Source organism: Streptomyces sp. BE303 (assembly GCF_036290945.1).
Lineage (GTDB): Bacteria > Actinomycetota > Actinomycetes > Streptomycetales > Streptomycetaceae > Kitasatospora.
Genome location: NZ_JAQYWZ010000945.1, coordinates 111,412 through 161,210, shown reverse-complemented (window position 1 = coordinate 161,210; position 49,799 = coordinate 111,412). Strand labels below are relative to the sequence as shown.

Sequence of the window (49,799 nt, the reverse complement as noted above, 5' to 3'; positions counted from 1 at the left end):
TTACATTCCGAACCCGGAAGCTAAGCCTCACAGCGCCGATGGTACTGCAGGGGGGACCCTGTGGGAGAGTAGGACGCCGCCGAACAATCATTGTGAAGAACCCCCGTCCGGGATCCGGACGGGGGTTCTTTGCGTTTCCGGGGAATTCGGTGGACGGCCCTCTCCCCGGCTTGCCCCTGGATTGTCTCCCGGGCGGGTGTCCGTGCCTCCGGCGGCCGTGGAGGGGCGCCGGCGAAGGCCCCCAGGGTCTTCGGTGGGAATTCGGGGGGCTGGGAGACCGCGCTTCCGTCCGTGTTTTGGACGAGGCCCTGACGAGGCCCTGTGGCGGAAGCCGCTGGGAGTTCGCAGGCGGCACGGGGCACGGAAGGCCGGCACGGAAGGCCGGCAGGGACAGAAAGACAGAGCGTCCACGGCAGGAGAATGCCCCGCTACCGGCACGGGTAGCGGGGCATCTCGGGTTTCCGGCCTGAGTGGAAGGGCCGCTCAGAGGCGGCCTGCGGCCTTGAGGGCGAGGTAGGTGTCCGCGAGCGCGGGGGCGACGGAGGCGGGTGCGGCGTCGAGCACCGTGACGCCGGTGCGGGTGAGGCGGTCGGCGGTGAGACGGCGGTCGGCGCGGGTCTGCTCGGCCGCGGCGGCGCCGTAGACGGCCTCGACGGTGCCGCGGCCGGCGGCGAGCTCGTCGAGGTGCGGGTCGGCGACGGAGGCGAGCACGACCTCGTGGCGCTTGGTGAGCAGTGGGAGGAGGGGGAGGAGGCCGTCCTCCACGGGAGCCGCGTCGAGGCCGGTGAGGAGGACGATCAGCGAGCGGTGCGGCGCCATCTTCAGCGAGGTGGCGACCAGCGAACGCATGTCGGTCTCGTAGAGGGCGGGCTCCAGGACGGCCATCGCGCCGGTGAAGGCCGTGAGGATCTCGTTGGGGGACCGGCCCGCCACCGAGGCCCGCTTGCGGAGGTCGTGGGCGAGCAGGTCGACCCGGTCGCCGGCCTTGGTGGCCAGTGCGGTGAGCAGGAGCGCGGCGTCGAGGGAGGCGTCCAGGCGCGGGGCGTCGCCGACCCGGCCGGCGGAGGTGCGGCCGGTGTCGAGGACGATCAGGATGTGCCGGTCGCGCTCGGGGCGCCAGGTGCGGACGGCGACGGTCTGGCGGCGCGCGCTGGCGCGCCAGTCGATGGAGCGGATGTCGTCGCCGGGCAGGTACTCGCGCAGGGAGTCGAACTCGGTTCCCTGGCCACGGGTCAGGAGGGAGGTGCGACCGTCGAGTTCGCGCAGCCGGGCGAGCCGGGAGGGCAGGTGCTTGCGGCTGGCGAACGGGGGGAGGGCGCGGACCGTCCAGGGGACGAGGTGCGATCCCTGACGGCCGGCCAGGCCGAGCGGGCCGAGGGAGCGGACCGTCACCTTGTGGGCGTGGTGGTCACCGCGCCGGGTCGGAGTGAGGACGGTGGTGACCCGGCGCCGTTCGCGGCCCGGGACCCGCAGGGTGTGCCGGGAGGCGGCGATCTCGGTGCCCGGGCGCCAGGCGGACGGGGCCCAGGCGTCGCGGATCCTGGCGCGCAGGGGGCGGCCGGACGGGTTGGTGACGGTCAGTTCGACGGTGGCGGGTTCACCGAGCCGGACGGTGGTGGCGCCGCCCCGGGTGATCCGCAGGCTGCGGACGGGGGCGGCGAGCGCCAGGTCGACGACGACGGCGAGGAGGACCGTTCCGGTGACGGCGCCGATCCCGGCCCAGGAGGGCAGCAGCAGGCCCGTGACGAGGGCGCCGAGCGCGGCGAGCAGGGCGGTTCGCCCGGTGAGGGCCATGCGGTGCGTTCCTTCGTCGGGGCCGGGAGCGAGGCGGTCGGCGGGGTGCCGAGGGTCAGCGGGGGGCCGGGGTCTGGGCCAGGACCGCCTGGATGACGGAGTCGGCGGTGACGCCCTCCATCTCGGCCTCCGCCCGCAGGGCGACGCGGTGGCGCAGGGTGGGCAGCGCGAGGGCCTTGACGTCGTCGGGGGTGACGTAGTCGCGGCCGGCGAGCCAGGCCCAGGCGCGGGAGGCGCCGAGCAGGGCGGTGGCACCGCGGGGGGAGACGCCGATGGAGAGCGACGGCGACTGCCGGGTCGCCCGGCACAGGTCGACGATGTAGGCGAGGATCTCGGGTGCGACGGTCAGCGCGGCGATCTGCTCGCGGGCGGCGGCGATGTGCCCGGGGCCGGCGACCGGGCGGACACCGGCGGCGCCGAGGTCGCGCGGGTCGAAGCCGGAGGCGTGCCGGGCGAGCACCTGGAACTCCTGGTCCCGGTCGGGCAGCGGCAGGACCAGCTTGAGCAGGAAGCGGTCGAGCTGGGCCTCGGGCAGCGGGTAGGTGCCCTCGTACTCGACCGGGTTCTGGGTGGCGGCGACCAGGAACGGGACGGGCAGGGCACGCGGCTCGCCGTCGACGGTGACCTGGTGCTCCTCCATGGCCTCCAGCAGGGCCGCCTGGGTCTTCGGCGGGGTGCGGTTGATCTCGTCGGCGAGCAGCAGGTTGGTGAAGACCGGGCCGGCCTGGAAGGAGAACTCGGAGGTCCGGGCGTCGTAGATCAGGGAGCCTGTGACGTCGCCGGGCATCAGGTCGGGCGTGAACTGGATGCGCTTGGTCTCCAGGCTGAGCGCGGTGGAGAGGGTGCGGACCAGCAGGGTCTTCGCCACGCCGGGGACGCCTTCGAGCAGCACGTGGCCGCCGCAGAGCAGGGCGACGACCAGGCCGGTGACGGCGGCGTCCTGGCCGACCACGGCCTTGGCGATCTCGGCGCGCAGGGCGGTCAGCGCCTCGCGCGGGTCGCTGACCCGGGGGTCGTGCGAGGGGCCGGGGGTGGCGGGAGCCGGGCCGGGGGTGATGCGGAGCTGGGCGGTGGCCTGTTCGGTCACGGCTTCCGTACCTGCCTTTCGAGGGCGTCGAGGTCGTCGGCGAGCCGCAGCAGCGCGGCGTCGTCGGTCGGGGGCGGGCCGTACAGGAGGGCCCGTACGTCCCCGGCGGGCCGCTCGGGGAGGCGGTCGGCGACGGCCGCGCTGAGAGCGGTGGGGTCGGGTGCGCCGGCGACGGGCGGGACGCCCAGGGCCGGGGCGAGGCGGTGGGCGGCGGCGCGGCGCAGGGCGTCGGCGGCGCGGCCACGGGCCTTGGCGCGGCGGTAGAGGCGGGCACGGCCTTCGGTGGTCTCGGCGGCGCGGACCACGACGGGCAGGTTCTCGCTGACCACCGGGCCGAGCCGGCGGGCCCGCCAGAGGGCGGCGAGCAGGACGGCGACGGCGAGTTGGTAGCCGGCCCAGCGCCAGCCCTCGGGGATGTAGTCGTCGAAGGTCTTCAGCCCGCCGCCCTCGGCGACCGGGGCGGTGTAGTCGGGCAGGTGCCAGGTGAGGTGCGGCTCGGTTCCGAGGAGGCCGACGCCGAGGGCGGCGTTGCCGTCCTTCGTGAGCAGCTCGTTGGTGAGGAAGTCGCCGCTGCCGAGGACGACGACGTCGGAGTTCCGGCCGGTGGGGACGGCGACCAGCGGGTAGCCGTGGCCGCGCTCGTAGCAGCCCTCGCCGCGGCTGCCGGCGGTGTAGAGCAGGCCGCCGAGGTGCGCGGTCCCCGCCCGGACGGCCTCGGGGAGCGAGCACTGGGCGGCGGTGCTGCGGACGGAGGCGTAGGGGACGCCGCCGTTCTCGTCGGAGGTGCGGACGCCGGGGACGAGTGCGCTGAGCGCGGCGGGGCCGGGGGAGATCAGGATCAGCCGGGCGTGTCCGGCGGTGGCGACGGCGCGCAGCTGCTCGGGGCCGAGCAGGTCGGGCTCGGGCAGGACGAGGGTGCCCGCGTCGGCGGCGGGGACGGTGGGGTCGGCGGTGAGGTCGACCTTGAGCCCCTCGCGCTGGAGGAGGGCGACCACGGCGTGCCCGCCGGCGGGCTCGTAGGAGCGCGGGTCGAGCGGCGGGTAGCTGCGGTCCTGGTTGAGGGCGGCCAGGACGACGGCCGAGAGCAGCAGGAGTGCGGCGGTGAGCAGGTACCACCGGCCGCGCCGCCAGAGGCCGTGGCCCGTGGGGGCGAGGCTGGTGGCGGCGAGGGCGGTGGCGGGCTCCGGCTCGGAGGACGGGGCGGGTTCGGGCGTCGGCGCGGCGGGGGCGGCGCTGGTCATGCGGGTCCTCCGGCGGCCGGGGCGAGGACCGGGCGGGCGCGCTCCAGGGTCCGGTCGAGGTCGCGCAGCAGCTGGTAGGCGGCCTGGTCGGCGGTGCGGTCGCCGTAGGCGATGTCGTCGAAGGTGCGGGCGGCCGCGGTGAGTGCCGCGGCGTGCTCGGGCAGGGTGCGTCCGGCCTCGGCGGCGGCCTCGTCGGCGGTGCGGCCGGGGCGGGTGTCGAGCAGGGTGCGCTCCTCCAGGCCGCGGACCAGGGCGCGCATCTGTTCGCGGACGGCCTCGGTCCACTGGCCGGCGGCGGCATGACGCTCGGCGTCGGCCCGGTGCTGGGCCGAGGTGCGGGGACCGACGGCGCCGAAGACGCCGAGGGTGGTCCGGGCGGCCCGCCGGGGGGCGCCGAGGCGCCACCAGAGGGCGGCGGCGATCAGGACGGCGATCACCGTGAAGAGGATCAGGCCGGTGGTGCCGGTGGTGCCGTCGCCGGCGATGGCCCCGAGGGCTTCGTCGATCCGGTCCATGATCCAGCCGATGACCCGTTCCTGGAGGCTCGGGTCGTGCCGGTGGTAGTCGGCCTTGAGCAGTTCGTCGCGTGCGGCGTCGCGGGCGGCGTCGCGCGGGGTCGTGACCGGGGCGCCACCCGCGGCCAGGACCCTCTCCCCCCAGTGCGGCATCGGGCTCAGAGCCTCGCGGCGGGGTTCGGGCCGGCCTGTCCGCCCCAGCCGGTGCCGCCGTACTCGGGCAGGCCGGCGGCGCGGGCGAGCTCGATGTCCAGGGCCTCGCGGCGGATCCGCTGGTCGACGTAGAGGAGCACGCCGATGGTGGCGGTGAACGGGAGCGTGATGGTGGCGGAGATGACGCCGCCGATCGCCATGGTGACCAGCATCGCGGTGGGCAGGGCGCCGGAGTCCCCGGCGTCGGCCTGGCGGGCGATGTCGTCGAAGCCGAGGACCAGGCCGGCGATCATGAACGGGGTGCTGATCACGCCCGCGACGAAGGCCGCGATGATCTGGCTGAGCACGTTGATGCCGCAGATCCGCCACCAGGAGCCGCGGACCAGGCGGCGGGAGCGGGAGAGGGCGGTGAACACGCCCTGCTTCTCCAGCATCAGGGCGGGGGCGGCCAGACTGAGCTGGATCCAGAGCCAGAACGCGACCGGGATGCTGAGCAGGCCGACGACGACGAGCGGGATCACGATCGCCGGTTCGTCCGCGCCGGCCAGCAGGTAGCCGATCAGCGGGGTGAACCCGAGCAGCATGACCCCGACGCCGACCAGGCCGGTGAGCAGGGTGAGGCCGGTGAGCTGGAGCAGTCGCGGCCGGGCGTCGCGCCAGGCGTCCCGGACGGTCACGGACTGTCCGAGGATGGCGCGGCTGACGACCATGGTGAGCAGGGCCGCGGCCACGACGCCGAGCAGCAGCGTGACCGGCATGCTGGCCAGGGTGGTGATCACCGGGGTGAACTCGCCGGTGTCGCCCTTGATGGCGAGCTGCGCGCCGAGCGTGGCGCCCTGCTGGACGACCGCCACGCCGAGCGAGAGGCCGAGGGTGGTGCGCCAGTGCTTGCGGACGGTCGAGACGGCGCCGTCGAGGATCTCGCCGAGGCCGAGCGGGCGGAGCGGGATGATGCCGGGCTTGGGGCTCTGCGGGACGCCCCAGCCGTACTGGCCGCCGGGACCTCCGCCGTACGGGCCGGGCTGCCCGTACCCGACCGGCTGCCCGCCGTACGGGGGCTGCGGGGCTCCGGGGGCGGTGCCCCAGGCGGGCGGCGCGTCGTGGGGCGGTGCCGACTGGCCGGGCACGGAGGGCACGTCGGCCGTGGGCCGGGTGCCGTCGCGGGGCGGCTCGGGCGAGCCGGGCGAGGCCCAGCCCGGAGTGTCGGTCATCACTGCTCCTCGGAGGGCGTCAGGGTTCGCGGCACCGGGTGGATCTTCACGCGGGCGCAGCGCCCATCGTGTCATGGTGGCCGTACGTCCCCCAGGGGGATCCGGTTGCTGAACGGCAACGGCACGGCTGCGGACGGTTCGTGGGCTCTCCCCGGGACCGTGGGGGTGGAGGGGTGCAGACCTTTCGCCCGGTATGGCCTGAATTCGCCTGGTCGCCAGTTGGCCGTTCTGGAGCAAAGGGACTGCTGTGCGGCAGGTCACAATCCGGTAATGAGAAGATGGACGCATGAAGGGACGCGTCCTCGTCGTTGATGACGACTCCGCACTGGCCGAGATGCTCGGCATCGTGCTGCGGGGTGAGGGTTTTGAGCCGTTTTTCGTCGCAGATGGGGACAGGGCGCTGGCAGCGTTCAGGGAGACCAAGCCCGACCTGGTCCTCCTCGACCTGATGCTTCCGGGTCGGGACGGCATTGACGTCTGCCGGCAGATCCGGGCCGAGTCGGGCATTCCGATCGTCATGCTGACCGCCAAGACCGACACGGTGGACGTCGTGGTGGGCCTGGAATCGGGCGCCGACGACTACGTCACCAAGCCGTTCAAGCCCAAGGAACTGGTGGCCCGGGTCCGTGCCCGGCTGCGCCGTGCCGAGGATCCGACCCCGGAGCAGCTGACCATCGGCGATCTGGTGATCGACGTGGCCGGCCACTCCGTGAAGCGGGACGGGCGGGGCATCCCGCTGACCCCGCTGGAGTTCGACCTGCTGGTCGCGCTGGCCCGCAAGCCGTGGCAGGTGTTCACCCGGGAGGTGCTGCTGGAGCAGGTCTGGGGCTACCGGCACGCGGCGGACACCCGGCTGGTGAACGTTCACGTCCAGCGCCTGCGGTCCAAGATCGAGAAGGACCCCGAGCGCCCCGAGATCGTGGTGACCGTCCGTGGCGTCGGCTACAAGGCCGGGCCCAGCTGACGTGATGTACCAGGCTGACGAGACCCCGTCGGGTTCCGCGACCGGCGGGGCCGACGCCGTGCGCGGGGACGTGCTGAGCTCGACCGTGCGCAGCCGCAGGCGGCGTGCTCCGGCGGCCCTGATCGCGCTGCTCACCCGTCAGCTGCGCCGGCCCGTGCACCGGGTGGCGGCGCTGTACCGGCGTTCGATCCAGCTGCGGGTGGTGGCGGCGACCCTGCTGCTGTCGGTCGTGGTGGTGCTGGTGCTGGGCGTCGTGGTGGTGGCCCAGGTCCGCACCGGACTGCTGGACACCAAGCGGGCCTCGGCCCGGGACCAGGCGCTCTCCGGCTTCCAGAGCGAGCTCAAGAAGATCGACGAGGCGAAGGACCTGCGGCTGAAGGTCGGCGCGACGACCGACCCGAGCACGGAGGAGATAGGCACCTGGCTGCTCAAGCAGGTCGGTGACCTGGCCGCCAGCGGGCAGAGCGTCTACACCGTGATCGCGATGCTGCCGGGGACCACCCAGACGATCGCACCGGACAAGACCGGGCTGGGCCCGCGCTACTCGGGGGACATCCTGCCGAGCAGCATCCCGGAGAGCCTGCGGGCCAAGGTGGGGCAGGAGGCGGGCCAGAGCTTCAGCCAGCCGACCGTGATCCACCGCTCCGCCGAGAGCCACAACCGGACCGAACCCGGCCTGGTCTTCGGCATGCAGTTCGTCGGCCCCAGCGACAAGAGCTACCAGCTCTACTACGTCTTCTCCTTCGGCCAGGAGACCAAGACCCTCGGTCTGGTCACCGGCACCCTGGCGACCGCCGGCATCTTCGTGGTGATCATGATGGGCGGCATCGCCTGGCTGGTGGTGCGCCAGGTGGTCACACCGGTCCGGATGGCCGCCGGGATCTCCGAGCGGCTGGCCGCCGGACACCTGGAAGAGCGGATGAAGGTCACCGGGACGGACGACATCGCCCGGCTCGGCGAGTCCTTCAACCGGATGGCCAACGCCCTGCAGGCGCAGATCCGCCAGCTGGAGGAGCTCTCCCGGGTGCAGCGGCGCTTCGTGTCGGACGTCTCGCACGAACTGCGCACCCCGTTGACCACCGTCCGGATGGCCGCCGACCTGATCTACGACAGCCGTGAGGACCTGGACCCGATGGCGGCCCGGTCGGCCGAGCTGCTCCAGGGCCAGCTGGACCGCTTCGAATCCCTGCTCGCCGACCTGCTGGAGATCAGCCGCTTCGACGCCGGCGCCGCCGTCCTGGACGCCGAGCCGGTCGACCTGCGCGAGATCGTCGGCCGGGTGGTCGAGGCCGCCGACCCGCTGGCGCAGGCCAAGGGCAGCGCCGTGGTGATCCGCGGCGACGGCGAGCCGGTGCTGGCCGAGGTCGACTCCCGTCGGATCGAGCGCATCCTGCGCAACCTGGTGGTCAACGCGCTGGAGCACGGCGAGGGCCGGGACGTCGTGGTCCGGCTGGGCTCGCAGGACGGCGCGGTCGCCGTCGGCGTCCGCGACTACGGCATCGGGCTCAAGCCCGGCGAGGCGTCCCGGGTGTTCCACCGCTTCTGGCGGGCCGATCCCTCCCGGGTGCGGACCACCGGCGGTACGGGCCTCGGCCTGTCCATCGCCGTCGAGGACGCGCACCTGCACGGCGGCTGGCTGCAGGCCTGGGGCGAGCCCGGCGGTGGCTCGCACTTCCGGCTCACGCTGCCGCGCACCCGCGGCGGGGAGATCAGCCGGGCTCCGTTCCGGCTCGAACCGGAGGACTCGCGCAACAACCGCGGCCTCGGCACCTACGGGACGCCGTACCGGCGGGCGATCCGTCCGGCCGGCGCCACCGCGCTGACCGCGACGGACGAGCAGGCCGACCCGGAGACCCCGGAGACCTCCGGGAACGCCTTCGGCGGCAACCTGGGCAGCGGCCTGGGCGGTGTGCTCGGCATCGGGCCGGGACTGGGACGCCGGGCGCCCGAGGGGCCGCGCGCCGATCCGTCGGACGTGCGCCCGGTCGGGGCCGGATACGGTGCGACAGGTGCGCAGGTCATGGTGGACCCGACGCCGGGCCGGCCGTCGGTGGCGCAGCGGACGGCGGGTCCGGACGCACCGGACGGGGTGGACGCGGTGGACGGCACCGGTGGAACGGACACGGAGGGGACGCAGCGTGCGAAGGACCAGCGGCAGGACTGAGCCGCGGCTGGCCGCAGTGGTCGGCGCGGTGGTCGGCGCCGTGCTGGCGGCCGGCTGCGCGGGGATGCCGGACTCCGGGGGCATCACCAAGGTCGAGCTGTCCCAGGGGTCGGCGGACAAGAACCTCCAGGTCAGGGTCTTCCCGGTGGAGCCCACCAAGGGCGCCAAGCCGCAGGAGCTGCTGACCGGCTTCCTGGACGCGCTGACCGCCGACGACAGTTACGACACCGCGCGGCAGTACCTGACGGCGGCCGCCAGTGCGAGCTGGAGGCCGGAGGCCGGCATCAAGGTGCTCGCGGCCAATCCGGGCCACCCCACCGTGACCGTGACCGACGCCGACACCGAGAAACCCATCAAGGTCTCCGGGCAGCTGGTCTCCCAGATCGACGACCGGCACTCGTTCTCGCTGGAGCCGGTGGCGGTCCTGACCTCGTTCGACTTCACCTTCCTCCGGGAGAAGTCGGGGGAGTGGCGGATCGACCAGCTGCCGGACGGGGTGATCATCAACGAGAGCAACTTCCGCAACAACTACCGGCAGGTGGACCGCTTCTTCTACGCGGCGCCGGACCCCTCCGCGCCCACCGCCGCGTCGGCGACCAGCCGGGACGTGCTGATCGCCGACCCGATCTACCTGCGGCGCCGAATAGACCCGCTCACCGAGGCCGCGAAGGCCGTCGTCGCGGGGCCCTCGCTCTGGCTCGCGCCGGTCTCGCGGTCGGCCTTCCCGGCGGGCACGGTCGTCGACGGCGTCGCCGTCGACGAGAGCCGCACCGCGCACGTCACGCTCGGCGAGGTGGACCTGGGCGCCGCGACCGCCTGCCGGCGGATGGCCACCCAGCTCCTCTACACCCTCGCCGACCAGGGCAAGGGGCAGGTCGAACGGCTGGACCTCAAGGGCCGGCACGGCGGGCCGGGCTGCCAGGCGAGCAAGGGCGACGAGCCGGAGACCGGCCCCGGATCGCTGGCCGGCACGATGGCGAGCCGGCAGTTCTACCAGCGCGCCGAGGACGGCGTGCTGTACGAGACGCACGGTGACACCGCCAGCGAGCCGGTGCACGGCCCGCTGGGCAAGCCGCAGCCGAGCGGCCGGCCGCTCGGCGCGATCGCGGTGGCGCGGGACGGCGAGCGCGCCGCGGCGCTCAGCGCCGACGGCCACCAGCTCTACACGGTGCCGCTCTCGGAGGCCACGTCGGCGATGCCGCAGGCGGTGCTCACCACCGCGGCGCGGGCGGGCGCCAGGGCCGACGACGGGCTGACCTCGCCCACCTGGGACGGCCGCGGCGACCTCTTCGTGGTGGACCGCGACCCGCAGGGCCAGCGGGTGCTGATGGTGCGCGACAAGCAGGTCGTCCCGGTGGCCGTGGACGACCTGGGCGGACGGTCCCTGCAGGCCGTCAAGGTCTCGTCGGACGGCGTCCGGATCGCCCTGCTGGTCAAGGACGGGAAGGACCCCAAGGACGGGAAGGACGGCAGGGACCAGAAGCTCTGGCTGGGCCTGGTCGTCCACGGCGGGACCAAGGAGGCCCCGACCGTGCGGATCACCGGTCTGCGGCCGGCCAATCCGGTGCTGACGGAGGTCACCTCGGTCTCCTGGGCGGAGGCGGACCAGCTGCTGGTGCTCGGCAAGGAGAAGGACCGGCTGCAGCAGCTGCACTACATCAGCACCGACGGGTCGCAGAGCGCGGACGCGCGGCTTCAGGGCGGCGAGGGCATGGCCACGGTGGAGGCGTCCGAGTCGCGCGGGGGCAACCAGTCGCCGCCGCCGACGCTGGCCCTGCAGGGGACGGACGGCAAGCTCTACCGGCTGGTCAACAACCAGTGGCGTGAGCTGGTACTGCCCTACCGGGCGGCCTCCTTCATCTACCCGGGCTGAGCCGGGCCGAGTCGGGCTGAGCCGGGCCGGGGCCGACGGAGGCCGCCGGGGACGGGGCCGTCAGGGCTGGGCCGCGTCCGGCGCGGCGCGGGACGGCCGCCGCGACGGTGGCGGCAGCGCCGGGTGGCAGGCCTGCGGCGGCCAGGGCCCTGGCCGCTTCGGCGAGGCTGGCACCGGTGGTCACCAGGTCGTCCACCAGGACCGGCAGGCGGCCCGCGAGCCGTCGGGGAGCGCCGGGCAGGACGGTGAGCGCGCCGTGCAGGTTGCGCCGCCGCTCGGCGGCGGAGAGCCCGGTCTGGTCGGCGACCGGACGGGCGTGCCGGAGCAGCGGCGCAGCCCGGGCGTCCAGGCCCGTCCGGCGCAGCGCCCGGGCGGCGGAACCGGCCAGCCGCAGCGTCGGATCGTGCCCCCGGGCGCGGACGGCGGCACGGGCGGAGGGCACCGGGACGAGCAGCAGCGCGGCGTGGCCGGCGTCCGGGCCGAGCGAGGAGCGCACCGCCCGGGCGAGGGCGTCGCCGAGCGGGCCGGCGAGTCGGAGCGCACCGCGTTCCTTGTGGGCGAGCAGCAGCCCGCGGACCGGGTCGGCGTACGGCGCGGCGGCGTGCACACGGGGAAGGGCCGTGGCGGGCCCGGGGCGGGTCGTGGCCAGCACGTGCCGGCAGCCCGGGCAGAGGTGCCCCCGGACGGCGTCGCAGCCCGCGCAGCGGGCAGGGAGCAGGACGTCCAGCAGCCCGCCGAGTGCGTGGGCGAACGACCTGCGGACGGCCTGGTGAAGGGTCGGGGTGAGGGTGGTCGACACGGTGCTCCTCGCGGTGGCAGGCACGGAGAGTGAGCAAAGAATGCGCCGTACGGGGGGTGTTGTCCAGGTATTTACCTGTGTTTCACTCCTGGGAGGGTAGACAGGGGGCAGCAGCTTGACCGCCAGCCCATAACACCCGCCATACCCACTGTCCCCGCTGCGGAGGCGAAAACCCCGTGTGAGGTGTTCGATAAGGCTCCAGGGGGTTTCAAGCGTCCCTGGTGGGGAGGAAGTGAGATGAGGGCCAGTCGTTCCCGCCGTTGCCGGCGGAGCGGAGGGCCGGCAGAGGATTGGCTGGTCCGGCTGGGTCTCAGCCCGATCCGGTAGCACCCGGATCGGCGACAGAACGAGGGATCGGAGTTCTGCGTGGACATCGTCGTCAAGGGCCGCAAGACCGAGTTGCCCAAGAGGTTTCGGGATCACGTGGCCGAGAAGCTGGAGAAGGTCCAGAAGTTCGACGCCAAGGCGATCAGCCTTGATGTCGAGGTGTCCAAGGAACACAACCCGCGGCAGGCCGACCGGTCGGACCGCGTGGAGATCACCCTCCGTACCCGTGGCCCGGTGATCCGGGCCGAGGCCGCCGCCGCCGACCCCTATGCGGCACTCGACCTGGCCTCGGCGAAGCTCGACGCCCAGCTCCGCAAGTCCGCGGACCGGCGTCGGGTCCACAAGGGCGGCAACGGACGCACCCCGATCAGCGTCGCCGAGGCGACCGCGGCCCTGGCCGCGCTGCCCGAGACGCCGCCGGCGGTGAGCGAGACCAACGGGGCCGTCCGCAAGACCATGATGGGTTCCCTGGAAGTGGAGGGCGAAGGCCCGCTGGTGGTCCGGGAGAAGACCCACCCGGCCGCCCCGATGGCGCTCGACCAGGCGCTCTACGAGATGGAGCTGGTCGGCCACGACTTCTACCTCTTCGTGGAGAAGGACAGCGGCCTGCCGAGCGTCGTCTACCGCCGGCACGGTTACCACTACGGCGTCATCCACCTGAAGGCCGACGGCTCGACCGCCGAGGGCGGCGGTGCCGGAGGGGCGATCGGCGTCCTCGGCGACGACGACTGACGAGTCGAGCGGTACGGGAGATTCGAGCAGTGCGGGCGACCCCGGCGGCCGGTGCCGCCGGGGTCGCCCGTTCTCCGGCGGCCCGTCAGCCGTGCGTCCGGAAGCGTTCCGAAGGCTCCCCGGTGGATGACCGGGGGCTCCCCGCGGTTCGCCGGTGCGCCCGGGGCGTGCGCCGAGGCCGGTGGGGCGGCGCCGGGACCGGTCCGGCCGGGAAGGTCACCCCGTGCGGGGCAATGGCGCCGGAGGGTGACCGTAGGGGGCCCCGGGCGTGGAATGATTGGCGGACGACGACCGGCGACGGGGGAGGAGCGGATGGGGGATCACTTCGGGCTGGGGCCCGCTACAGGGCCGGTCGCGGGGGTGCGGCCGAGACCCGGGGACGAGCCCGAGTACGACCTCCGCCGCAGGGAGCCGATTCGCGTTCTGGTGGTGGACGACCACGCGCTCTTCCGGCGCGGCCTGGAGATCGTGCTGGCCGAGGAGGCGGACATCACCGTGGTCGGCGAGGCCGGTGACGGCGCCGAGGCGGTCCTCAAGGCGGCCGACCTGCTGCCCGACATCATCCTGATGGACGTTCGGATGCCGCGCCGCAGCGGGATCGAGGCCTGTACCGCGATCAAGGACGTGGCGCCGAGCACCAAGATCATCATGCTGACGATAAGCGACGAGGAGGCTGACCTCTACGAGGCCATCAAGGCGGGTGCCACCGGCTACCTCCTCAAGGAGATCTCCACCGACGAGGTCGCCACGGCGATTCGCGCGGTCGCCGACGGGCAGTCCCAGATCAGCCCGTCGATGGCGTCCAAGTTGCTGACCGAGTTCAAGTCGATGATCCAGCGACGTTCCGACGAGCGGGAGTTGGTGCCCGCGCCCCGGCTCACGGACCGTGAGCTGGAGGTGTTGAAGCTGGTGGCCACCGGGATGAACAACCGGGAGATCGCCAAGGAGCTGTTCATCAGCGAGAACACCGTGAAGAACCACGTGCGCAACATCCTGGAGAAGCTCCAACTGCACTCCAGGATGGAGGCCGTGGTCTACGCGATGCGGGAGAAGATCCTCGAAATAGGGTGAGGCTGCGGGAGTGGGGCCGTGCGGCCCCGCTCCCGCTTCCGCTCCTGTCCGCGGGGTGCCGGGCCCAGCCCCGCCCAGCCCCGCCTCGGCTCAGGCGAGCAGGCGCTCCAGCGCCGGGCGCAGCGCCTCGTCGTGCAGCGTCTCCACCCGGACGGCGTCGCAGCCGACCCAGTCGGCCGCCTCGCGCAGCGCGGTGGCCAGTGCCCCGACGTGCCGCGGCGAGTCCAGCGACACCTGGCGGGCCACCAGGGTCCGCCCCTCGCGGGCCGGATCGACCCGGCCGACCAGCCGGCCGCCGGTCAGCAGCGGCATCGCGAAGTACCCGTGCACCCGCTTGTGCTTCGGGGTGTACGCCTCCAGCCGGTGGGTCATGCCGAAGATCCGCTCGGTCCGCGGGCGCTCCCAGACCAGCGAGTCGAACGGCGAGAGCAGCGTGGTCCGGTGGCGGCCCCGGGGCGGTCCGGCGAGGGCCGCCGGGTCGGCCCAGGCGGCGGCCGGGGCGCCGTCCGGACCCCAGCCGGCCACCTCGACCGGCACGAGGCCGGAGTCGGCGACGACCGAGTCGAACTGCTCGGCGCGCAGGCGGTGGTAGTCGAGCAGGTCGGCCCGGGTGGCCACGCCGAGGGCTGCGCCGGACTGGGCGACCAGGGTGCGCAGGCACTCCTCGTCGGTCGGGTCCGCCGCGAACAGCTCGGCGGGAACCGCCTGTTCGGCCAGCGAGTAGACGCGCTTCCAGCTGCGGCGGTCGGTGCAGACGACGTCGCCGAAGCTCAGTGCCCGCTCCACCGCGATCTTGGTGTCGGACCAGTCCCACCAGTCGGCGGTCTTCTTGGCGCCGCCCAACTCGGTGGAGGTGAGAGGTCCTTCGGTTCGCAGCTTCGCCAGCACCGAGCGGTAGGTGGCCTCGTCGACCTCCTTGCCCCAGACGTGGGCGCGCTCGCGGTAGCGGCGGCGCCGGAAGGCGAACAGCGGCCACTCCTCGATCGGCAGGATGCAGGCCGCGTGCGACCAGTACTCGAAACTGGTCCCCTTGCCCCAGTACGCGGCCTCGACCGCCGGGCGGCCGACGGCGCCGAGCCGCGCGTACGGGATCAGTTCGTGGGAGCGGGCCAGGACCGAGATGGTGTCGAGCTGGACGGCGCCGAGGTGGCGCAGCACCCCGCGCACGCCGCCCGGGCGGTCCGGGGCGCCGAGCAGTCCCTGTGCGCGCAGGGCGATCCGGCGGGCGTCGTCGGCGCCGAGCGTCGTCACCGGTGGCGGGGCGGGGGTCCGGCCGGTGGCGGGGCGGCCGGCCGGGCGCGAGGTCGAGGCGGTCATGCCGGCGAGGGTAGACGGGGGTACTGACAATCCGCCCGTCGGCCGGCACCGCCGGCCGTCCGCGGGGCTCCCGCCGGTCGGGTGCGGGCGGGCTTCGGCGGGTTCAGCCGGTGAGGTCGGTGAGGTCGGCGGCCGGACCGGTGGCGAGGTCGCCGGGGAGCATGGCGCCGATCCAGGCGTCGTGGAACGTTCCGCGCTGCTCGGCGAAGGAGCGCAGGGTGCCCTCGACCCGGAAACCGACCTTCTCGGCCACCGCGCGGGAGCCCTCGTTGCCCACGTAGGCGACCCACTCCAGGCGGCGCACGCCCAGTTCGGTGAGGCCGTAGCGGGCGACCTCGCGGGCGGCCTCCACGGTGTACCCGCGACCGCGGAACTCCTTGGTCGCCCACCAGCCGACCTCGGCGGCGCCCGGCCGGCCGGGACAGCCGACGAGCCCCTGGGTGCCGACCATCGATCCGGTCTCGCGCTCGAAGACGCACCAGATCCGGCTCTCGCCGGTCCGCCAGCCGTTGGCGGCGAGGTCGTGGACGAAGTACTCGGCGTCCTCGCGCCGGTACGGGACGGGGACGACCGTCCAGTGCTGGATGGCCTCGTCCTGGCAGGCGGCGAGGATCGCGTCGACGTCGGACTCCTGCGGGGCCCGCAGCACCAGGCGGTCGGTGGTGAGGACGACGGGCTCGACGGCCCGCGCTTCGGTCTGCTCTTCTGGTTGATCTTCCATGGGTGGATTATTCCGTGCAGAGAGGAATCCGAGCATCCGATTAACGGATCGCACCGGCCAACTCTCCGGGCAGTCGCCCGGTTTGCCCCGGTGAGTGGCGCTATCGGGTCATGTGCTCGCACGGGTGACACGGGAATACCGTGCTGACGCACCTCCCGGGGCGTTGGACTCCTCGCATACGATGGCCCGTGCGGTGGGGTGGACCCACCGTGCAGTCGTCCAGTGCCAATACAGGCAAGGAGCCCGCTCAAGTGTCCGTCTTCGACAAGATCCTGCGCGCCGGCGAAGGCAAGATCCTTCGCAAGCTGCAGCGGATTGCTGCCCAGGTCAACTCCATCGAAGAGGACTTCGTCAACCTCACCGACGCCGAGCTCCGCGCGCTGACCGACGAGTACAAGCAGCGGCTCGTCGACGGCGAGACGCTGGACGACATCCTCCCCGAGGCGTTCGCCACCGTCCGTGAGGCCGCCAAGCGCGTCCTCGGCCAGCGGCACTACGACGTCCAGCTCATGGGCGGCGCCGCGCTGCACCTCGGCTACGTCGCCGAGATGCGCACCGGTGAGGGCAAGACCCTGGTCGGCACGCTGCCCACGTACCTCAACGCGCTCACGGGCAAGGGCGTGCACCTGATCACCGTCAACGACTACCTCGCCGAGCGCGACTCGGAGTGGATGGGCCGGGTGCACCGCTTCCTCGGTCTCGAGGTCGGTGTGATCCTCGGCAACATGACGCCCGCCGAGCGCAAGCGCCAGTACTCGATGGACATCACGTACGGCACCAACAACGAGTTCGGCTTCGACTACCTCCGCGACAACATGGCCTGGTCGAAGGACGAACTCGTCCAGCGCGGCCACTTCTTCGCGGTGGTCGACGAGGTCGACTCGATCCTCATCGACGAGGCCCGCACCCCGCTGATCATCTCCGGTCCGGCCGACCAGGCGACCAAGTGGTACGCCGACTTCGCCAAGCTGGTCCAGCGCCTGAAGATCGACCGCGACTACGAGGTCGACGAGAAGAAGCGCACCGTCGGCGTGCTGGAGGAGGGTGTCACCCGGGTCGAGGACTACCTCGGCATGGACAACCTCTACGAGTCGGTGAACACCCCGCTGGTCGGCTTCCTGAACAACGCCATCAAGGCGAAGGAGCTGTACAAGCGGGACAAGGACTACGTCGTGATGAACGGCGAGGTCATGATCGTCGACGAGCACACCGGCCGCATCCTGGCCGGCCGCCGCTACAACGAGGGCATGCACCAGGCGATCGAGGCCAAGGAGGGGGTGGAAGTCCAGAACGAGAACCAGACCCTCGCGACCATCACCCTCCAGAACTTCTTCCGCCTGTACGACAAGCTGGCCGGCATGACCGGTACCGGCACCACCGAGGCGGCCGAGTTCCACCAGATCTACAAGCTCGGCGTCGTGCCGATCCCGACCAACAAGTCGCCACTGCGCATCGACCAGCCCGACCTGATCTACAAGTCGGAGCCGGCCAAGTTCGCCGCCGTGGTCGAGGACATCGCCGAGAAGCACGAGAAGGGCCAGCCGGTGCTGGTCGGTACCGTCTCGGTCGAGAAGTCGGAGTACCTCTCGCAGGAGCTGCGCAAGCGCGGGGTCCCGCACGAGGTGCTGAACGCCAAGCACCACGAGCGCGAGGCGCAGATCGTCGCGCAGGCGGGCCGCAAGGGCGCCGTCACCGTCGCCACCAACATGGCCGGCCGTGGTACCGACATCATGCTCGGCGGCAACCCGGACCACCTCGCCGCGGCCGAGCTGGCCCAGCGCGGACTCTCCTCGGCCGACAACCCGGAGGAGTACGAGGCCGAGTTCCCGGCCGCGCTGGAGAAGGCCAAGGCCTCCGTGAAGGCGGAGCAGGAGGAGGTCAAGGAGGCCGGCGGTCTCTACGTCCTCGGCACCGAGCGGCACGAGTCCCGCCGGATCGACAACCAGCTGCGCGGCCGTTCCGGCCGTCAGGGCGACCCGGGCGAGTCCCGCTTCTACCTGTCCCTGGGCGACGACCTGATGCGTCTGTTCAAGGCCGGTATGGTCGAGCGCGTGCTCTCGATGGCCAACGTGCCCGAGGACGTGCCGATCGAGTCGAAGATGGTCACCCGGGCGATCGCCTCCGCGCAGACCCAGGTCGAGCAGCAGAACTTCGAGATCCGCAAGAACGTCCTCAAGTACGACGAGGTGCTGAACCGCCAGCGCGAGGTCATCTACGGCGAGCGCCGTCGCGTGCTGGAGGGCGAGGACCTGCAGGAGCAGGTCGGCCACTTCATGGACGACACCGTCCAGGCGTACGTCCAGGCCGCCACCGGTGAGGGCTTCGAGGACGACTGGGACCTGGAGAAGCTCTGGACCGCGCTCAAGCAGCTCTACCCGGTCACGCTGGAGCTGGAGCAGCTGGAGGAGGAGGCCGGCGGCGCCGCCGGGCTCACCTCGGAGTTCCTCACCAAGGTCATCCAGGAGGACGTCCAGGCGCAGTACGGCGCCCGTGAGGACCAGCTCGGTGCGGAGATCATGCGCGAGCTGGAGCGCCGGGTCGTCCTCTCGGTGCTGGACCGCCGCTGGCGCGAGCACCTCTACGAGATGGACTACCTGCAGGAGGGCATCGGCCTGCGGGCCATGGCGCAGCGCGACCCGCTGGTCGAGTACCAGCGCGAGGGCTTCGACATGTTCACCGCGATGATGGAGGGCATCAAGGAGGAGTCCGTCGGCTACCTGTTCAACCTGGAGGTCCAGGTCGAGCAGCAGGTCGAGGAGGTCCCGGTCGAGGACGCCGCGGTGCTCCTCGACAAGCTGGAGAAGGACTCCGCCCGTCCGGAGATCAAGGCCAAGGGCCTGGAGGCCCCGAAGCCGCAGCGGCTGCACTACACGGCCCCCTCGGAGGAGGTCGGCGGCGGTGTGGTCGAGGGCGAGTTCGAGGACCTCGGCGCGGAGGACGAGGGCGACGGGCTGACCCGCGCCGAGCGCCGCAAGGCCGCCAAGTCGGCCAAGGGCCGCCGCCGCAAGAGCTGAATCCGGTCCGGCCGCTCCGGCCGGCCGCCGCGCAGGGCGCCGCTCCCGTACGGGGGTGGCGCCCTGCGCCGTTCGCGGACGCCCCTGCGGCGCGTTCACCGGGCCTCCACGGCGGTGCACTGCCACTGGCCGGCCGGTCCGCGCGGCTCCAGCCGGAACGCGACCACGTGGTGCCGGGTGCCGAGGTCGACCCGGACACAGGCCTCGACGGCCTCCGGCGAGGGCGAGCGGTCGTGTACCGGGCCGAGTCTCGGCCGCTCGCCGGTGCGGGTCCGGCGCAGGGTGCCGGCCCGGACCAGGGCGGCGAGCTGGCCGTAGCCGTCCAGCGTGGTGTGGCGCAGCAGCTGGCCGGACGGCCGGGCGCCGGTGAGCACCTCCACCAGCTGGTGGGCGAACCGGGTGCTCAGCCCGGCGCGCGGGTCGTGGCCGGGCGCGGCGGCGCAGGCGGCTCGGGGGTGGCGCGGGCGCCGATCGGTCTGCGGGGCGCGACAGGTCCGGGAGGCGGCGCGCGGACGGTGCGGGCGCGCCGACAGCACGGTGGGAGGGCCGGCGGCCGGGACGGGCGGGACCGGCGGGGCGGGGCGGTTCGGGCAGGTGGTCATGGGCCTTCTTCGGAGCGGGTGGTACGAGTACGGACGGGTCCTTGCTAGCCGGGGCCCGCACGCGGTGGCAACCGGGTTCCCGGCCCGGCCCGGGGTGGTCCGGAAGTTCACCTATCCGGGTGAGCCGACCGCTGCGGCAAGGGCTGTGGGCCCGGTTCGGGAGGCGCGGGGTTGACGCCCGGCGCCGCGCGGAAGGGCCCGAAAGGGGACGGTGGGATCGCCGGGACGGCGGCGGGCCCCGGCCGGGCCGGGCGGCCGTGCTGTGCCGGGCCGGAGACCGGGGCCGAGGGCGGTACGGAGGCCGGAACCGGGTCGGGCCGCGCGGCGGCCGCGTTGCGCGGTCGGCCGGTCGGCGCGCACGATCGGATCCTGACCGGAACCAGGACCGGAACCGGACCCCGAAGCAGGACCGGAACCGGGCCGGGCCCCGGACAGGCCGGACGGGCGGAAGCGCGTGTCCGGCCCGGGACGGCCACCGCCCCCGGCGACACGACCACCGCCCCCGACGACGACAGGCGGCCGGCATGACGACACGGGTACCGACGACACGGCTGTCCGGGACACGGACGGCGGGACCGGGCACCACCGACGGCGCTCCCCGGCGCGGGCTGGTGCTGGGCGGCGGCGGCATGCTCGGCGCCGCCTGGACGGTCGGTGCGCTGTGCGCCGTCGAGGAGTCGACCGGCTGGCGGCCCGGCGACGCCGAAGTCCTGCTCGGCACCTCGGCGGGCGCGATCCTGGCCGCGCTGCTGGCCGCCGGCGTCGACGCCGGCGGGCTCCGTGACCACCAGCGCGGTCTGCCGGTCACGGACGGGCCGCTGGCCGGGATCGACTTCGACTACGACACGGCGGTCGGCGGTGCCCTGCCGCCGCGCCCACGGGCCGGTATCGGCTCGCCGGGCCTGCTGCGTGACGCGGTCCGCCACCCGCGCGAGTACCCGCTGCTGACCATGGTCTCGGCGATCGCCCCGCACGGCCGGGGTTCGCTGGAGCCGGTAGGCGGGCTGGTCGGTGCCCTGTTCCGCCCCGGCGGCTGGCCGTCCGGGCCGCCGGGTTCGGCGCTGCGGGTCGTGGCGGTGGACTACCGCGGCGGGCACCGGGTGGTCTTCGGGGACGCGGACGCGCCGCCCGCCGACGTCGCCGAGGCGGTGATGGCGTCCTGCGCGATCCCCGGGTGGTTCACGCCGGTCCGGCTGGACGGCTCCGCGTACGTGGACGGCGGCTGCTGGTCGGCCACCAACGCCGATCTGATGCTCGACCGGGGCCTGGACGAGGTGTACGTCCTCGCCCCGATGGCCCTGCGGAGGGATCCGCAGGGGCGCTCGAAGCCCGGCCGGGGCACGTCGGAACCCTGGCGCGCCCGGCGCGTCCGGGACCGCCCGCGCGGCGTACTGGCCCAGCTGGTGAGCCGCTACCGCCGGGCGGTGACCCGGCAGCTGCTCCGCGAGGCCGGTCTGCTGCGGGCCGGCGGGGTCCGTGTGCACCTGCTCGCGCCCACGCCGGCGGACCTGGCGGTGATGGGTCCGAACATGATGGATCCGGCCCGCCGGGGCCCGGTCCTGGAGAGCGCCCTGGCCACCTGCCGGGAGGCCCTGGAAGCCGCGCGGTGAGGACGGCGCAGGGGTGACCGGGCAGCCCTCGGCGGACGGACCGGGCCCGGCTGAGGCCCGGTTGCGGGTCCGGCTGCGGTCCAGAGGGTCGGGGCGTGCGTCGACGGCCGCGCGCCGGGGCGTGCCGCTGCGGACGGGGCGCCCGGGAGCCCCCGGGCCGCACGCCCGGCGGCGGGTGCGCCGGATCGGGACGAACGCGGTGATCACAGGGCGGCGTCGGGCGCTTATTCTGGGGGCGCTGGAAGCTGTGCCGCTGGACGAACCGGAGAGTGCCACCGATGCGCGTGTACGTGCCCACCACCCTGACCGGCCTGGCGGCGGCCCATTCCGGCGGTGCGCTGGAGCAGTCCGCGGCGTACGCCGTGACGCCCGCGCTGCGCGAGTGGTACGTCAGTGACGACCTGGAGGAACTGGAGTACGCGGCGCTGAACCGGGCCGCCCAGTCCTCGCTGCGGCTGCTGGCCGCCGAACCGGACGCCCCGCGCCGCCGCGTCGTGGTCGCGCTGGACGTCGCCGACTCGGCGGTGAAGCCGTTCCCCGGCGACGAGTACCAGGACCAGGCCTCGCTCGGCCGGGTGGTGCTCGCCGGACCGGTGAAGCTGGCCAAGGCGGCCGCGGTGCACGCGGACGTGGCCGACCAGGACGTGGTCACGGACGTCGAGGCGGCGGTGGCCGCGGTGGCGGCGGCCGACGCGGGCGACCAGGACGCCCAGTTCACCGTGGACGGCGCCGAGGACCACGACCTGCTCTGGTTCGCCACCCAGGAGATCACCGCACTGCTCCCCTGAGCCTGCCGGGGTCCGCCGGGCCCGACCTGACGGCCGGGTGCCGGCGGGAGCTGCCCGTCCGTCCGTCCCACCCGCCCCACCCGCCCTGACCGGCGGGTCGGCGGTTCCGGCGGACGAGGACGCGGTGATTCCCGCCCTACCGGTCTGTCGGTACCCGGCGTTACCGTTCCCTGCGTGCGCACTCATATCGTCTGGGACTGGAACGGCACGCTCTTCCATGACATGGAGGCGGTGCTCGGAGCGAGCAACGCCGCATTCGCGACCGTCGGCGTCGGGCCGATGACGCTGCAGGAGTACCGCGAGCAGTACGAGATCCCGATTCCCCGTTTCTACCAGCGGCTGCTCGGCCGGCTGCCCTCCGACGCCGAGTGGCTGGAGCTGGACGACGCGTTCCACCGCCGCTACCACGAGCTGAGCGTGGCCTGCGGGCTGACCGAGGGCGTGCTGGACCTGCTGGACGGCTGGCGGGCGGCCGGGCACAGCCAGTCGCTGCTGTCGCTGTACGAGCACACCCGGCTGCTTCCGGTGGTCGACGGCTTCGGCCTGACCGGGCAGTTCCTGCGGGTGGACGGGCGCAGCGGCCCGGCCGGCGGGCAGAAGGCGGAGCATCTGGTTCGGCACCTGGAGGCGCTGGGCGAGCACGTGGACCCGGCCCGGACGGTGCTGATCGGGGACGCGGCGGACGACGCGCTCGCCGCGCTGAGCGCGGGTGCGCACGCGGTGCTGTACACCGGCGGCTCGCACACCCGGCAGAAGCTGGAGCCGGTGGGCGTGCCGGTGGTGGACACGCTGGCCGAGGCGGTCGAGCTGGCCGCCCGCCTCGCCGGCTGAGGCGACACCCGCCCGCGCGTCCACCCGGAGCCCCCCGGGGACCGGCCCGGGACCGGACCGGCACCCGCAGAGGATCCGCCGAGGCTCGCTGGCACCCCACCGACGGCCCGATGGCCCGACAGCTCGACGGCCCGCGAGGCCCGGGGCCTGTCCGTACGACCGCCGGCCGTCCGCCAACGGTGGCGTGGCGCGCGCCACGCCACCGTTGGCGTGTCCGGGCGGGCGATCGGGCCCGCCGCTGGTCAGTCTGGAGGGCGTCGGGCCCGCCGTCGGAGCGGGCCGGCCGCCGGACGACGAGTGGAGCCCGCCATGCCCATCGACGCAGTCACCCAGGTCCCGGTCCCGGGCAACGAGCCGGTGCGGACGTACGCGCCCGGCAGCCCGGAGCGGTCCCGGCTGGTGCGGCGGCTGGACGAGCTGGCGGCCGAGCCGGTCCCGCTGCCGATGACCATCGGCGGCGAGCAGCGGTTCGGCGGCGGTGAGCGGATCGACGTCGTCCAGCCGCACCACCACGCGGCGAAGCTGGGCGTGCTCGGCAACGCCACCCGGGAGGACGGCCGGGCCGCGGTGGACGCCGCGCTGGCGGCCGGCCGGGAGTGGCGGTCGCTCTCCTTCGACGACCGGGCGGCGGTGTTCCTGCGCGCCGCCGACCTGCTGGCGGGGCCCTGGCGGGACACCCTGAACGCGGCCACCATGCTCGGGCAGTCCAAGACGGCGCAGCAGGCGGAGATCGACTCGGCCTGCGAGCTGATCGACTTCTGGCGGTTCAACGTCCACTTCGCCCGGCAGATCCTGGCCGACCAGCCGGTCTCCTCGCCCGGGGTGTGGAACCGGACCGACCACCGCCCGCTGGAGGGGTTCGTCTATGCGGTCACCCCGTTCAACTTCACCGCGATCGCCGGCAACCTGCCGACCGCGCCCGCGCTGATGGGCAACACCGTGGTCTGGAAGCCGGCGCCGGCCCAGACGCTGGCCGCGTACCACCTGATGCGGCTGCTGGAGGCGGCCGGGCTGCCGCCCGGGGTGGTCAACATGGTGACCGGCGACGGACAGCAGCTCTCCGCGGTCGCGCTCGCCGACCCGGCACTGGCCGGGCTGCACTTCACCGGCTCGACGGCCACCTTCCAGTCGCTCTGGCAGACGGTCGGCGCCAACATCGGCACCTACCGGACGTACCCGAGGATCGTGGGGGAGACCGGCGGCAAGGACTTCCTGCTGGCGCACCGCTCGGCCGACCCGCAGGTCCTCAAGACCGCGCTGATCCGCGGCGCCTTCGAGTACCAGGGCCAGAAGTGCTCGGCGCTCTCCCGCGCGTACCTGCCGCGCAGCCTCTGGCAGCGGATCAAGGACGACTTCCTGGCCGAGGTGGACGCGCTGGCCGTCGGCGACGTCACCGACCTGTCGAACTTCATGGGCGCGCTGATCGACCGGCGGGCCTTCGAGAAGAACCGGGACGCGATCGAGCGGGCCAAGAGCGACCCGACGGTGGAGCTGGCGGCCGGCGGCCAGTACGACGACGCGATCGGCTGGTTCGTCCGCCCGACCGTGCTGGTCTCCTCGGACCACCGCAACGAGATGTTCCGGACCGAGTACTTCGGACCGATCCTCGCCGTCCACGTCTACGAGGACTCGCGCTGGGAGGACGTGCTCGGCCGGGTCGACTCCGGCGCGCCGTACGGGCTGACCGGCGCGGTGATCGCCCAGGACCGGTACGCGATCGCCCGGGCGGTGGAGGAGCTGCGGTTCGCGGCCGGGAACTTCTACATCAACGACAAGCCGACCGGTGCCGTGGTCGGCCAGCAGCCGTTCGGCGGAGGCCGGGCGTCGGGCACCAACGACAAGGCGGGCGCCGCGCAGAACCTGCTGCGCTGGACGTCGGCCCGGTCGATCAAGGAGACGTTCGTCCCGCCGACCGACCACGTTCACCCGCACATGGGGTGAGCTCCCCGGGCCTTTCGGCTTTCGGCGCAAACCCGAGGGCGGATTGGACAAGGTGTCCAGGACGGACCGATCTTCCTGCGGGTTTGCGCCTCCCTGTCCCCTGACACCTTCGATTGATCCCGTTAGGCTGGCTGGCGTCGTCGGGTGGCTCCGCAGGCCGAACGTTTCGTCCTACCCGCTGCAGGGCTGTTCCATGCGTGCCATGGACTCCTTTCAGCTGGAGGGTGCGGCAGGATTGCGGAAGACCCGGCGGTGCACACCCACACACCACCGAGTCACGCAACGGCGCGCGACAGGAGCCATGAAGTCATGCAGACCAAGCTGGACGCAGCCAAGGCCGAACTGCTCAGGAAGGCAGCAGCAGCCGCTGAGAACAGCCAGGTGGGGGGAGCGGCGCCGGGGGAGGGTCTGAGCAACGGCGCTCTGACCGCATACCTGCACCACTACTACCTCCACACCGCGCCCGAGGACCTGGTCGACCGCGACCCGGTCGACGTGTACGGCGCGGCCGCCTCCCACTACCGCCTCGGCCTCAAGCGGCCGCAGGGCACCGCCGAGGTGCGGGTGCACACCCCCTCGGTGGAGGAGAACGGCTGGTCCTGCGGCCACACCGTGGTCGAGGTCGTCACCGACGACATGCCCTTCCTGGTCGACTCGGTCACCAACGAGCTGTCCCGCCAGGACCGGGCGATCCACGTCGTCATCCACCCGCAGCTGGTGGTCCGCCGCGACATCACCGGCAAGCTGCTGGAGATCCTCGACGTCGACGCCTGCGCCCGCAGCCAGGCCGCCGGTGCCGAGTGGCCGGCCGACGCGATCGTCGAGTCGTGGATGCACATCGAGGTCGACCGCGAGACCGACCGCGCGGACCTGCGCGCGATCGAGACCGACCTGCGCCGCGTGCTCGGGGACGTCCGCGAGGTCGTCGAGGACTGGGGCAAGATGCGCGACTCCGCGCTCCGCCTCGCCGACGAGCTCGCCGAGCAGCCCCCGACCGGCCTTCCCGAGCAGGAGGTCGGCGAGGCCTGGGAGCTGATGCGCTGGCTCGCCGACGACCACTTCACCTTCCTCGGCTACCGCGAGTACGACCTGGTCGAGCACGAGGGCGAGGAGGTCCTCAAGGCCGTCGCCGGGACCGGCCTCGGCATCCTGCGCTCCGACCCGATCGGCCACGACGACCAGCACCACGCCGTCAGCGAGGCCTTCGGCCGGCTCTCCGCGCCGGTCCGCGCCAAGGCGCACGAGAAGAAGCTGCTCGTCCTGACCAAGGCCAACAGCCGCGCCACCGTGCACCGCCCGTCCTACCTCGACTACGTCGGCGTGAAGAAGTTCGACGCCAACGGAGTGGTCGTCGGCGAGCGCCGTTTCCTCGGCCTGTTCTCGGCCGCCGCGTACACCGAGTCGGTCAGCCGCATCCCCGTGGTCCGCCGCAAGGTCCAGGACGTCATCGCCGAGTCCGGCTTCTCCACCGAGAGCCACGACGGCCGCGACCTGCTCCAGATCCTGGAGACCTTCCCGCGGGACGAGATCTTCCAGACCCCGGCCGGCGAACTGCTCCAGATCGCCACCAGCGTGCTCTACCTGCAGGAACGCCGGAAGCTGCGGCTCTTCCTGCGCCAGGACGAGTACGGGCGCTACTTCTCCGCGCTGGTCTACCTGCCGCGCGACCGCTACACCACCCGCATCCGGCTGCGCCTGATGGACCTCCTGATGCAGGAGCTCAACGGCGCCTCGATCGACTACACGGTCTGGTCGACGGAGTCCGTGCTGACCCGACTGCACTTCGTGGTCCGGGTGACCCCGGGCAGCGAGTTGCCGCACCTGAGCGACGCCGAGGTCGAGCGGATCGAGGCCAGGCTGGCCGAGGCCGCCCGGTTCTGGATGGACGGCTTCAACGACCAGCTGCACGTCGAGCTGGGCGAGGAGAGGGCCGCGGAGCTGTCCCGCAAGTACGCCAACGCCTTCCCCGACGGCTACCGCGCCGACTTCACCGCGCGCACCGCCGTCGCCGACCTCAAGCAGATCGAGTCGCTGCACGGCGAGGGCGACTTCCGCCTCAACCTGTACCAGCCGGTCGGCGCGGGCGACGACGAGCGCCGCTTCAAGATCTACCGGGTGGGCGGCCCGATCTCGCTCACCGAGGTCCTGCCGGTCCTCCAGCGGCTCGGCGTCGAGGTGCTGGACGAGCACCCCTACGCGCTGACCCGTTCCGACCACACCACCGCCTGGGTCTACGACTTCGGTCTGCGGCTGCGCGAGGCGGTCGAACTGACCGACGAGGCGCGCGAGCGGTTCCAGGAGACCTTCGCCGCCACCTGGACGGGCAAGGCCGAGAACGACGGCTTCAACGAGCTGGTCCTGACCGGCGGGCTGACCTGGCGCCAGGCGATGATGCTGCGCACGTACGCCAAGTACCTGCGCCAGGCGGGCTCCACGTTCTCCCAGGACTACATGGAGGACGCGCTCCGCAACAACACCCACACCACCCGCCTGCTGGTGAACCTCTTCGAGGCCCGGCTGAGCCCCAGCCACCAGCAGGGCGCCCTCGAACTGACCGAGGGCATCCTGGAGGAGCTGTCCGGCGCGCTGGACGAGGTCGTCTCCCTGGACGAGGACCGCATCCTGCGTTCCTTCCTCCACCTGATCAAGGCCACCCTGCGGACCAACTTCTTCCAGCACGACAGCGCGGGCGAGTGGCACTCGTACGTGTCGATGAAGTTCGACCCGAAGGCCATCCCGGACCTGCCGGCCCCGCGTCCGGCGTTCGAGATCTGGGTCTACTCGCCCCAGGTCGAGGGCGTGCACCTGCGCTTCGGCAAGGTCGCCCGCGGCGGTCTGCGCTGGTCCGACCGGCGTGAGGACTTCCGGACCGAGATCCTCGGCCTGGTCAAGGCGCAGATGGTGAAGAACACCGTCATCGTGCCGGTCGGCGCCAAGGGCGGCTTCGTCGCCAAGCAGCTGCCGGACCCGTCGGTGGACCGCGACGCCTGGCTCGCCGAGGGTGTTTCGTCCTACAAGACGTTCATCTCGGCGCTGCTGGACATCACCGACAACCTGGTCGGCGGCGAGGTCGTCCACCCGGCCGACGTGGTCCGCCACGACGAGGACGACACCTACCTGGTCGTCGCCGCGGACAAGGGCACCGCGACCTTCTCCGACATCGCGAACGGCGTCGCCGAGGCGTACGGCTTCTGGCTGGGCGACGCGTTCGCCTCCGGCGGCTCGGCCGGCTACGACCACAAGGGCATGGGCATCACCGCCCGCGGCGCCTGGGAGTCCGTCAAGCGCAACTTCCGCGAACTCGGCGTCGACACCCAGTCCGAGGACTTCAGCGTCATCGGCATCGGTGACATGTCCGGCGACGTCTTCGGCAACGGCATGCTGCTCAGCGAGCACATCCGCCTGGTCGCCGCCTTCGACCACCGGCACATCTTCCTCGACCCCAGCCCGGACGCGGCCGCCTCCTACGCCGAGCGCCGCCGCCTCTTCGAGCTGCCCCGCAGCTCCTGGGACGACTACGACAAGTCGCTGATCTCGCCCGGCGGCGGGGTCTTCCCGCGCAGCGCCAAGTCCATCCCGGTCTCCGCGCAGGTCCGCGAGCGCCTCGGCATCACGGCCTCCAAGCTGACCCCCGCCGAGCTCATGAAGGCCGTCCTGCAGGCGCCCGTCGACCTGTTCTGGAACGGCGGCATCGGCACCTACATCAAGGCCTCCACCGAGACCAACGCCGAGGTCGGCGACAAGGCCAACGACGCGATCCGGGTCAACGGCGAGCAGGTCCGCGCCCGCGTCATCGGTGAGGGCGGCAACCTCGGCTGCACCCAGCTCGGCCGCATCGAGTACGCGGCGACCGGCGGCCCGCAGGCCGGCGGCGGCTGGATCAACACCGACGCCATCGACAACTCGGCCGGCGTGGACACCTCGGACCACGAGGTCAACATCAAGATCCTGCTCAACCAGGTCGTCGGCGACGGCGACATGACGGTGAAGCAGCGCAACACCCTGCTCGCCGAGATGACCGACGAGGTCGGCCACCTCGTGCTGCGCAACAACTACGCGCAGAACGTGGTGCTGGCCAACGCCGTCGCCCAGGCGCACAGCATGGTCAACGTCCACTCCCGGATGATCAACCGCCTGGAGTCGGCCGGCCAGCTCGACCGGGGCCTGGAGTTCCTGCCCGCCGAGCGGCAGATCCGCGAGCGCCAGCAGAACGGCCGGGGCCTGTCCCAGCCGGAGATGTCGGTGCTGCTCGCCTACACCAAGATCACCCTGGCCGACGAGCTGCTCGCCACCGAGCTGCCCGACGACCCGTTCTTCCGCACCGCGCTGCACGACTACTTCCCGAGCGCGCTGCGGACCCGGTTCGCCGAGCAGATCGACCAGCACGCCCTGCGCCGCGAGATCATCACCACGCTGATCGTCAACGACACGATCAACCGCGGTGGCTGCACCTTCGCCTTCCGCCTGAAGGAGGAGACCGGCGCCACCTACGAGGAGATCGCCCGGACGCACACCGCCGCGCGGGCCGTCTTCGGCCTGGAGGAGATCTGGGGCGAGATCGAGGCACTGGACAACCAGGTCCCGGCCCGTGCCCAGACCAAGATGCGCCTGCACTCGCGCCGCCTGGTCGAGCGCGCCACCCGGTGGATGCTCAACAACCGGCGCCAGCCGCTGGACATCGCCGGCACCATCGAGTTCTTCCACGACCGGGTCAACCAGGTCTGGGGCTCGCTGCCCAAGCCGCTCCGCGGCGAGGACCTCGCCTGGTTCGAGTCGATCTACAACGAGCTGGCCGAGGCCGGCGTGCCGGAGGCGCTCGCCACCCGGATCGCGGGCCTCTCCTCGACCTTCCCGACCCTGGACATCACCGAGGTCGCGGACCGGTCCGGCAAGGACGTCGCCGATGTCGCCGAGCTCTACTACGACCTCGCCGACCGCCTGCAGATCACCCACCTGCTCGACCGCATCATCGAGCTGCCCCGGACGGACCGCTGGTCGTCGATGGCCCGTGCCGCCATCCGCGAGGACCTCTTCGCGGCCCACGCGGCGCTGACCGCCGACATCCTGGCCTGCGGCCCCGACGGCGCCACCCCCGAGGAGCGCTACAGCGACTGGGCGGACCTCAACTCCACCCTGCTGAACCGCGCCAAGAGCACCCTCGACGACATAAGGGGTTCGGACAACTACGAGCTGTCCAGCCTCTCGGTCGCGATGCGCGTCATCCGCACCCTGCTCCGCACGGGCTCGATGCGCTGACGGACGGCTGTTCACACGGCGGGCCCGCGTCCTCGGACGCGGCCCGCCGTGTTGTGCTGTCCGGGAACCCGGTGGGCCGGTGCGGACAGGTGGGGGTGTGGAGCTGTCACAGCGGGGTCGGTTGAGGAGCGGGGACCAGTGGGCGTTCGGGGAGCTGTTCGACGAGACGGCGGGTGACCTGTACCGGTACGCGGTGCGGGTGTCGGGGGACTGGGCGGTCGCGGAGGACGTCGTCCAGCTGACCTTCCTGGAGGCGTGGCGGCTGCGCCACAGACTGCACGAGGGCGACGAGTCGGTGCGCCCCTGGCTGTTCGGGGTCGCCGCCAACGTGCTGCGCAACACGGCCCGTGCGGCCCGGCGGCACCGGGCCGCGATGGAGCGGTTGCCGGAGCGCGACGTGGTGCCGGACTTCGCCGACGAGCTGGTCGGGCGCCTCGACGACAGCGCCCAGCTGGCCGCCGCCCGGCGCGCCCTGGTCCGGTTGCGGAAGGCCGAGCGGGACGTGTTCGGCCTCTGCGTCTGGGCCGGGCTGGACTACGCGAGCGCCGCGGAGGCCCTCGGGGTGCCGATCGGGACGGTGCGTTCGCGGCTCTCGCGCGCCCGCACCAAACTGCGTGCGCTGGCGGAGGAAGAGCTCGGAAGTGGACGGGAACTCCGCGCGGAGGTCGGACAGGTACGGGGTGGCCGCGTCGATGCGGCCCGGTCGACACGGGAGACGAACCGATGAACGAGCACGAACGTGCGGAGCTGGCGCGGCTGTTGCCGCCGCCGGCGCGGCCCGAACTCTCTGCCGACCGTCACCGGCTGTTGAGGGGACATCTGATGAGTGAGATCCGGGAGACGAAGCCCGCGCGGGTCCGACGCGGAAAGCTCGGCTGGGTGGCGGTTCCTGCCCTGGCGGGCGGTCTGGCGCTGGCGGTGGTGCTGACGGCGGGCGGCGGTGAGGGCAGCCCGCAGAAGCAGCAGCAGGTCCAGAGCCGGACCACCGGGGACACCACGCTGAACGCGGCCCCGGCCGCCGCCGTGCAGCTGCTGACGCAGGTCGCCGACACCGCGGCCGGCAAGCCCGACCAGAAGCCCGGCAAGAACCAGTTCGTCTACGTGGACAGCCTGGTCTCCTTCGCCACCGTCAACCTGGCCACCGGCGAGTCGACCATCGACAAGCCGCACCGCCGTCAGATCTGGCTCTCGGCGGACGGCAGCCAGTGGGGCGTGCTGAAGGAGGAGGGGAGGTCCCACGAGACGGGCGAGCGCAAGCCCGGGGACACGCGTCCCGCGCCGCGCACCGACGGCGGCGAGTGGGTCGACCCGACCACCAAGCCGAGCCTGAACGCTCCGACGTACGCGTACCTGGCCGGACTGCCGACCGACCCGGACGCGCTGCTGAAGAAGATCTACACGGAGACCAAGGGCCAGGGCCGGACCCCCGACCAGGAGGCCTTCACGACCATCGGCGACCTGCTGCGCGAGCAGCTGGCGCCGCCGGCGGTCAGCGCCGCGCTCTACCGGGCGGCGGCGAAGATCCCCGGGGTCACCGTGATCGACGACTCGGTGGACGCGTCGGGCCGGCACGGTGTGGCCGTGGCGCACGTGGACGGCGGCGTCCGGAGCGAGTGGATCTTCGACCCGAAGACCCACGAGTTCCTCGGCGAGCGTCTGGTCGTCGTCGGCGAGGGCAGCGACCTGGGCAAGCCGGGCACGGTGTCCGGGCACTCGGCGGTGCTGGGCCGCACGGTCACCGCCCAGGCCGGTGAGGAGCCGAAGCAGAAGAACGCCTGATCGCGTCGTCAGTGAAGCTGTGGGGCCCGGTGGAAGCGGGCCCCACAGCCGTTTTCGGTGCCCGGTGCCCCTGGTGCCCGGCGTGCCCGTGGGGTCAGCGCCCGGCCGCCCGCTGCAGCGCGCTGGCGAGCAGGGCGAGGTCGGTCGGCCCGTTGCCCAGCTCGCGCACCGGACGACGGGCCGGCGGCGCCCCCAGCTGGAGCGGGTCGATCGCGACGACGGTGGGCCGCAGGGTGGCGGTGCGCGGGATGCGGCCGCTGATCCGGGCGGTCTGGAACGCGGTCACGCCGCCGTCCGGCAGCCGCAGGTAGCCGCGGCCCGGGGTGGAGTCCGGCAGCGCGGCGGCGTCGCCGAGGTGGATGAGCAGGTCGGAGTCGGCCGGGTCGTCGGTGCGCAGCGCGATCCGCAGCAGGGCGGCCTCGTCGACCTCGGTGCCGGCGCTCTCCTCCGGGCGTCCGGTGGCCACCGCGAGGTGGACGCCGAGCGGGCCGCCGCGCCGGGCGACGGCGGCCAGTGCCCGGGCGAGCGGCCGGCCGGCCGGGGAGGTGGGGGAGAGCAGCGCGTCGTAGTCGTCGACCACGACGACGAGCCGGGCCGGGACCGGGCCGGCGGGTGCGGCCGGCGCGGCGGGCGGCGCCGGCGGTTCGGAGCTGCGGGGCTGGACGATCCGGGGCACGGACGGCGTGCCGCCCGCACCGACGACGGCGGGGACGGGGACGGGGACGGGGACGGGGACGGCCGGCCGGTCGGCGTGGAGGGTGTCGTCGAGCCCCCCGTCGAGGATGCGGGTGGCGTGCCAGGAGGCGAAGTCCAGCCCGTCGAAGAGCCGCTCGCGCAGCACCAGCTCGTCCTCCAGCGCCTCGGCGGCGAGCAGCGCCGCGCGCGGGTCGGTGGCGGCGTTGACCAGCCCGGTGACGTGCGGCAGCTCGGTGCACCCGGCGAGGCCGTCCTCGCCGGCCCGGCCCTCGACGACGGTGACGGCCAGCCGCTCGGGGCGCTCGGAGACCGCCAGCGAGGCGATCAGGGTCCGCAGCAGCTCGGTCTTGCCGGAGCCGCGCGCGCCGCCGACCAGCAGGTGCGGGCCGCCCGGGTCGGGGGACGGGAGGGTGAGCTCCGGGTCGGCGAGGTCGAGGGTGCAGAGCTCGTCGCGCGTGGTGCCGAGCAGGGCGGTGGCGGCGCCGATGCCGCCGGCGTGCGCGTCCCAGCGGGCGGAGAGCTTGGCGGGGGTGACGGTGTCGAGCTGGAGCAGGTCGAGCAGGCGCAGGGCGTCCGGGAGCGGGCCGCGGGTGACGGGTGCGGCCTCGCGCAGCGGGGCGAGGACGCGGGCGAGCCGTTCGGCCCAGGCGTCCGAGACCGCGTCGAGGGAGACCTCGTGCAGGGTCTCCCGGCCGCGGGCGACCGGCCGGTCGAGCGAGAGCTGGGTGCCGACCTCGCCGGTGATCAGGGCGGTGGCGCCGATGCCGCGGGGCAGCAGTTCGGGCTGTTCGGCGAGGCAGACCGGGAAGATGCCGACGGCCGGGCCCTGTCGCAACAGCAGGTCGAGGGCCTGCCGGGCGGCCTGGCTGTTCGGGCGCCCGTCGACCACCACGACGGTGGCGGGGTGGCCGCCGAGACCGGTCGGGCCGGTGAGGCGGGTGGTGAGCTCGGTGAGCCGGGCGGTGGCCTGGTCGTCGTCGAGGCCGAGCAGCAGCCGGCAGTCCTGGCCGTCGGTGGGGCGCAGGTGGGGCAGCCAGAGCGCCCAGGCCCAGGTGTCGGCGCGGTCCTGCGGGGCGCGGGCCGGGTCGGTGTCGACCACGACGAGGCTGAGCCCGGTCGGCGGGTGCAGCGCCGCGAGCTGGGCGACGACGGCGCGGGTGAGCGCGTCGAGCCGGTCGCGCGGTCCGCTGAGGCCGAGGCTCCCGGCGGTCTGCAGGTCGAGCGTGACCGGGACGGCGGGCAGCACGGTGCCGGGGGAGGTGCCGGGGCCGCCGGGCCGGTCGGCGGTGCCGAGCCGCAGGGTGAGCGCGTCGGGGTGGCCGGGGCCGCGCTCCCAGAGCCGGGGGCCGGGGCCGAGCGCGTTGAGCAGCAGGGTGGCGAGGTCGGGCCAGCGCTCGCGCTGGGCGGCGGCCTGCCGGGTGCGGACGGCGGCGTGGTGGCGCTCGGCGCTCTCCTGGCCGGGCGGCTCGGCGGCGGTGCGGCCGAGCCGGAGCGAGAGCAGGCCGCGGCCCCGGCCGGTGGGCGGCTCCGGCGCGGCGGGCGGTTCGGCGGCGGGCGGCGCGGGGCGGACGGGCGCGGGGGCGGCGAGCTGGAGGTGGCCGTGGCCGTCGGGGAGCGCGGCGCGGGCGGGCGCCCCGGCGGCGTCCCCGGCCTCCGGGCCGGTGACCCGGAGGGTGGACTCGCCGATCCGGAGCAGTCCGGTGCCGTCGAGCGGGACGGCCTCCTCGGGCGGGCCGGGCGGCACGATCCGGCCGTCCACGGTGGTGCCGTTGGTCGAGCCGAGGTCGCGGACGGTCACCGTGCCGTCGTCGGCGAGGTGCAGGGAGAGGTGGAGCCGGGAGACGTCCGGGTCGTCGATCGGGACGTCGGCCTCGCCCGAACGGCCGACCCGGATCTCCCGGCCGTGCAGGCGGTGCACGCCGCCGGCGTCGGGGCCGCCGACCACCCGGAGCTCGGCGGCGGCCGGGCCGTCGTCGGGGTCGTCGGCGGTCGGGTCGGGTTCGTTGAGGCTGAGGACGGCGCCGTCCAGCAGCGGGGGGTGGCCGAGCAGCGTGTGCTCGTCCACCCGGTGCGCCCCGGCGTACAGGTGCACGTGGGTGGCGGCCCGCGGGCCGCGCACGCCCACGGCGCCCGCGAGCGCGCCCGCGAGGGATCCGAGCGCGGTGCCGACGGGCGCGGTGACCAGCACGTCGACGTAGGGGATGGCGGAGCCGGCGACTGCCGGTCCGCTGCGCGGTCGGAGGACGGTCAGCCGGATCTGCATCTCGCCCGCGGTCCCTTCTGCTGGTGTGACGCCTGGTGCCGCTGCCCCGGCCCGCCGCGAGTGACGTCGGCGTGGCCGGCACCGCATGGGCCACAAGAGTGGCGACTGTCATCCTGCCATCCGTCACGGACAGTCCGCGCACGGTACCGGATCTGACGATCTTGCGATCATCGCCATGGTGGAGGCGACGGAGGGTCAGGTCAACCGCCGCCCTGCCCGCGGCCGGGGCGAACGCGGCCGGAGGCCTCCGGGTCGTCCCCCGGGGGATGTCCCCCAACCCGGGCGAACCCCCTCGCCGGTCGCCTCAAAAACATGAACGGACACCGTTAGAGTGGCCGGAAACACGGGCCCGGCAGGCTCACCGCACCTGCGGGGGAGCGCCCCGCGCGGGCGGCACGGCGAGGAGTGCGACAGGTGCGGCCAGTCGGCAGCAAGTATGTGCTTGAGGAGACCCTCGGGCGGGGGGCCACCGGCACCGTCTGGCGCGGACGGGTCCGCGCCGACGTCGCCGTGCCCGGCAGCGAGCCGGGGCAGTCGGTCGCGATCAAGGTGCTGCGCGAGGAGCTCGCCGCCGACCCCGACGTCGTGATGCGCTTCCTGCGCGAGCGCTCGGTCCTGGTCCGGCTCACCCACCCGAACATCGTCAAGGTCCGCGACCTGGTCGTCGAGGGCGAGCTGCTCGCCCTGGTGATGGACCTGATCGACGGCCCCGACCTGGCCCGCTACCTGCGCGGCAACGGCCCGTTCAGCCCGATCGCCGGGGCCCTGCTGATGGCCCAGGTCGCCGACGCGCTGGCCGTCAGCCACGCCGACGGCATCGTCCACCGGGACCTCAAGCCGGCCAACGTCCTGCTCGCGACCGCCGTCGTGGACGGCACCGAGCAGATGCACCCGATGCTGACCGACTTCGGCATCGCCCGGCTCGCCGACTCCCCGGGCATCACCCGCAGCCACGAGTTCGTCGGCACCCCGGCCTACGTCGCCCCGGAGTCCGCGGAGGGCCGCCCGCAGACCTCCGCGGTGGACGTCTACGGCGCCGGGATCATGCTGTACGAGCTGGTCACCGGCCGCCAGCCGTTCCAGGGCGACAACCCGCTGGCCGTGCTCCAGGCCCACCTCGCCCAGGAGCCGCAGCGTCCGTCCACGATGCCCGAGCCGCTCTGGACGGTGATCGAGCGCTGCCTGCGCAAGGACCCGGCGCAGCGGCCGAGTGCCGTGACGCTGGCCCGCGCGCTGCGCGTGGTCGCGGCCGGGGTGGGCGTGCACGCCTCCCCGGCGGCGGTGGACGCGGCGCTGGCCGTCGGTGCCCTGCTCCAGCCGGACCGGCAGCCCGCCCCGGTGCCGGGCGCCCCGATGGGGGTGCCGGGCGGACCGTTCGGCGCGCCCGGTGCCGAGGACCGCACCCAGGTGCTCCCGGCAGGCCAGCCGGGCCAGCCCGGTCAGTTCGGCCAGCCCGGCCAGGAGTACGACCCGGCGGCCGCGACGCGGGTGATGGGCACCCAGCCGCCCCCGTACGACCCGGCCGCCGCGACCCGGATGATGCCGCCCGTGCCGCCGCCCCCGCCCGGCCCGCCGCAGCCCGAGGCGCCGCACCCGTGGCAGACCCAGCTGCGCGCGGCCCGCGACCGCAACCAGCAGACCGAGGTCAGCTACTTCGCCCCCGAGGACTTCGACGCCCCGCCGGTCGCCCCGGCGCCGTACCAGGCCGGCGGGCGCCCGCCCGGCCCGCCGCAGGGCCACCAGGCGCCGCAGCAGGCCCCGCAGCAGCCGGGCGGCTACCGGCAGGCCCCGCCGCCGGGCTACGCCCAGCGTCCGCCGGTCGCGCCGCCGCCCTACCAGGCACCTCCGGCGGGTCGTCCGCAGCCGCCCGGCGGCTACAACCGGCCGCCGCAGCACAACCAGGCCCCGCAGGGCGGCCGGCCGCCGCACGGACAGCCGCCCCAGCCGTACGGGCAGCAGGCCCCGGCCGGCCCGCAGGGCGGTCACCGTCCGGCGCCGCAGCAGTCCGCCCCGCCGGCGCCCCCGCGCCGGGCGGAGCCGCCCGCCCCCCAGCGCCGTGAGCCTCCGCAGCGCCGGGCCGAGCCGCCGCAGGAGCCGTCCCGCCGGGAGGCGGCGCCCGCCCGCGAACGGCGTCCGCGCAGCCGCAACCGGATGTACATCCCGGGCCTCGGCTGCCTGAAGGGCTGTCTGATGGTGCTGCTGGTCCTGGCGGTGGCCGCGGTGGCGCTGTGGAACTTCACCCCGCTGCCGGAGTACTGGGACAGCGTGCAGGGCTGGTTCTCCGACGCGAGCGACTGGGTGAGCCACCTGTTCGGCAACTCGAAGAACTGACGGCCGGCCCGGGGAGGCCGGCCCGGGGCGGGGCCCGCGGGGCCGACGACGGGGCCGCCGGCCACCGGCCCCGTCGGGGTCGGTGCCGCGGGCCCGACCGGCAACGGGATTGACGCTATGTCGATAATTCACAAGATTTCTCGGCCCCCAGTACCCGCCGAGCACCGTCAGGCGGCCCCCGGAGGGCGCCCGGACGCGTAGGTTGGTCGCTGTTGTCCCGCCCCACCGAGCGCCCCGCACCCTCCCGGGACGCTCCCGCCGCCCACGGAGCAGCATTGGCACGCAAGATCGGCAGCCGCTACACCGTCCACCAGGTGATCGGCCGGGGCTCGGCCGGGACGGTCTGGCTCGGTGAGGGCCCGGACGGCCCGGTCGCGGTCAAGCTGCTCCGCGAGGACCTCGCGGCCGACCAGGTGCTGGTCGGCCGTTTCGTGCAGGAACGCGCGGCGCTCACCAGCCTCGACCACCCCCGGGTGGTCGGCGTGCGCGACATGGTGGTCGACGGCAACGACCTCGCGCTCGTCATGGAGCTGGTCCAGGGCACCGACCTGCGGTCCCGGCTGGAACGGGACGGCGCGCTCGCCCCGCAGACCGCCGTCTCGGTCATCGCGGACGTCGCCGACGGCCTGGCCGCCGCCCACGCGGCCGGCATCGTGCACCGCGACGTCAAGCCGGAGAACGTCCTGCTCGACCTCTCCGCAGCCCCCGGGCCCGGTGGCGCCCCGCGCGCCAAGCTGACCGACTTCGGCGTCGCCCGGCTGGTCGACGCCCCGCGCCGGACCCGTGCCACCCGGATCATCGGCACCCCCGACTACCTCGCCCCCGAGATCATCGAGGGCCTGGAACCGCGCGCGGCCGTCGACATCTACGCCCTCGCCACCGTGCTGTACGAGCTGCTGGCGGGCTTCACCCCGTTCGGCGGCGGCCACACCGGCGCGGTGCTGCGCCGGCACGTCACCGAGCAGGTGCCGCCGATCCCGGGCCTGCCCGACGGCCTCTGGCGGATCATCGCCGAGTGCCTGGCCAAGGCCCCCGCCTCCCGGCTGCGCGCGGCCGAGCTGGCCACCCGGCTGCGCGAGCAGCTGCCCGCGATGGCCGGGCTGCCGGTGCTGGCCGTCCCGCAGCAGGGCCGCCCGGCGGCCGAGGAGCAGCTCACCCCGGGCGAGGCGGTGTACGCCGAGGTGGACGCCGGACCGGGCACCCACAAGCGGCGGCGCGGCCCGGCCGTCCCGCTGGTCCCGGGGGCCGCCCCGGACTCCACCCGGGACACCCACACCAGCCTGCGCCGCCCCTCCGCGGACGAGCTGGCCTCGTACGCGGCCGAGTCGCGGGCGCAGCGGACCGCCCCGGGTGCGGCGCACCGCCGGGACCGCCAGGCGCTGCTGCGCCGCCGCCGGATGCTGGCGGTCCTGCTGGCCACGGTGCTGCTGCTGGCCGGCGCCGCGGCGGCCTGGACCGCGTTCGCCGCCACCGTTCCGGACGCCGGGCCGGGTCCCCGCCCGGCCGTCGTCCCGACGGCGCCGCGGGCCCCCTAGGGCGCCGCGACCCTGCCCCGCGGGGCAGAGCCGGACGGCCCCGGGGGACGGTCCGCAGGCCCGTCGGGGCGGGCCGGGCGGCGCGCTCGCGGGCCCGGACGCCCCCCGGGGTCGTCCGGTGCCTCCCGGGAACCATTACCCTGGGGGCGTGGCAGCCGTCGATCCTTCCGAAGAGCTCAAGAACCTCGAAACGACCATGGGGTCGATCGAGGCCGTCCTCGACCTGGACAAGATCCGGGCCGACATCGCGGTCCTGGAGGAGGAGGCAGCGGCCCCCAACCTGTGGGACGACCTCGCGAACGCGCAGAAGGTGACCAGCAGGCTCTCCTTCCTCCAGGGTGAACTGCGCAGGGTCGAGGGCCTGCGCAGCCGCATCGACGACCTGGGCGTCCTGTTCGAACTGGCCGAGGCCGAGAACGACGCGGACACCCGCGTCGAGGCCGAGACCGAGCTGGCGGCCGTCGGCAAGGCGGTCGAGGAGCTGGAGGTCCGCACCCTCCTCTCCGGCGAGTACGACGCCCGTGAGGCGCTGATCAACATCCGTGCCGAGGCCGGTGGCGTGGACGCCGCCGACTTCGCCGAGCAGCTCATGCGCATGTACCTGCGCTGGGCCGAGCGCCACGGCTACCCGACCGAGGTCTACGACACCTCGTACGCGGAGGAGGCCGGCATCAAGTCCGCCACCTTCACCGTCAAGGCCCCGTACGCCTACGGCACCCTCTCGGTCGAGCAGGGCACCCACCGCCTGGTCCGCATCTCGCCCTTCGACAACCAGGGCCGCCGGCAGACCTCGTTCGCCGGTGTCGAGGTGCTCCCGGTCGTCGAGCAGTCCGACCACGTCGACATCGACGAGGGCGAGCTGCGCATCGACGTGTACCGCGCGTCCGGCCCGGGCGGTCAGGGCGTCAACACCACCGACTCGGCGGTGCGCATCACGCACCTCCCGACCGGCGTGGTGGTCTCCTGCCAGAACGAGCGCTCGCAGATCCAGAACAAGGCGTCCGCGATGAACGTCCTCCAGGCGAAGCTGCTGGAGCGGCGCCGCCAGGAGGAGCGGGCGGCGATGGACGCCCTCAAGGACAGCGGCAGCTCCTGGGGCAACCAGATGCGCTCCTACGTGCTGCACCCGTACCAGATGGTCAAGGACGTCCGGACCGAGTACGAGGTCGGCAACCCGCAGGGCGTGCTGGACGGCGACATCGACGGCTTCATCGAGGCCGGCATCCGCTGGCGCAAGCAGCGCGAGACCGCCGCGCAGCAGTAGGACGGCGGTTCCCCGCGCAACAGCGGAACCGCGGACCAGGTGAGACGGAGAGGCCCCCGACCGGCAAGCGGTCGGGGGCCTCTCCGATGTGGTGCGTCCCGGTCAGGCCAGCGCCTGCCGCGCGAGCAGCGCCACCGCGAGCAGTCCGGCCAGGACGGCCAGCAGCATCGCGGGGGAGAGCGCGGCGAACGGGTTCTGCTGCTCCTGCAGCCTGGCCCGGGTGGCACGGCACGTGGGGCAGCGGCCCTCGCTCACTCGGCCGTTGCAGTTGGCGCACACCAGATGGTCGCAGGTCATGCGATCTCCTCCTCGCTGCTACGGCCAACGCACCGGACCGGGCCTTGGTTCCTTCATGTGCCCTGTGCGGGGGATCGGTCAACCCCGACCGCCACCTCCACTCTGCCAGGTTCTCCGCATTCCGGCCCCCGGGCTGTGAGATGGCTCCCAATATTCGGGGCAAAGCCGGTCATTCTCCCCCAGGTTTCCGGTTCCGTCGAGGCCCGAGCCTGCGAGCGCGGCGTCGCTTCGCGTATGGTCCCAAGCCGGGAGCGGCCCTTTCGCTCCCCTCGCCCGCCCCTGGGCCGGGCAAGCCGAGGGGTGGACCGACCGAGGACTGGCGCCGCCTAGGATGGCCTCCGTGATGCAGCCGTGATCAGATTCGACAACGTCTCCAAGACCTATCCCAAGCAGAATCGTCCCGCCCTGGACAACGTCTCGCTGGAGATCGAGAAGGGTGAGTTCGTCTTCCTGGTCGGCTCGTCCGGCTCGGGCAAGTCCACCTTCCTGCGCCTCTGCCTGCGCGAGGAGCGCCCCAGCACGGGCGAGGTGCACGTGCTCGGCAAGGACCTGGGCAAGCTCTCCAACTGGAAGGTGCCGCACATGCGCCGCCAGCTGGGCACCGTCTTCCAGGACTTCCGCCTGCTGCCGAACAAGACGGTCTCGCAGAACGTGGCCTTCGCCCTCGAAGTGATCGGCAAGCCGAAGAGCGCCATCAACAAGGTGGTGCCCGAGGTGCTCGACCTGGTCGGCCTCGGCGGCAAGGAGGACCGCATGCCGGGCGAGCTGTCCGGTGGTGAGCAGCAGCGCGTGGCGATCGCCCGGGCGTTCGTGAACCGCCCGATGCTGCTGATCGCGGACGAGCCCACCGGCAACCTCGACCCGCAGAACTCGATCGGCATCATGAAGCTGCTCGACCGGATCAACCGCACCGGCACCACCGTGCTGATGGCCACCCACGACCAGGCCATCGTCGACCAGATGCGCAAGCGCGTCATCGAGCTCGACAAGGGGCTGCTGGTCCGCGACCAGGCCCGCGGCGTCTACGGATACCAGCACTGATCCCTCAGCGCTGAGCCCGTGGGCAGCCCGCCCGCCTCGCCCGACCAGCAGTACCGACCCTGGAGTTGTTGAACGCATGCGCGCCCAGTTCGTCCTGTCGGAGATCGGTGTGGGTCTCCGCCGCAACCTGACGATGACCATCGCGGTGGTCGTCAGTGTCGCGCTCTCCCTCGCCCTCGCCGGTGCCTCGCTCCTGGTCCGGGACCAGGTGAACTCCATGAAGGGGTACTGGTACGACAAGGTCGAGGTCAGCATCTACTTCTGCACCAAGTCGGACGCCCGCAACTCGCCGCAGTGCCAGGCGGGCGCGGCCACCGACCAGCAGATCGCCGAGATCAAGACCCAGCTGGACAAGATGGACTCGGTGGTCCAGTCCTCGACCTTCGAGAACTCCGCCGAGGCGTACAAGCACTGGAAGGAGATGAACCCGGACAACCCGCTCATCTCCGTCCTCGGCCCGGAGGCCATCCCGCAGTCCTGGCGGGTGAAGCTCAAGGACCCGACCAAGTACGACGTCATCCAGAGCGCCTTCGCCGGCAAGCCCGGCGTGAAGTCGGTCGAGGACCAGCGGAAGATCCTGGAGAACCTCTTCGGTCTGCTGAACGGTCTGCAGACGGCGGCGTTCGTGATCATGGTGCTGATGCTCTTCGTCGCCCTGCTGCTGATCGTCAACACCGTTCGGGTGTCGGCGTACAGCAGGCGGCGCGAGACCGGCATCATGCGCCTGGTCGGTGCCTCGAACTTCTACGTGCAGATGCCGTTCATCGCCGAGGCCGCGTTCTCCGCGCTGCTCGGTGCGGTGATGGCCTCCGGCCTGCTGCTCTGCGGCCACTTCTTCGTCCACAGCTGGCTGGCCGAGCGGGTCCAGTTCATCAACTTCATCGGGCTCGGCTCGGTGCTGGCGGTGATACCGCTGCTGGTGGTGGTCGGCATGGCGATGGCCGGCATCGCGGCCTTCTTCACCCTGCGGAAGTACCTCAAGGTCTAGCACCGCCTCAAGGCCCGCCACCGCGCCGGGCCCGACGGCTCCGAGGGCCCCGGCGGCCCCGGACGGCACTGCGCCGTCCGGGGCCGCCGCCGTTCCGCCGCCGACCGTTCCGGCCCGGTGTGCTCCGCGCTGCGCCTACACTCCGATTCCATGCCAGTAACTCCGCGCGGGGCCCGTCAGGTGGCCACCCTCAGCCTGGTGTTCGGTGTGGTGCTGCTGGCCGGCGCCGCCACCGGCGCCTGGGGGGAGCCGGGCACGCCGGGCCGGCCGCCGTCGGCGGACACCGCCCCGGTCGCCGCCGCGACCCTCGGGGCGGGCCAGGACCCGGCCGGCGCCGACCTGTCCGAACAGCAGGCCGAGCACCTCATCGGTGCGGTCGGCGACCGCTGGGGCGCCTACTACAGCGCGCAGGAGTACGCCGAGTTCAGCCAGGGCCTGGGCGGCCGCTACGTCGGGGTCGGCCTCTCGGTCGGCCGCGGCCAGGACGGCGCCACCGCCGTCTCCCGGGTGCAGCCCGCCGGGCCCGCCGCCGCCGCCGGGATCGCGGTCGGCGACCGGCTGCTGCGGATCGGCGCCGACCAGGCCGACCACCTGCCCGTCACCGAGGTGGTCGCCCGGTTGCGCGGACGCGAGGACGGCGAGCGGCAGGTCGGCTCCGAGGTGGTCCTGGCGGTGCAGCGGGGGGAGGGCGAGGTCCGCGAGGTGCGCCTGCGCCGGGCCCTGCTGGACAGTCAGCAGGTGGCCGCCGAACGCCTGGCGGGCGGCGTCGTCCGGGTCACCGTCCGGGCCTTCACCAGCGGGGTGGCCGAGCAGGTCCGGGCCGCCGTGCGTGACGCGCGGGCCGGGGTGGTGCTCGACCTGCGCGGCAACTCCGGCGGGCTGGTCGAGGAGGCCGCCGGCACCGCCGGGGTCTTCCTGGACGGCGGCCCGGTCGGCTCCTACCAGGACCGCGGGGGGACGCGCGAGCTGACCGCCCCGCCCGGCGGGGACCAGCGCACACCGCTCGTCGTCCTGGTGGACGGCGGCACGATGAGCGCCGCCGAGCTGCTCACCGGAGCGCTCCAGGACCGCGGCCGGGCCGTGGTGGTCGGGAGCAGGACGTTCGGCAAGGGCACCGTGCAGCAGCCCAGCCGGCTCGCCGACGGCGCGGTGCTGGAACTGACCGTCGGCCGCTACTTCACCCCGGCCGGCCGCTCCCCGGAGGGCACCGGCCTGGCCCCGGACGTGCCCGCGGCCGACGCCGAGGACACCGCCGGACTCGCCCTGCGGGTGCTCGCCGGCCTGGGCACCCGCGCCTGAACCCCGGCGCGCGCGCCCAAAAGGGGCTGCCCCGACCGGCCCCGAAGTGCGAGAATGGCCGACGCTATGGCAAAGGAAACCGGACAGAAGCTGATCGCGCAGAACAAGAAGGCGCGACACGAGTACACCATCCTCGACACCTACGAGTGCGGTCTCGTGCTCACCGGCACCGAGGTGAAGTCACTGCGCGAGGGTCGGGCCAACCTGGTCGACGGCTACGCGTACATCCAGAACCACGAGGCGTGGATCGACAACGTCTTCATCCCCGAGTACACCCAGGGGACGTGGACCAACCACGCGGCACGGCGCAAGCGCAAGCTGCTCCTGCACAGGATGGAGATCCAGAAGATCGAGGCGAAGGTCCGGGACGCGGGCCACACCCTCGTCCCGCTCTCGCTGTACTTCAAGGACGGCCGGGTGAAGCTCGAACTGGCGCTCGCGATCGGCAAGAAGCTCTACGACAAGCGGCAGACCCTGAGGGAGAAGCAGGACACCCGCGAGACGGCCCGCGCGGTGGCGGCGGCCCGCCGGCGTCAGAGCTGACACGGACGGCTCGGCGTTAATCGGCTGGACCCTCGCCCGTCGCCTCGCGTAGTATGGCGGCAGCACCACGGACGGTCAACGTCCTGTTGTTTCTCAAAAAAACATGGGGATGATCGGTTTCGACAGGGGAAGTCGAAACAGGAGAAGCGAGCCGAGGAACGCGGCAATGATCTCGTTAACCACGTGTCGCAAACAAATAATCGCCAACTCTAAGAGCGATTCCCAGCAGTTCGCTCTCGCTGCCTAATAAGCTCCGATAGCGCTTGGGTGTCAGACCGGGGAGTTCCCGACCCGGACCCTGGCATAATCTAGGGAACTCAACCGTCCACCCGGGCTGCGGGGGTGGATGGGAAATCAAACAGTAGCTGGGCCTGTTGGCGGCTTGTCCGCGTGACTGCCAGGGCCGAGAAAATCACAGCGGACTGCGCTCGGAGAAGTCCTGAATCCACTCCACTGGACCCGGGTTCGATTCCCGGCATCTCCACCACCCCATGTTCACAGTGTGCAGGCCGCCCACCGCTCAGCGGTGGGCGGCCTGCATGTTTTTCGCTCCCGATGCGGCGCGCCACCGCGGTCGCGGCGTAGGATCTTCCGTCCGCTCGTTTCCCAGAGCCGGACTCCCGCCGCAACCACCGAGGCCATGCAGAGCAACACGGACACCAGCAACACGGGCAGCGCCGCCATCGACCACGAGACGGTCCGCGCGCGAGAGATCGCCGGGGAGCAGCGCCACCTCGACACCGTCTACCACCGCCTGGAGGAGAAACTCGCCGAGGCCGAGTACATCCTGGAGGACGCCGCCAAGCGCGTGCACGTCGGCACCCCCGGCGCGCTCGCCGAGCGGGACGCCCAGGTGTACCGGGCCGGCGCGCACCTCCAGCGGCTCAACAACGAGTTCGAGGACTTCCTCTTCGGTCGGATCGACCTCCAACAGCCGGATGCCCCGGAGGAGCACGGCATCCCCTCCAACACCCCGCTCGACCCGGCCGACCCGGCCGTCGCCGAGACCCTGCACATCGGCCGGCTCGGAGTGCTGGACGCCGAGTACGGGCCGCTGGTGATCGACTGGCGGGCCCCGGCCGCGGCGCCGTTCTACCGGTCGACCCCGCTGGAGCCCGGTCGGGTGATCCGCCGCCGGGTGATCCGCTCCAAGGGCCGCAAGGTGATCGGCGTCGAGGACGACCTGCTCCGCCCCGACCTCACGCCCACGCTGGGCGGCGAGGAACTGGCGGTGGTCGGCGACGGCGCACTGATGGCCTCCCTGGGCCGCGCCCGCAGCCACTCGATGCGCGACATCGTCTCCTCCATCCAGAAGGAGCAGGACGAGGTGATCCGCGCCCCCGCGGCCGGGGCCACGCTCGTCACCGGCGGGCCCGGTACCGGCAAGACCGCCGTGGCCCTGCACCGCGCCGCCTTCCTGCTCTACCAGGACCGCCGCCGCTACGCCGGGGGCATCCTGGTGGTCTCGCCGACCCCGCTGCTGGTCTCCTACACCGAGGGCGTGCTGCCCTCGCTGGGCGAGGAGGGCCAGGTCGCCGTCCGCGCGGTCGGTTCGCTGGTGGACGGCATCGAGGCGGGCACCTACGACACCCCGGAGGCGGCCCGGATCAAGGGCTCGGCCCGGATGACGCACCTGCTGCGCCGGGCCGCCCGGGGCGTGCTGGAGCTGGGCGCGCCGCAGGAGCTGAAGGTGGTCGCGCGCGGCGAGGTGCTGCGGCTGGACGCCGGCCGGCTCAAGGCGGTGCGCGGCAACGTCATCGGCTCGGGCGGCACCCCGCTGAACCTGCTCCGCCCGCGGGCCCGCCGGCTGCTGCTGGACGCGCTCTGGCAGGAGGTCACCCGCCACCTGCCCAGACCCACCGACCACTACGCCCGCGAGCAGCGTCAGGAGGAGAAGGAGTCCTTCGACGACTACGTCTCGGACGAGCCGCCGTTCCTGAACTTCCTGGACGCCTGGTGGCCCGTGGTCACCCCGCGCCGGGTGCTCGGCACGCTGAAGCGGACCCGGCACACCAACCGGATCGCCCGCCGCGCCGTCACCCCCGAGGAGGCGAGGGTGCTGGCCGAGTCCTGGCGGCACCTGTCCGAGCAGGGCGAGGGCGCGCTCTCCGCGCACGACGTGGCGCTGGTGGACGAGCTGCAGGTGCTGCTCGGCGAGGCGGCCCGGCCGAAGGTGCGCGAGGTCGACGCGGTGGACCTGCTGACCGGGCTGGAGGAGGTCACCACCTTCGCCGACCGCTCGTCGAGGCAGCGCGACCGCATGCCGCTGGAGCGCACCGAGTACGCGCACATCATCGTCGACGAGGCGCAGGACCTCACCCCGATGCAGTGGCGGATGATCGGCCGCCGGGCCCGGACGGCCACGTGGACCATCGTCGGCGACCCGGCGCAGTCCTCCTGGCCGTTCCCGCAGGAGGCCCAGGCCGCGCTGGACGACGTGCTGTCCGGCAAGCCGCGCCGCCGCTACACGCTGACGGTGAACTACCGGAACCCGGCCGAGATCGCGGAGGTGGCGGCCAAGGTCCTGGCCCTGGCGGCGCCCGGCACGCCGTCACCGAGCGCGGTGCGGCACGTGGGTGTCGAGCCGCGGTTCACGGCGGTGACCGACCCGGCGCCGGAGGCGTTCGGCGCGGCGTGCCGGGCCGAGCTGGAGCGGCTGCTGGGCGAGGTGGACGGCACGGTGGCCGTCGTGGTGCCGATGGACCGGCGGGCCGAGGCGGCCGGCTGGACCGCGGGGCTGGGCGAGCGCGTGGTGGCGCTGGGCAGCCTGGAGGCCAAGGGCCTGGAGTACGACGCGACCGTGGTCGCCGACCCGACCGGCATCGCCGGGGAGTCGGAGGCGGGGCTGCGGGTGCTCTACGTGGCGCTGACCCGGGCCACCCAGCGGCTGACGGTGCTGTCCGGTCCGGACGACCTGCCGGACGCGGCCGGCGTGCCCGCGCTGCTGCGCGACTGACGGGCCGTCGGGCGGGCCCTCGCCGGGGCCCGCCCGACGGGTGCGTCCCCGGCGCGCCGACGGCCCCCGTCGACACCGAAGGCCCCTCACCCGCCGGGTGAGGGGCCTTCAGAAGCTACGACACCGACCCGCCATGCTCGCCTCGCGGCAAGTGGTCCCTCGAAGGGACGAAGGTTGGGCCCGGGGGCTTGGATCGAGCCGGTGTCCCGTCCAATGTAACGCATCGGGCCGCTGAGGCAAGAAGTTGTCGGGTCCGCACACTCAATGAACGTTATTTCTGACTACGCCCTGGTAGGTGCGACGATCGAGGTCTAGCATGCGCAGGCGAGAGCCCTCAACATTTTGTTGAACTCGCAGACGGACGGACGGAAGAAGGAACGTCGATGGCGACGGTGCCCAGTGTCTCGAACTCGATCACGGTGCGGCTGGAGGTTCCGGCCAGAGGCAACGCCGTCAGCGCGATCACCACGGCGGTCGAGTCCTCCGGCGGTTCGGTGACGGGTCTCGACGTGACCGCCTCCGGCCTGGAGGCGCTGCGGATCGACGTGACGGTGGCCGCCTTCTCGGTCGCGCACGGCGAGGAGATCGTCGAGAAGCTCCGGGCCATCGACGGCGTGGCGATCGGCAAGGTGTCGGACCGGACCTTCCTGATGCACCTCGGCGGCAAGATCGAGATGTCCTCGAAGCTGCCGATCCGCAACCGTGACGACCTCTCGATGATCTACACCCCGGGGGTCGCCCGGGTCTGCCTGGCGATCGCCGAGAACCCCGAGGACGCGCGCCGCCTCACGATCAAGCGCAACAGCGTCGCCGTGGTCACCGACGGCTCGGCCGTGCTGGGCCTGGGCAACATCGGTCCGGCCGCCGCCCTGCCGGTGATGGAGGGCAAGGCCGCCCTGTTCAAGCGGTTCGCCGGCATCGACGCCTGGCCGATCTGCCTGGACACCCAGGACACCGACGAGATCGTGGCCGTCGTCAAGGCGATCGCCCCGGGCTTCGCCGGCATCAACCTGGAGGACATCTCGGCGCCGCGCTGCTTCGAGATCGAGGCCCGGCTGCGCGAGGCCCTGGACATCCCGGTCTTCCACGACGACCAGCACGGCACCGCGATCGTGGTGCTGGCGGCCCTCACCAACGCGCTCAAGGTGGTCGGCAAGGAGATCGCCGACATCCGGGTGGTGATGTCGGGCGCCGGCGCCGCCGGTACCGCGATCCTCAAGCTGCTGCTGGCCGCCGGCGTCGAGCACGCCACGGTGGCGGACGTGAGGGGCGTGGTCCACGAGGGCCGCGACGACCTCAACGAGAGCCTGCGCTGGATCGCCGAGCACACCAACCGCTCGGGCCGCACCGGCAGCCTCAAGGAGGCCGTGGCGGACGCCGACGTCTTCATCGGCGTCTCGGCCCCGAACGTGCTGGACGGCGACGACCTGGCCACCATGGCCGAGGACGCGATCGTCTTCGCGCTGGCCAACCCGGACCCGGAGGTCGACCCGGCGGTGGCCCGCCAGACCGCCGCGGTGGTCGCCACCGGCCGCAGCGACTTCCCGAACCAGATCAACAACGTGCTGGTCTTCCCGGGTGTCTTCCGCGGCCTGCTGGACGCCCAGAGCCGCACGGTCAACACCGAGATGATGATCGCCGCCGCCCGGGCGCTGGCCGCCACCGTCGGCGACGACGAGCGGAACCCGAACTACATCATCCCGAGCGTGTTCCACAAGGACGTCGCCAAGACCGTGGCCTCCGCCGTCCGGGACGCCGCCCTGGCCGCCGCCTCGGAGGCGCCCGCCCCGTGGCGGCCGACCCCGGGCATCGTGGGGACGCTCGACACCTCGTCCTTCCCCTCCGTCAAGCTCTGACCGGGCCGCTCGGCCCGTGTCGCGCATCGGTCAAATGACCGAATAGCGACCTTACCCGCCCAATCCCGCCCCGAACCCTTGCGACACAAGGGCGAGGGGCGTGTTTGGGCTTGTCGGACCTAGGGCGTACGGTAGCCCTGCACGGGGCAGGCGTGTCCGACAAGTACGGAACGTCCCCCTGGTCTTCCGGCGCGTCGTCCCGACCGCCGCCCGCGCCCGGTCCGCCGGAGCCGACGGAGCGTCACACCTCCGGCGGGCGGGCGCTGTTCGGGTCGTGACGCCGGGGCCCGATTGGCTTTCTCGGGGCCGGTCGGGGCAGGATTCGTATCCGGGCAGGCAGGCGGGCCTTCGAGGGCACGGCGCGCGGCACTGGGTGCGGACCCGGCCCGCGACCACGCATTGCCTGCATGAGCACAGTGTGCGGACCTGCGGCCCATCCGGGTGCCCCCCGGTGGGAGCACCGATGGGCCCCCGCACACCGCAAGCGAACAGACCACAGGAGTACACATGAACCGCAGTGAGCTGGTGGCCGCGCTGTCCGAGCGCGCCGAGGTGACCCGCAAGGACGCCGACGCCGTTCTGGCCGCCTTCGCCGAGATCGTCGGCGAGGTCGTCGCCAAGGGCGACGAGAAGGTCACCATCCCCGGTTTCCTGACCTTCGAGCGCACCCACCGCGCCGCCCGCACCGCCCGCAACCCGCAGACCGGCGAGCCGATCCAGATCCCCGAGGGTTACAGCGCCAAGGTCAGCGCCGGCTCCAAGCTGAAGGAAGCCGCCAAGGGCGCCTGAACCACCCCTTGAACGCCTGAGAGGCCGGGCTCCCCGTGAGGGGGGCCCGGCCTCTCGCCGTCGGCCGCCGCCGGGCGGCGGCCGACGGACCGGTCAGGCGCCGACCAGCTGCTCGCTCGGGAGTCCGTTGGGCAGCTCGACGTGGGCGCCG

General features: G+C 73.3%; 35 protein-coding genes, 1 rRNA gene and 1 other RNA gene (1 of these 37 running past the window's edge). 25 read left to right on the top strand and 12 right to left on the bottom strand.

What is annotated here, in order from left to right; genetic code table 11:
- A 5S ribosomal RNA gene (gene rrf, locus PUR56_RS39635) occupies positions 1-85 on the top strand; the annotation flags it as partial.
- A 398-nt stretch (positions 86-483) separates the two neighbouring features.
- On the opposite strand, the gene PUR56_RS39630 is transcribed toward rrf, so the two are convergent.
- The 5 genes from PUR56_RS39630 to PUR56_RS39610 all read right to left on the bottom strand — a co-directional run bounded on the left by PUR56_RS39630 (position 484) and on the right by PUR56_RS39610 (position 6,001).
- Complete coding sequence (locus PUR56_RS39630; protein WP_329952527.1) at positions 484-1,794, bottom strand: DUF58 domain-containing protein; 1,311 nt, start codon at positions 1,792-1,794, stop codon at positions 484-486.
- Between the two features lie 55 nt (positions 1,795-1,849).
- The gene (locus PUR56_RS39625; protein ID WP_329883742.1) at positions 1,850-2,779 is read right to left on the bottom strand and encodes an AAA family ATPase; all 930 of its coding nucleotides are present in this window, start codon (positions 2,777-2,779) and stop codon (positions 1,850-1,852) included.
- A gap of 98 nt (positions 2,780-2,877) precedes the next feature.
- Positions 2,878-4,122, bottom strand: coding sequence for a DUF4350 domain-containing protein (locus tag PUR56_RS39620; RefSeq protein WP_329952526.1), 1,245 nt, complete (start codon positions 4,120-4,122; stop codon positions 2,878-2,880).
- Positions 4,119-4,790, bottom strand: a complete 672-nt coding sequence (locus tag PUR56_RS39615) for a DUF4129 domain-containing protein (RefSeq protein ID WP_329952525.1) — start codon at positions 4,788-4,790, stop codon at positions 4,119-4,121. The genes PUR56_RS39620 and PUR56_RS39615 overlap by 4 nt, the downstream gene beginning before the upstream one ends.
- 5 nt (positions 4,791-4,795) lie before the next feature.
- Positions 4,796-6,001: a hypothetical protein gene (locus PUR56_RS39610; protein ID WP_329952524.1), complete on the bottom strand. Its 1,206-nt coding sequence runs from the start codon at positions 5,999-6,001 to the stop codon at positions 4,796-4,798.
- A gap of 286 nt (positions 6,002-6,287) precedes the next feature.
- Here PUR56_RS39610 and mtrA point away from each other — a divergent pair, with 286 nt between their 5' ends.
- From mtrA to PUR56_RS39595, 3 genes are read left to right on the top strand one after another with little or no spacing between them, the layout of a single operon-like run.
- Complete coding sequence (gene mtrA / locus PUR56_RS39605) at positions 6,288-6,965, top strand: MtrAB system response regulator MtrA (protein ID WP_320441904.1); 678 nt, start codon at positions 6,288-6,290, stop codon at positions 6,963-6,965.
- 4 nt (positions 6,966-6,969) lie between these two features.
- Complete coding sequence (mtrB, locus tag PUR56_RS39600) at positions 6,970-9,129, top strand: MtrAB system histidine kinase MtrB (protein ID WP_329952523.1); 2,160 nt, start codon at positions 6,970-6,972, stop codon at positions 9,127-9,129.
- A complete protein-coding gene (locus tag PUR56_RS39595) occupies positions 9,104-11,002 on the top strand; it encodes an LpqB family beta-propeller domain-containing protein (RefSeq protein ID WP_329952522.1) in 1,899 nt (632 codons plus the stop codon). The genes mtrB and PUR56_RS39595 overlap by 26 nt, the downstream gene beginning before the upstream one ends.
- Here PUR56_RS39595 and PUR56_RS39590 read toward each other — a convergent pair.
- On the bottom strand, positions 10,986-11,720 hold the full coding sequence (locus PUR56_RS39590; protein ID WP_380363035.1) for a ComF family protein: 735 nt from the start codon (positions 11,718-11,720) through the stop codon (positions 10,986-10,988). The two genes, PUR56_RS39595 and PUR56_RS39590, sit on opposite strands and share 17 nt — an antisense overlap.
- A 447-nt stretch (positions 11,721-12,167) precedes the next feature.
- Here PUR56_RS39590 and hpf point away from each other — a divergent pair, with 447 nt between their 5' ends.
- A complete protein-coding gene (hpf, locus tag PUR56_RS39585; protein ID WP_329952521.1) occupies positions 12,168-12,860 on the top strand; it encodes a ribosome hibernation-promoting factor, HPF/YfiA family in 693 nt (230 codons plus the stop codon).
- 312 nt (positions 12,861-13,172) lie between these two features.
- On the top strand, positions 13,173-13,931 hold the full coding sequence (locus PUR56_RS39580) for a response regulator transcription factor (protein ID WP_329883562.1): 759 nt from the start codon (positions 13,173-13,175) through the stop codon (positions 13,929-13,931).
- Positions 13,932-14,021: 90 nt separating this feature from the next.
- On the opposite strand, the gene PUR56_RS39575 is transcribed toward PUR56_RS39580, so the two are convergent.
- Both PUR56_RS39575 and PUR56_RS39570 read right to left on the bottom strand, forming a co-directional pair.
- Positions 14,022-15,248, bottom strand: coding sequence for a winged helix-turn-helix domain-containing protein (locus PUR56_RS39575; RefSeq protein WP_329952520.1), 1,227 nt, complete (start codon positions 15,246-15,248; stop codon positions 14,022-14,024).
- A gap of 103 nt (positions 15,249-15,351) precedes the next feature.
- On the bottom strand, positions 15,352-15,969 hold the full coding sequence (locus PUR56_RS39570; RefSeq protein ID WP_329952519.1) for a GNAT family N-acetyltransferase: 618 nt from the start codon (positions 15,967-15,969) through the stop codon (positions 15,352-15,354).
- Between the two features lie 251 nt (positions 15,970-16,220).
- Between PUR56_RS39570 and secA the strand changes: the two genes are divergently transcribed.
- The gene (secA, locus tag PUR56_RS39565; protein WP_329883565.1) at positions 16,221-18,983 is read left to right on the top strand and encodes a preprotein translocase subunit SecA; all 2,763 of its coding nucleotides are present in this window, start codon (positions 16,221-16,223) and stop codon (positions 18,981-18,983) included.
- A 95-nt stretch (positions 18,984-19,078) separates the two neighbouring features.
- On the opposite strand, the gene PUR56_RS39560 is transcribed toward secA, so the two are convergent.
- Complete coding sequence (locus PUR56_RS39560) at positions 19,079-19,585, bottom strand: Rv3235 family protein (protein WP_329952518.1); 507 nt, start codon at positions 19,583-19,585, stop codon at positions 19,079-19,081.
- A 524-nt stretch (positions 19,586-20,109) separates the two neighbouring features.
- On the opposite strand from PUR56_RS39560, the gene PUR56_RS39555 reads away from it, so the two are divergent.
- The 7 genes from PUR56_RS39555 to PUR56_RS39525 all read left to right on the top strand — a co-directional run bounded on the left by PUR56_RS39555 (position 20,110) and on the right by PUR56_RS39525 (position 31,790).
- Positions 20,110-21,195, top strand: coding sequence for a patatin-like phospholipase family protein (locus PUR56_RS39555; RefSeq protein WP_329952517.1), 1,086 nt, complete (start codon positions 20,110-20,112; stop codon positions 21,193-21,195).
- A gap of 278 nt (positions 21,196-21,473) precedes the next feature.
- Positions 21,474-21,983, top strand: coding sequence for a DUF6912 family protein (locus tag PUR56_RS39550; protein WP_329883568.1), 510 nt, complete (start codon positions 21,474-21,476; stop codon positions 21,981-21,983).
- 174 nt (positions 21,984-22,157) lie between these two features.
- Entirely contained in the window at positions 22,158-22,814 is a 657-nt protein-coding gene (locus tag PUR56_RS39545) for an HAD family hydrolase (RefSeq protein ID WP_329883570.1), read from the top strand.
- 315 nt (positions 22,815-23,129) lie between these two features.
- The gene (gene pruA, locus PUR56_RS39540) at positions 23,130-24,755 is read left to right on the top strand and encodes an L-glutamate gamma-semialdehyde dehydrogenase (protein WP_329952530.1); all 1,626 of its coding nucleotides are present in this window, start codon (positions 23,130-23,132) and stop codon (positions 24,753-24,755) included.
- Between the two features lie 309 nt (positions 24,756-25,064).
- On the top strand, positions 25,065-30,011 hold the full coding sequence (locus tag PUR56_RS39535) for an NAD-glutamate dehydrogenase (protein ID WP_329952516.1): 4,947 nt from the start codon (positions 25,065-25,067) through the stop codon (positions 30,009-30,011).
- Between the two features lie 97 nt (positions 30,012-30,108).
- Entirely contained in the window at positions 30,109-30,738 is a 630-nt protein-coding gene (locus PUR56_RS39530) for an RNA polymerase sigma factor (RefSeq protein WP_329883572.1), read from the top strand.
- Positions 30,735-31,790 carry a CU044_5270 family protein gene (locus PUR56_RS39525; protein WP_329952515.1) on the top strand — a complete coding sequence of 352 codons (1,056 nt, stop codon included), beginning with the start codon at positions 30,735-30,737 and terminating at the stop codon, positions 31,788-31,790. Before PUR56_RS39530 ends, PUR56_RS39525 begins: the two co-directional genes overlap by 4 nt.
- 94 nt (positions 31,791-31,884) lie before the next feature.
- Here PUR56_RS39525 and PUR56_RS39520 read toward each other — a convergent pair whose 3' ends face one another.
- Positions 31,885-34,749, bottom strand: a complete 2,865-nt coding sequence (locus PUR56_RS39520) for an FtsK/SpoIIIE domain-containing protein (RefSeq protein ID WP_329952514.1) — start codon at positions 34,747-34,749, stop codon at positions 31,885-31,887.
- A gap of 414 nt (positions 34,750-35,163) precedes the next feature.
- Between PUR56_RS39520 and PUR56_RS39515 the strand changes: the two genes are divergently transcribed.
- The 3 genes from PUR56_RS39515 to prfB all read left to right on the top strand — a co-directional run bounded on the left by PUR56_RS39515 (position 35,164) and on the right by prfB (position 39,879).
- Positions 35,164-37,080: a serine/threonine-protein kinase gene (locus PUR56_RS39515; protein WP_329952513.1), complete on the top strand. Its 1,917-nt coding sequence runs from the start codon at positions 35,164-35,166 to the stop codon at positions 37,078-37,080.
- Positions 37,081-37,355: 275 nt separating this feature from the next.
- Positions 37,356-38,615, top strand: a complete 1,260-nt coding sequence (locus tag PUR56_RS39510) for a serine/threonine-protein kinase (RefSeq protein WP_329952512.1) — start codon at positions 37,356-37,358, stop codon at positions 38,613-38,615.
- A 148-nt stretch (positions 38,616-38,763) separates the two neighbouring features.
- The gene (gene prfB, locus PUR56_RS39505) at positions 38,764-39,879 is read left to right on the top strand and encodes a peptide chain release factor 2 (RefSeq protein ID WP_329883744.1); all 1,116 of its coding nucleotides are present in this window, start codon (positions 38,764-38,766) and stop codon (positions 39,877-39,879) included.
- Positions 39,880-39,981: 102 nt separating this feature from the next.
- On the opposite strand, the gene PUR56_RS39500 is transcribed toward prfB, so the two are convergent.
- Positions 39,982-40,176 (bottom strand): hypothetical protein, encoded by a 195-nt coding sequence (locus PUR56_RS39500; RefSeq protein WP_329883576.1) that lies wholly within the window; start codon positions 40,174-40,176, stop codon positions 39,982-39,984.
- Positions 40,177-40,527: 351 nt separating this feature from the next.
- Here PUR56_RS39500 and ftsE point away from each other — a divergent pair, with 351 nt between their 5' ends.
- The 8 genes from ftsE to PUR56_RS39460 all read left to right on the top strand — a co-directional run bounded on the left by ftsE (position 40,528) and on the right by PUR56_RS39460 (position 49,648).
- Positions 40,528-41,217 (top strand): cell division ATP-binding protein FtsE, encoded by a 690-nt coding sequence (gene ftsE, locus PUR56_RS39495; RefSeq protein ID WP_329883577.1) that lies wholly within the window; start codon positions 40,528-40,530, stop codon positions 41,215-41,217.
- 76 nt (positions 41,218-41,293) lie between these two features.
- Positions 41,294-42,205 carry a permease-like cell division protein FtsX gene (gene ftsX / locus PUR56_RS39490; protein ID WP_329883578.1) on the top strand — a complete coding sequence of 304 codons (912 nt, stop codon included), beginning with the start codon at positions 41,294-41,296 and terminating at the stop codon, positions 42,203-42,205.
- A gap of 150 nt (positions 42,206-42,355) precedes the next feature.
- Entirely contained in the window at positions 42,356-43,504 is a 1,149-nt protein-coding gene (locus PUR56_RS39485) for a S41 family peptidase (RefSeq protein ID WP_329952511.1), read from the top strand.
- A gap of 66 nt (positions 43,505-43,570) precedes the next feature.
- Positions 43,571-44,047 (top strand): SsrA-binding protein SmpB, encoded by a 477-nt coding sequence (gene smpB / locus PUR56_RS39480; protein ID WP_329883580.1) that lies wholly within the window; start codon positions 43,571-43,573, stop codon positions 44,045-44,047.
- A 105-nt stretch (positions 44,048-44,152) separates the two neighbouring features.
- Positions 44,153-44,534, top strand: a transfer-messenger RNA (tmRNA) gene (gene ssrA / locus PUR56_RS39475).
- A 153-nt stretch (positions 44,535-44,687) separates the two neighbouring features.
- Positions 44,688-47,003: a HelD family protein gene (locus tag PUR56_RS39470; protein WP_329952510.1), complete on the top strand. Its 2,316-nt coding sequence runs from the start codon at positions 44,688-44,690 to the stop codon at positions 47,001-47,003.
- A 383-nt stretch (positions 47,004-47,386) separates the two neighbouring features.
- A complete protein-coding gene (locus PUR56_RS39465; RefSeq protein WP_329952509.1) occupies positions 47,387-48,859 on the top strand; it encodes an NAD-dependent malic enzyme in 1,473 nt (490 codons plus the stop codon).
- A gap of 507 nt (positions 48,860-49,366) precedes the next feature.
- Entirely contained in the window at positions 49,367-49,648 is a 282-nt protein-coding gene (locus PUR56_RS39460) for an HU family DNA-binding protein (protein WP_030308200.1), read from the top strand.
- A 93-nt stretch (positions 49,649-49,741) separates the two neighbouring features.
- Here the strand turns inward: PUR56_RS39460 and murA are convergent, their stop codons facing one another.
- A protein-coding gene (murA, locus tag PUR56_RS39455; protein WP_329883583.1) for a UDP-N-acetylglucosamine 1-carboxyvinyltransferase crosses the window boundary here: on the bottom strand, positions 49,742-49,799 show its end. The gene runs 1,295 nt beyond the window's last position; the window shows 58 of its 1,353 coding nt (coding positions 1,296-1,353); the start codon falls outside the window, past its right edge — the gene reads right to left on this strand; it ends in the stop codon at positions 49,742-49,744.

Coding starts and splice junctions, on each gene's coding strand:
- PUR56_RS39630 (WP_329952527.1), bottom strand. CDS start 1,794: ATGGCCCTCACCGGGCGAACCGCCCTGCTCGCCGCGCTCGGCGCCCTC.
- PUR56_RS39620 (WP_329952526.1), bottom strand. CDS start 4,122: ATGACCAGCGCCGCCCCCGCCGCGCCGACGCCCGAACCCGCCCCGTCC.
- PUR56_RS39615 (WP_329952525.1), bottom strand. CDS start 4,790: ATGCCGCACTGGGGGGAGAGGGTCCTGGCCGCGGGTGGCGCCCCGGTC.
- PUR56_RS39610 (WP_329952524.1), bottom strand. CDS start 6,001: ATGACCGACACTCCGGGCTGGGCCTCGCCCGGCTCGCCCGAGCCGCCC.
- mtrA (WP_320441904.1), top strand. CDS start 6,288: ATGAAGGGACGCGTCCTCGTCGTTGATGACGACTCCGCACTGGCCGAG.
- mtrB (WP_329952523.1), top strand. CDS start 6,970: ATGTACCAGGCTGACGAGACCCCGTCGGGTTCCGCGACCGGCGGGGCC.
- PUR56_RS39580 (WP_329883562.1), top strand. CDS start 13,173: ATGGGGGATCACTTCGGGCTGGGGCCCGCTACAGGGCCGGTCGCGGGG.
- PUR56_RS39575 (WP_329952520.1), bottom strand. CDS start 15,248: ATGACCGCCTCGACCTCGCGCCCGGCCGGCCGCCCCGCCACCGGCCGG.
- PUR56_RS39570 (WP_329952519.1), bottom strand. CDS start 15,969: ATGGAAGATCAACCAGAAGAGCAGACCGAAGCGCGGGCCGTCGAGCCC.
- PUR56_RS39560 (WP_329952518.1), bottom strand. CDS start 19,585: ATGACCACCTGCCCGAACCGCCCCGCCCCGCCGGTCCCGCCCGTCCCG.
- PUR56_RS39555 (WP_329952517.1), top strand. CDS start 20,110: ATGACGACACGGGTACCGACGACACGGCTGTCCGGGACACGGACGGCG.
- PUR56_RS39550 (WP_329883568.1), top strand. CDS start 21,474: ATGCGCGTGTACGTGCCCACCACCCTGACCGGCCTGGCGGCGGCCCAT.
- PUR56_RS39535 (WP_329952516.1), top strand. CDS start 25,065: ATGCAGACCAAGCTGGACGCAGCCAAGGCCGAACTGCTCAGGAAGGCA.
- PUR56_RS39525 (WP_329952515.1), top strand. CDS start 30,735: ATGAACGAGCACGAACGTGCGGAGCTGGCGCGGCTGTTGCCGCCGCCG.
- PUR56_RS39520 (WP_329952514.1), bottom strand. CDS start 34,749: ATGCAGATCCGGCTGACCGTCCTCCGACCGCGCAGCGGACCGGCAGTC.
- PUR56_RS39500 (WP_329883576.1), bottom strand. CDS start 40,176: ATGACCTGCGACCATCTGGTGTGCGCCAACTGCAACGGCCGAGTGAGC.
- ftsX (WP_329883578.1), top strand. CDS start 41,294: ATGCGCGCCCAGTTCGTCCTGTCGGAGATCGGTGTGGGTCTCCGCCGC.
- PUR56_RS39485 (WP_329952511.1), top strand. CDS start 42,356: ATGCCAGTAACTCCGCGCGGGGCCCGTCAGGTGGCCACCCTCAGCCTG.
- smpB (WP_329883580.1), top strand. CDS start 43,571: ATGGCAAAGGAAACCGGACAGAAGCTGATCGCGCAGAACAAGAAGGCG.
- PUR56_RS39470 (WP_329952510.1), top strand. CDS start 44,688: ATGCAGAGCAACACGGACACCAGCAACACGGGCAGCGCCGCCATCGAC.
- PUR56_RS39465 (WP_329952509.1), top strand. CDS start 47,387: ATGGCGACGGTGCCCAGTGTCTCGAACTCGATCACGGTGCGGCTGGAG.
- PUR56_RS39460 (WP_030308200.1), top strand. CDS start 49,367: ATGAACCGCAGTGAGCTGGTGGCCGCGCTGTCCGAGCGCGCCGAGGTG.